General features: G+C 62.3%; 46 protein-coding genes (1 of these 46 running past the window's edge). 24 read left to right on the forward strand and 22 right to left on the reverse strand.

The features are described 5' to 3' along the window. A protein-coding gene (fahA, locus tag H620_RS0122065) for a fumarylacetoacetase (RefSeq protein WP_023378732.1) crosses the window boundary here: on the forward strand, nucleotides 1-220 show its final stretch. Its footprint begins 1073 nt before the window's first position; 220 of the gene's 1293 nt are visible here — the last part of the coding sequence; its start codon lies off the left edge, out of view; the stop codon is at nucleotides 218-220. 14 nt (nucleotides 221-234) lie between these two features. Continuing rightward, complete coding sequence (maiA, locus tag H620_RS0122070) at nucleotides 235-867, forward strand: maleylacetoacetate isomerase (protein WP_023378733.1); 633 nt, start codon at nucleotides 235-237, stop codon at nucleotides 865-867. Here maiA and H620_RS0122075 read toward each other — a convergent pair. Further along, the gene (locus H620_RS0122075) at nucleotides 861-1667 is read right to left on the reverse strand and encodes a SirB1 family protein (protein WP_027908052.1); all 807 of its coding nucleotides are present in this window, start codon (nucleotides 1665-1667) and stop codon (nucleotides 861-863) included. The genes maiA and H620_RS0122075 overlap by 7 nt on opposite strands. Before the next feature lie 124 nt (nucleotides 1668-1791). On the opposite strand from H620_RS0122075, the gene H620_RS0122080 reads away from it, so the two are divergent. Next, nucleotides 1792-2811 (forward strand): Leu/Phe/Val dehydrogenase, encoded by a 1020-nt coding sequence (locus tag H620_RS0122080; protein ID WP_023378735.1) that lies wholly within the window; start codon nucleotides 1792-1794, stop codon nucleotides 2809-2811. A gap of 42 nt (nucleotides 2812-2853) precedes the next feature. On the opposite strand, the gene H620_RS0122085 is transcribed toward H620_RS0122080, so the two are convergent. Next, entirely contained in the window at nucleotides 2854-3111 is a 258-nt protein-coding gene (locus H620_RS0122085) for a YebG family protein (RefSeq protein ID WP_023378736.1), read from the reverse strand. Nucleotides 3112-3368: 257 nt separating this feature from the next. Here H620_RS0122085 and H620_RS0122090 point away from each other — a divergent pair, with 257 nt between their 5' ends. Both H620_RS0122090 and H620_RS0122095 read left to right on the forward strand, forming a co-directional pair. Continuing rightward, on the forward strand, nucleotides 3369-3839 hold the full coding sequence (locus H620_RS0122090; RefSeq protein ID WP_023378737.1) for a phosphate-starvation-inducible protein PsiE: 471 nt from the start codon (nucleotides 3369-3371) through the stop codon (nucleotides 3837-3839). 114 nt (nucleotides 3840-3953) lie between these two features. Continuing rightward, nucleotides 3954-4256, forward strand: a complete 303-nt coding sequence (locus H620_RS0122095; RefSeq protein WP_027908053.1) for a hypothetical protein — start codon at nucleotides 3954-3956, stop codon at nucleotides 4254-4256. A 15-nt stretch (nucleotides 4257-4271) separates the two neighbouring features. Here the strand turns inward: H620_RS0122095 and H620_RS0122100 are convergent, their stop codons facing one another. After that, nucleotides 4272-4574 (reverse strand): DUF3509 domain-containing protein, encoded by a 303-nt coding sequence (locus H620_RS0122100; RefSeq protein WP_027908054.1) that lies wholly within the window; start codon nucleotides 4572-4574, stop codon nucleotides 4272-4274. Between the two features lie 125 nt (nucleotides 4575-4699). After that, nucleotides 4700-5047 (reverse strand): HPF/RaiA family ribosome-associated protein, encoded by a 348-nt coding sequence (locus tag H620_RS0122105; RefSeq protein ID WP_023378740.1) that lies wholly within the window; start codon nucleotides 5045-5047, stop codon nucleotides 4700-4702. A 335-nt stretch (nucleotides 5048-5382) separates the two neighbouring features. On the opposite strand from H620_RS0122105, the gene H620_RS0122110 reads away from it, so the two are divergent. The 3 genes from H620_RS0122110 to H620_RS0122120 all read left to right on the forward strand — a co-directional run bounded on the left by H620_RS0122110 (nucleotide 5383) and on the right by H620_RS0122120 (nucleotide 9468). Then, nucleotides 5383-5940 (forward strand): RNA polymerase sigma factor, encoded by a 558-nt coding sequence (locus H620_RS0122110; protein WP_023378741.1) that lies wholly within the window; start codon nucleotides 5383-5385, stop codon nucleotides 5938-5940. Next, nucleotides 5937-6923, forward strand: coding sequence for a FecR family protein (locus H620_RS0122115; protein ID WP_027908055.1), 987 nt, complete (start codon nucleotides 5937-5939; stop codon nucleotides 6921-6923). The genes H620_RS0122110 and H620_RS0122115 overlap by 4 nt, the downstream gene beginning before the upstream one ends. A 154-nt stretch (nucleotides 6924-7077) precedes the next feature. Continuing rightward, complete coding sequence (locus H620_RS0122120; RefSeq protein ID WP_027908056.1) at nucleotides 7078-9468, forward strand: TonB-dependent siderophore receptor; 2391 nt, start codon at nucleotides 7078-7080, stop codon at nucleotides 9466-9468. Nucleotides 9469-9497: 29 nt separating this feature from the next. Here H620_RS0122120 and H620_RS0122125 read toward each other — a convergent pair whose 3' ends face one another. Next, the gene (locus H620_RS0122125; protein ID WP_027908057.1) at nucleotides 9498-10373 is read right to left on the reverse strand and encodes a helix-turn-helix transcriptional regulator; all 876 of its coding nucleotides are present in this window, start codon (nucleotides 10371-10373) and stop codon (nucleotides 9498-9500) included. Between the two features lie 214 nt (nucleotides 10374-10587). Here H620_RS0122125 and H620_RS0122130 point away from each other — a divergent pair, with 214 nt between their 5' ends. Further along, nucleotides 10588-11490, forward strand: coding sequence for a DMT family transporter (locus tag H620_RS0122130; protein WP_023378745.1), 903 nt, complete (start codon nucleotides 10588-10590; stop codon nucleotides 11488-11490). A gap of 92 nt (nucleotides 11491-11582) precedes the next feature. Here the strand turns inward: H620_RS0122130 and H620_RS0122135 are convergent, their stop codons facing one another. After that, nucleotides 11583-12557 (reverse strand): 2-hydroxyacid dehydrogenase, encoded by a 975-nt coding sequence (locus H620_RS0122135; protein WP_023378746.1) that lies wholly within the window; start codon nucleotides 12555-12557, stop codon nucleotides 11583-11585. Between the two features lie 125 nt (nucleotides 12558-12682). Further along, nucleotides 12683-13630, reverse strand: a complete 948-nt coding sequence (locus H620_RS0122140) for a LysR family transcriptional regulator (protein ID WP_023378747.1) — start codon at nucleotides 13628-13630, stop codon at nucleotides 12683-12685. A 180-nt stretch (nucleotides 13631-13810) separates the two neighbouring features. Between H620_RS0122140 and H620_RS0122145 the strand changes: the two genes are divergently transcribed. The 4 genes from H620_RS0122145 to H620_RS0122160 are packed head-to-tail and all read left to right on the forward strand — an operon-like array spanning nucleotide 13811 to nucleotide 18572. Beyond that, the gene (locus H620_RS0122145; RefSeq protein ID WP_023378748.1) at nucleotides 13811-15337 is read left to right on the forward strand and encodes an efflux transporter outer membrane subunit; all 1527 of its coding nucleotides are present in this window, start codon (nucleotides 13811-13813) and stop codon (nucleotides 15335-15337) included. Next, nucleotides 15334-17511 carry an FUSC family protein gene (locus tag H620_RS0122150; protein ID WP_023378749.1) on the forward strand — a complete coding sequence of 726 codons (2178 nt, stop codon included), beginning with the start codon at nucleotides 15334-15336 and terminating at the stop codon, nucleotides 17509-17511. The genes H620_RS0122145 and H620_RS0122150 overlap by 4 nt, the downstream gene beginning before the upstream one ends. Further along, nucleotides 17501-17701 (forward strand): DUF1656 domain-containing protein, encoded by a 201-nt coding sequence (locus tag H620_RS0122155; protein WP_023378750.1) that lies wholly within the window; start codon nucleotides 17501-17503, stop codon nucleotides 17699-17701. The genes H620_RS0122150 and H620_RS0122155 overlap by 11 nt, the downstream gene beginning before the upstream one ends. A gap of 10 nt (nucleotides 17702-17711) precedes the next feature. Beyond that, entirely contained in the window at nucleotides 17712-18572 is an 861-nt protein-coding gene (locus H620_RS0122160) for an efflux RND transporter periplasmic adaptor subunit (protein ID WP_023378752.1), read from the forward strand. A gap of 258 nt (nucleotides 18573-18830) precedes the next feature. Here the strand turns inward: H620_RS0122160 and H620_RS0122165 are convergent, their stop codons facing one another. After that, nucleotides 18831-19289 (reverse strand): universal stress protein, encoded by a 459-nt coding sequence (locus tag H620_RS0122165; protein ID WP_027908058.1) that lies wholly within the window; start codon nucleotides 19287-19289, stop codon nucleotides 18831-18833. A gap of 177 nt (nucleotides 19290-19466) precedes the next feature. Between H620_RS0122165 and H620_RS0122170 the strand changes: the two genes are divergently transcribed. The 4 genes from H620_RS0122170 (at nucleotide 19467) to H620_RS0122185 (ending at nucleotide 24611) form a co-directional block, all read left to right on the forward strand. Next, complete coding sequence (locus H620_RS0122170; protein ID WP_023378754.1) at nucleotides 19467-20375, forward strand: LysR family transcriptional regulator; 909 nt, start codon at nucleotides 19467-19469, stop codon at nucleotides 20373-20375. 159 nt (nucleotides 20376-20534) lie between these two features. Continuing rightward, nucleotides 20535-22076 carry an MFS transporter gene (locus H620_RS0122175; RefSeq protein ID WP_023378755.1) on the forward strand — a complete coding sequence of 514 codons (1542 nt, stop codon included), beginning with the start codon at nucleotides 20535-20537 and terminating at the stop codon, nucleotides 22074-22076. A gap of 28 nt (nucleotides 22077-22104) precedes the next feature. Beyond that, nucleotides 22105-23166 carry an HlyD family secretion protein gene (locus H620_RS0122180; RefSeq protein WP_027908059.1) on the forward strand — a complete coding sequence of 354 codons (1062 nt, stop codon included), beginning with the start codon at nucleotides 22105-22107 and terminating at the stop codon, nucleotides 23164-23166. After that, nucleotides 23163-24611 carry an efflux transporter outer membrane subunit gene (locus H620_RS0122185; RefSeq protein ID WP_027908060.1) on the forward strand — a complete coding sequence of 483 codons (1449 nt, stop codon included), beginning with the start codon at nucleotides 23163-23165 and terminating at the stop codon, nucleotides 24609-24611. The genes H620_RS0122180 and H620_RS0122185 overlap by 4 nt, the downstream gene beginning before the upstream one ends. 81 nt (nucleotides 24612-24692) lie before the next feature. Here the strand turns inward: H620_RS0122185 and H620_RS0122190 are convergent, their stop codons facing one another. Continuing rightward, the gene (locus H620_RS0122190) at nucleotides 24693-25517 is read right to left on the reverse strand and encodes an SDR family oxidoreductase (protein ID WP_027908061.1); all 825 of its coding nucleotides are present in this window, start codon (nucleotides 25515-25517) and stop codon (nucleotides 24693-24695) included. An 87-nt stretch (nucleotides 25518-25604) separates the two neighbouring features. Then, nucleotides 25605-26069 carry a hypothetical protein gene (locus tag H620_RS0122195; RefSeq protein WP_023378759.1) on the reverse strand — a complete coding sequence of 155 codons (465 nt, stop codon included), beginning with the start codon at nucleotides 26067-26069 and terminating at the stop codon, nucleotides 25605-25607. A gap of 203 nt (nucleotides 26070-26272) precedes the next feature. Here H620_RS0122195 and H620_RS0122200 point away from each other — a divergent pair, with 203 nt between their 5' ends. Next, on the forward strand, nucleotides 26273-27064 hold the full coding sequence (locus tag H620_RS0122200; RefSeq protein WP_155950815.1) for a hypothetical protein: 792 nt from the start codon (nucleotides 26273-26275) through the stop codon (nucleotides 27062-27064). A 61-nt stretch (nucleotides 27065-27125) separates the two neighbouring features. Here the strand turns inward: H620_RS0122200 and H620_RS0122205 are convergent, their stop codons facing one another. The 12 genes from H620_RS0122205 to H620_RS0122260 all read right to left on the reverse strand — a co-directional run bounded on the left by H620_RS0122205 (nucleotide 27126) and on the right by H620_RS0122260 (nucleotide 43297). Then, nucleotides 27126-28580, reverse strand: a complete 1455-nt coding sequence (locus H620_RS0122205; protein WP_027908063.1) for a mannose-1-phosphate guanylyltransferase/mannose-6-phosphate isomerase — start codon at nucleotides 28578-28580, stop codon at nucleotides 27126-27128. A gap of 35 nt (nucleotides 28581-28615) precedes the next feature. Next, nucleotides 28616-29263, reverse strand: a complete 648-nt coding sequence (locus tag H620_RS0122210; protein ID WP_027908064.1) for an alginate O-acetyltransferase AlgF — start codon at nucleotides 29261-29263, stop codon at nucleotides 28616-28618. Nucleotides 29264-29280: 17 nt separating this feature from the next. Then, nucleotides 29281-30438 (reverse strand): alginate O-acetyltransferase, encoded by a 1158-nt coding sequence (locus tag H620_RS0122215; RefSeq protein WP_023378763.1) that lies wholly within the window; start codon nucleotides 30436-30438, stop codon nucleotides 29281-29283. A gap of 11 nt (nucleotides 30439-30449) precedes the next feature. Further along, nucleotides 30450-31907 carry an MBOAT family O-acyltransferase gene (locus tag H620_RS0122220; protein ID WP_023378764.1) on the reverse strand — a complete coding sequence of 486 codons (1458 nt, stop codon included), beginning with the start codon at nucleotides 31905-31907 and terminating at the stop codon, nucleotides 30450-30452. 182 nt (nucleotides 31908-32089) lie between these two features. Beyond that, nucleotides 32090-33193: a mannuronate-specific alginate lyase gene (locus H620_RS0122225; RefSeq protein WP_023378765.1), complete on the reverse strand. Its 1104-nt coding sequence runs from the start codon at nucleotides 33191-33193 to the stop codon at nucleotides 32090-32092. Between the two features lie 7 nt (nucleotides 33194-33200). Beyond that, the gene (locus H620_RS0122230) at nucleotides 33201-34640 is read right to left on the reverse strand and encodes an alginate O-acetyltransferase (RefSeq protein WP_023378766.1); all 1440 of its coding nucleotides are present in this window, start codon (nucleotides 34638-34640) and stop codon (nucleotides 33201-33203) included. A gap of 12 nt (nucleotides 34641-34652) precedes the next feature. Continuing rightward, nucleotides 34653-36212, reverse strand: a complete 1560-nt coding sequence (algG, locus tag H620_RS0122235; protein ID WP_027908065.1) for a mannuronan 5-epimerase AlgG — start codon at nucleotides 36210-36212, stop codon at nucleotides 34653-34655. Nucleotides 36213-36229: 17 nt separating this feature from the next. Continuing rightward, nucleotides 36230-37708, reverse strand: a complete 1479-nt coding sequence (locus H620_RS0122240) for an alginate export family protein (RefSeq protein WP_023378768.1) — start codon at nucleotides 37706-37708, stop codon at nucleotides 36230-36232. After that, nucleotides 37705-39207, reverse strand: coding sequence for an alginate biosynthesis TPR repeat lipoprotein AlgK (gene algK, locus H620_RS0122245; protein WP_081669747.1), 1503 nt, complete (start codon nucleotides 39205-39207; stop codon nucleotides 37705-37707). Before algK ends, H620_RS0122240 begins: the two co-directional genes overlap by 4 nt. A gap of 13 nt (nucleotides 39208-39220) precedes the next feature. Further along, nucleotides 39221-40387, reverse strand: coding sequence for an alginate biosynthesis protein Alg44 (locus H620_RS0122250; protein WP_027908067.1), 1167 nt, complete (start codon nucleotides 40385-40387; stop codon nucleotides 39221-39223). Nucleotides 40388-40423: 36 nt separating this feature from the next. Beyond that, nucleotides 40424-41905, reverse strand: coding sequence for a mannuronan synthase (gene alg8 / locus H620_RS0122255; protein ID WP_023378773.1), 1482 nt, complete (start codon nucleotides 41903-41905; stop codon nucleotides 40424-40426). A gap of 75 nt (nucleotides 41906-41980) precedes the next feature. Then, the gene (locus H620_RS0122260) at nucleotides 41981-43297 is read right to left on the reverse strand and encodes a nucleotide sugar dehydrogenase (protein ID WP_023378775.1); all 1317 of its coding nucleotides are present in this window, start codon (nucleotides 43295-43297) and stop codon (nucleotides 41981-41983) included. A gap of 920 nt (nucleotides 43298-44217) precedes the next feature. On the opposite strand from H620_RS0122260, the gene H620_RS0122265 reads away from it, so the two are divergent. The 6 genes from H620_RS0122265 to H620_RS26095 form a co-directional block, all read left to right on the forward strand. Further along, entirely contained in the window at nucleotides 44218-44658 is a 441-nt protein-coding gene (locus H620_RS0122265) for a hypothetical protein (RefSeq protein WP_027908069.1), read from the forward strand. A gap of 94 nt (nucleotides 44659-44752) precedes the next feature. Continuing rightward, nucleotides 44753-45553 carry a hypothetical protein gene (locus H620_RS26090; protein WP_023378778.1) on the forward strand — a complete coding sequence of 267 codons (801 nt, stop codon included), beginning with the start codon at nucleotides 44753-44755 and terminating at the stop codon, nucleotides 45551-45553. Next, nucleotides 45550-46215, forward strand: coding sequence for an ABC transporter ATP-binding protein (locus tag H620_RS0122275; protein WP_027908070.1), 666 nt, complete (start codon nucleotides 45550-45552; stop codon nucleotides 46213-46215). Before H620_RS26090 ends, H620_RS0122275 begins: the two co-directional genes overlap by 4 nt. Then, complete coding sequence (locus H620_RS0122280) at nucleotides 46208-47362, forward strand: ABC transporter permease (RefSeq protein WP_209439669.1); 1155 nt, start codon at nucleotides 46208-46210, stop codon at nucleotides 47360-47362. Before H620_RS0122275 ends, H620_RS0122280 begins: the two co-directional genes overlap by 8 nt. Next, nucleotides 47355-48818 (forward strand): TolC family protein, encoded by a 1464-nt coding sequence (locus H620_RS0122285; protein ID WP_027908072.1) that lies wholly within the window; start codon nucleotides 47355-47357, stop codon nucleotides 48816-48818. Before H620_RS0122280 ends, H620_RS0122285 begins: the two co-directional genes overlap by 8 nt. 46 nt (nucleotides 48819-48864) lie before the next feature. Next, a partial coding sequence (locus H620_RS26095) for an HlyD family secretion protein (RefSeq protein ID WP_049818844.1) occupies nucleotides 48865-50005 on the forward strand: 1141 nt, incomplete at its 3' end.

The following is a 50005-nucleotide window of genomic DNA, read 5'->3' on the forward strand; positions in this document are numbered from 1 at the left end:
GTTTGGCTCCGGGACGCTGTCCGGGGCCACGCCTGGCTCCTACGGCAGCCTGCTGGAGATCACCGAAGGTGGCAAGCAGCCGGTAGCCCTGGCCAGTGGCGAAGTGCGCAAGTTTCTCGAAGACGGCGACGAAATCATCCTGCGTGCCCGCTGCACGCGCGAGGGCTTCGCCAGCATCGGTTTCGGTGAATGCCGCGGCAAGATCGTAGCGGCCAATTGAGCGAGGGTCGGCACATGGAGCTGTATACCTACTACCGTTCCACCTCTTCCTTTCGGGTGCGTATCGCCCTGGCGCTCAAGGGCCTGGACTACCAGGCCCTGCCGGTGAACCTGCTCAAGGGTGAGCAGCTCGGTGCAGGTTATGCCGCCATCAACCCACAGGGCCGTGTGCCGGCCCTGCGCACCGATGGCGGTGATGTGCTGGTGCAGTCCCCTGCGATCATCGAGTACCTCGAAGAGGCGTATCCACAGCCTGCACTGCTGCCTGCGGGTACCGAGGACAGGGCCAGGGTGCGAGCTGTAGCGGCGATCATCGCCTGCGATGTCCATCCATTGCACAACGTCAGCGTGCTCAACCAGCTGCGGCAGCTGGGGCATGACGAGTCGCAGGTCAACCAGTGGATCGGCCACTGGATTGGCCAGGGGTTGGCGGCGATCGAACAACTGATCGGTGACGAGGGCTTCTGTTTCGGCGCTTCGCCAGGGTTGGCGGATGTGTACTTGATTCCACAGCTGTACGCGGCCGAGCGGTTCACTGTCGACCTGGGTGCCTACCCGCGTATCCGCCGAGTCGCGGCCCTTGCGCAGCGACACCCCGCCTTCGTGACGGCTCACCCATCCCGCCAGCCGGACACACCGGCTCAGTGAATCGACCGGTTTACCGCCGGTAGCTGGCCGATGCGCTCGGTCAGCTTCAGGCGCTGGATCGGATCGTCGGTCAGCAGCAAGGCATGCTCCAGGTCGAAGCGTTCGGCCTGGGGGCAATCCAGATGCTGGTAAAGCGAGGCCCGGGCCGTGTAGTCACTGGCCTGGACTGGCCCCAGTTGCATGACCCGCTCAGCATCGATCAACGCGGCCAGGTGGTTATCGTCGCTGATGTGCAATTGACGCAGGTTGCGCGACAGTCGCTGCAGCATCTGCGTCGGGCTTGCCACCCGCAGATGCTCGGCGGTCAGTGGCACATGCGGGCCGAACTGGCGGGCCAGCAGTTCGCGGCAATCCGCCGGGTACAGGCGCCGGCCGCCGCAGGGGTCGAGCAGGTGATCGGCACCGGGAACGCGCAGCAGGAAGTGCCCGGGAAAACCAACGCCCTCAAGGGGGATGGACAGCCGTTGCGCAAGCTCCAGGGCCAGTATGGCAAGGGTCAACGGTTGCCCGCGACGACGTTGCAGCACCTTGTCCATCAAGGCTGCCTGTGGGCGTAGCGGGTGGTATTCGTCCTGCTGGAAGCCAAGGGCATTGAGCTGACGCAACAGTGGCTGGGCCAGTTCACACAACGGCAGCATCGGCAGGTTGGCGCTGATCTCACGCTGCAGGTTGTGCACCGTGACAAGGCACGCGGCCGGGTCGACATGTCGGTCGTGCTCGGCGGCGATCCAGAGGGCGGCTTCCAGCAGGGCGACCGGCTGGCGCTCCAGGCAGGTCTGGCAGGCTTGACGTGGGTTCATCGCGCTTCTCCACATACGCTTAACTATTAGCTTTGACGCCCTCGTTCGTCCAGTGGTCCGCCAAAGTGCCTTGGATGGGCTGCCTGCCTATACTCAAAGGAGCACCTCTTGGGGGAGCCAGTTGATGTTCGCGCTGATGCAAAGCACCCGCACCCAGTCAATGCACCTGTGGATCGACCCGACCACAGGGTTGAAGGCTGTGGTGGCGATTCACAGCGAACACCTGGGGCCGGCCATGGGGGGCTGTCGCTACCTGCCGTACGCCGATGACGAAAGCGCCATGACCGATGCCATTCGCCTGGCTCAAGGCATGAGCTACAAAGCGGCGCTGGCTGGCTTGTCGTTCGGTGGCGGCAAAGCGGTGATCATGCGCAACCCGCATGTGGAAAACCGAGCGGCGTTGTTCGAGGCCTTTGGCCGTTTTGTCGACACCTTGCAAGGTCGCTTCATAACCGCCGTGGACAGTGGCACCTCGACCCTGGACATGGACTGCATAGCCCAGAGCACGCCCCACGTCACCAGCACCACCGCCTCGGGTGACCCATCGCCGCATGCTGCGATGGGCGTGTTCGCCGGTATTCGCGCCACGTCCCAGGCTCGCCTGGGCAGTGGCAATCTGGAGGGCTTGCGGGTAGCGGTCCAGGGGTTGGGCAATGTGGGCTATGCCTTGGCCGAGCAACTGCATGCGGCCGGTGCGGAGTTGCTGGTGAGTGACCTGGACCCTGGCCGCGTACGCCTGGCGGTTGAGCAGTTCAACGCCCACCCGGTGACCAACGACGCCTTGATCAGCACCCCCTGCGACATCTTCGCTCCGTGCGGCGTGGGGCCGGTTCTCACCGGCCAGAGCGTGATGCAGCTGCGCTGCGCGGCGGTAGCGGGATCGGCGAACAACCAGCTCACCACATTGCAGGTGGCGGACCAGTTGGAGGCCCGCGGAATTCTTTATGCGCCCGACTACGTCATCAATGCTGGCGGGTTGATCTATGTGGCCCTCAAGCACCGTGGTGAAGACCTGACCACCATCACCGCGCATCTTGCGCGGATCCCCTCGCGCTTGACCGAGGTATTCGCCCACGCCCAGGCAGAAAAGCGCTCGCCAGCGCGGGTGGCGCAGATGCTGGCGGAACGGCTGTTGTACGGTTGAGAGGCGAAGGCTCATGCTCCTTCGCCTGCTGCGCGCCAGCCGCTATTCGCTCGGCTGAACCAGTTCGCCCAGGGCCGACGCGTTGCTCTTGAACGCAGTAGCGAACACTGCGCGGTTCTTGGCCATGAAGATGCCTGCGTCTTCGGCCTGTTTTTCACTCAGGTTGGCGACATTCTTCAGCAAAACTTCGGTGAGCGCCTCGGCGAGTTCGAGCATTTGGTCATGCGCATCGGCGAGTTTGCGGTCCACGAAAAGGGTCTCCAGGTCTCGAGAGCTGCGGTAAAGGGTTTCAACAGCCATTGTTTGGCCTCTTCAGCGAAGGAGAAGGGAAGGTGCTAGGTGATATCTGTATATTCATACAGTATCGACGCTAATGCAATCCTGCATGCTGGCGAACTGGCATTTTTATAGCCCAGTTTGGCGTCGGCGGCCTCTCTCAGGTGTCTTGCGGCGTTCGGTCGCCTTCCAAGAGAGGGGGCCTGGCCCTTTAACTGCATGGCACAAGCGTCACAGGCGTGATGCATCATCCTTCATGTCGTATCGGGGAATGGACAATCGTGAACATCAAATGGGCTGAAAAACTGCGCAAGGGCCTGCACGGCTCGGCCGACTCGCTGGGCAATCTGTGCGTCGAGGCGTTCCACTACTTGGCGCTGTTCGGCATCGGCGCTATCACCGCCTATGCGGCAGTGATGACCTTCCTGGACATGCTGGGCAAAGGCGGCATCAGCGTGGATGACATCCTGCTGCTGTTCATCTACCTGGAGCTCGGGGCGATGGTGGGGATCTACTTCAAGACCAACCACATGCCGATCCGCTTCTTGCTGTATGTCGCCATCACCGCGTTGACCCGCCTGCTGATCGGTGACGTATCGCACCACAAGGCGCCGGACGAAGGGCTGCTGTACCTGTGCGGCGGTATCCTGTTGCTGGCGTTCTCGATTCTGGTGGTGCGCTACGCGTCGTACCGCTACCCGTCGACCAAGGTGCTGGACGCTAACGGCAAAGAATTGGAAGAGGGCAAATGAGGGGCTAGATAGTTAGCGCGGGTGTTAACGTCCCCGGCGGTTCAATGATGTCCGGCGTCGAGTCCTTGATCGCGACACAGGGTCGCGAGCTGCGTACGCCGAATGGAGAACCCCATGACGATTGAAGCTGAAAGCGTCCGCGCTTACCTGACCGAGGCCTTCCTGCCGCTGGGAATCGACCTGGATACGGTGTATGTCACCGAAATTGCCGATGTGATCGATTGCGATGTGGTCGTCTCGCGCAACCTGGTCGATGAAGTCTTGCACCATCTGCGTCGGGGTGAGGAGCCTACCTACGATCAGGGGTTGTTTGGCCTGTTCCACCAACCTGCCACTTTCGACCTTCGTTACCGTGTGCGCGGCCTGCATTTGCTGGACCTCGAAAAAGAGATCGGCAACATGCTGGGTCTTGGCTGACAGCCCACCCCTGCTTCAGTTAGCGACGCCCACGGCGGAGAAATTGCGCGGTTCGGGACGTGGGTCGCGGGTTAGCGCAGCAAGCACCTGCAACGGGTTCTGTCCCAACTCGATGGCCAGGCCCAGGCGAATGCTGTCGATGACACGCTGCAAGCGCACCGGGTCGTTGCGCTGGGCCTGGCTGATCAGGCGCTTGACGACCATGCCGCTATCGTCCGAAAGCGTCAGCATGATACTGCCGTCCAGGCGTTCGATGCTCAGGTTGACCCGGTAGTCGGGGGCGAAGGCGGCGCTGATCTGCTCGAAAGGGTTGTTCATGGTCAGGCTCTGCACGTGATGATTGCAGAAGTTGACCGGCAATCGCTGGCTTGGTTCAGGCGCGATGGCCGACGGAAACGAAAACGCCCGGCGCAAGGCCGGGCGTTGTTGTACATAGGGCTTGATCAGGCGTCAGGATCACTCAGTTCCAGTGCCCCGCGCTTGCTGCGTAATTTGCCGTAGAAGTGCTCCAGCGCATTGTTCAGCTTGCTGGCGGCGCCATCGACGGCCTGGTCCAGCGAGGTGGCGGTGTGGGTCACGGAAATCGGCTGATGACCTTTCGGGCGAGCCTCCATCTGGCAGCGTTTGTCATGCGGTCCGGGCTTGGCGCCGTTCTCGTCGCGCAGGTGCACCTCGATGCGGGTGAGGTCGTCCTCGTAACGTTCGAGAGTGCTCTGCAGTGTGCTGCGGACCCACTCATTGAGCCGGATGTTGCCTTCGATATGGTTGCTGCTGTTGACCTGGATTTGCATGATTCAATCCTTATTCAGCTTGCTCGCATGGAGGCGTGCCTAGGCCATTGAGGCCCTTGGAATTTCTTCGCCTCTTGACCCTAAGGTCAGGCAACGGCGCGACGATTACAACCCCTTTTTGAAAATAAATTTCCTGTTGCAATTAGCCTGTTGCGGCTACTGCGCAAACAGACTTGCGGCAGTCAGGTCAGGAAAACCGCATTCCCGGCCTTTGCTTATGAGAATTGAAATCATTATTATTGAATGCGGCCTGGCCAGCTATGGCGGCAACTTCACGGCTATCTCAATGACCTGTTTCTGCCGCCCGGGGCGGGTGGCGCTGGCCCTATGAACCCATGAACGAATCAGACTCCGACAGCACAGGCGGGCGTGCACGTTTTCTGCAGGTATTCCTGGCCCAGCGCGCCCGCATGGAAGCGCTGGTCAGCCGGCGGATCGGTTGCCGCGCAACAGCCGCGGACCTGGTCCAGGAACTGTTCCTGCGCTTCTGGCGTCGGCCCGAGGTCAAGGTCGAGGCGCTCGACACTTATCTGCTGCGCTGCGCTGGCAACCTGGCCATCGACCATCTGCGCAGCGAAGGCAGCCGCGAGCGCGTTGCCGAAGCCTCGCTGCCGTTGGACGAAACGCCTGTCGCCCAGGCACCAGAGCAGGCGCTGGAGGTCGAGCACGACCTGCAATGCATCGAAGCTGCGCTGCGGGCGCTGCCCGAACGCACACGGCAGATCTTTCTGCTCAACCGCATTCATGGCTGCAAGTACGGTGAGATCGCCCAAGCCATGCAACTGTCCCAGAGCGCCGTTGAAAAGCATATGATGCGCGCCCTTGAAGCGTGCAAGGCGAGCGTCGCCGAGCCCGTGTCGTCCACACGCAGGCCAGGGAGCGCCCGTCGATGAGCCGCCGTCCGAATTCGATTTCCGCCGCCCAGTCCCAGGCAGCGTTGCACTGGCTCAGCCGCATCAATGAACGGCCAGAGGAAGCGAACGGCGCGGCGTTCAAGCGCTGGCTGCTGGCCGACCCCGCACACCGTGATGCCTATGCCGATGCCCAGGAACTCTGGCGGCTGAGCGCCGCACCGGCTGCCCGACTGGCGCAGGAGGAGCGTGCAGGCTTGCAGCAGTACCTGGACGCGATGGTAGCGACCCCGCGCAGGCGCCGCTGGTCGCGAATGGCAGGGCCCCTGGCTGCAGCGGCATGCCTGGTGTTGGCCTTGGGCACTGCCGGTGGTTGGCATCCAGGCAACTGGCTGCAAGACCTGCAGGCCGACTACAGCAGCACCGGGCGAGTGCGCCAGGTCAGCCTCGCCGACCAGTCGCAGGTCGTGCTGGATGCCGACAGTGCGATTGCCGTCGACTTCAGTCAGGGGGAGCGTCGCGTACGGCTGTTGCGCGGGGCCGCGTACTTCCAGGTGACCCACACCGGCAAGCCGTTCCTGGTAGAGGCGGCAGGTGGTGAAGTGCGCGTGCTGGGAACCCAGTTCGAAGTGCGCGAGCAGGGCGCCGGTGCCCAGGTCACCGTGCGCAGCGGTCGCGTGGCGGTGACGCCGGCTCAGGGCCGGGCTGCTCGTGAGTTGACTGCCAATCAGCAACTGGTCTATGCCGAGGGACGGCCAGGCGAGACCTTGAGTGTGGACAGCGAAACCCGCTTGGCTTGGCGCCAGGGCTGGCTCAATTACTACCAGGTGCCGTTGGCGCAAGTGGTCGAGGATCTGGGGCGTTATTACCCAGGCCGTATCCTGCTGCTCGATGAGCAGTTGGCTCAACGCAAGGTCAGTGGCAGTTTCCCGGTCCAGGACCCTTTGTTGGCGCTGGACTCACTGGGCAAGGTGCTGGGCTTCTCGCGTCAGACGGTCCTTGGGCGTCTGACTGTTGTTCGGTAAGTGTGCAAGCCCAGGGAGGAGCCGGCCTGCCGGCGATGCGGCCGACACAGGTAAAAAATGTTCAAAACAAGGTGAGGTAACGGAACCTGGCGTACGTGTAATGAGTGGAAGTGCGATTCATTCGCAGTAATAACCCTCTCACAGGTCAGCGTCCATGAAGTTCACCCCGCGTTGCATTCCTCTCTGCTTCGGCCTCGCGGCGCTTGGCGCCTTGCCCGTCGCCCCGCTGGTGCAGGCCGCCGAGCAGGTTCAGTTGTATGCCTTCGCTCAGCCCAGCCAACCTTTGGCTCAGGCAATCAACGCTTTCAGTCGCGCCACTGGCCAGAGCGTGGTTTATACCCTTGAACTGCCTGTCATTCAGGCGCCGGCACTCAACGGCAGCTTCAGTGCCGAGCAGGCATTGCAGCAGTTGCTAGGTAATTCCGGCCTGACCTGGCGGCGTGTCGATGCCCGTACCTTGACCCTCGAACCTATGGACACCTCGGGCGCGCTGAACCTGCAAGCCACCACGGTGACCTCGCAGATGGACACCCACAGCTACCAGCCACCAGCGGTAGCATCAATCATGCGTGGGCAAGGACCGACGCAGGACATACCCCAGGCTATCAACGTGGTTCCGGCGCAGGTCATTCGCGACCAGGCCCCACGCAACCTCGACGATGCGCTGACCAACGTCAGCGGCATCACCCAGGGCAACAATTTCGGCGGCACCGCCGACACCGTGATGAAGCGCGGCTTTGGCGACAACCGTGACGGTTCGATCATGCGCGATGGCATGCCCATCGTGCAGGGCCGAAGCCTCAATGCCAGCACCGAGCGGATCGAGGTGCTCAAAGGTCCGGCCTCGCTGCTGTATGGAATCCAGGACCCAGGTGGCGTCATCAACGTGGTCAGCAAGCGGCCACAATTGGAGCAGTACAACGCGCTGACCGTTCGAGGCTCCACCTATGGGAGCGGCAAGAACGGCAGCGGTGGCGGGTTCGACAGCACCGGCGCGTTGGGTGACAGTCAATTCGCCTACCGCCTGATCGTCGATCATGAAGACGAAGACTACTGGCGCAATTACGGCGTGCATCGCGAGTCTTTGGTCGCGCCGTCGCTGGCCTGGCTGGGCGAAGACACCCAAGTGGTACTGGCCTATGAGCACCGCGAGTTTCTCTACCCCTTCGACCGCGGCACCGCCTTCGGCAGCGATGGCCATCCGTTGAACATCCCGGCCACCCGGCGCCTGGACGAGCCGTTCAACGACATGCAAGGGCGCTCTGATCTCTACCGTCTGGAGGTCGACCACCAGCTGGCCGATGACTGGAAACTGCACGTCGGCTACAGCTTCAACCGCGAGACCTACGATGCCAGCCAAGTTCGCGTGACCGGCGTGAACGAAGCCAATGGCACCCTCAAACGCAGCATCGATGGCACCCACAACGCCATGAGCCGCGACCAGTTCGTCACGGTCAGCCTCAACGGCAATGTCGAACTGGCGGGCATGCAGCATGACCTGTTGCTCGGTGCCGACCACGAGGACCGCAAGATCTTTCGCGGCGACCTGATTCGCCAGAGCAGCCAGTCGACCTTCAGCTACCTCAACCCAGTCTATGGCCAGGAAGTGGAGGGCAGCACCGTACGGGCCAGCGACAGCGACCAGACCGACAAGCTGCGTACCGATGCGCTGTTCTTCCAGGACGCGCTGCACCTGGACGACCATTGGATCCTGGTGGCCGGCGCGCGTTTCCAGCAGTACGACCAGTACGCCGGACGCGGTCGCCCGTTCAAGGCCAACACCGACACCAGCGGCCAGGCCTGGGTGCCGCATGCAGGCATCGTGTACAAAGTGGACGAGCAATTGTCGTTCTACGGCAGCTACAGCGAGTCGTTCAAGCCTAACTCGAGCATTGCCCCGTTGACCGGCGGGCTGGTACTGGACTCGTCCATTGCGCCGGAGGAGGGCAAGTCCTGGGAGATTGGCGCCAAGCTCGATGTGCCTGGCAAGCTCACCGGTACCCTGGCGCTGTTCGACATCACCAAGCGCAACGTGCTGGTGGCCAACTTCGATACCAGCAGTGGCGAAACCGTGTACAGCAACGCCGGCGAAGTCGGTTCGCGAGGCGTCGAACTCGATCTCACCGGCCAGTTGAGCGAGCGCTGGAGCCTGATCGGCAGCTATGCCTACACCGATGCAGAAGTCACCAAGGACCCGGAGCTCAAGGGCAATCGCCTGCAGAACGTGGCCAAGCACAGCGGCTCGTTGTCGGCGGTGTACGACTTCGGCAGTCTGTTCGGCGGCGACAACCTGCGCCTGGGGACAGGAGTGCGTTATGTGGGGGAGCGGGCAGGCAACGCGACCAACACCTTCGACTTGCCGTCCTACACCGTGGCCGATGCGTTCGCCAGTTACGAAACCAAGCTGGACGAGCACAAGGTACGCCTTCAGTTGAACGTGAAGAACCTGTTCGACAAGGTGTACTACAGCTCGGCCGTGAATCAGTACTTTGTCGCGATAGGCGATGCGCGGCAGGTGAGCTTGTCCAGCACGCTTGAGTTCTAGGAATGTGGGGCTGCAGTGCGGCCCCGATTTCACGTGTCGAAAGCCAAGCGGTATTCGCCGGGTGTTGCACCGAACGCCTGCTTGAACCGATTACTGAAATGGCTGGCACTGGCAAAACCGCACGACAAGGCAATCTCCCCGAGCGCCATCTCGCCCCGCCGCAACAGCTGGCAAGCCCGGTTCAGGCGCCGGGCCAGCAGGTACTGGTGCGGCGGTAGCCCGAAGCTGGTGCGGAACATGCGTGCAAAGTGATATTCGGAAAGGTTGCAGTACAGCGCCAGCTCGCCCAGGGTAATCGGCTGGTCCAGATGCGCTTCGATGTAGTCGGCCAGTTGCCGGCGCGCACTGGGCGCCAGCCCACCTTTCAAGCGCAACCCTTCGCGCAGGCCAACCTGACCGAGCACTGCATGGTCGACGATCTCATGGGCCAGGCTGCTGGCCAGCAGTCGTTCGCTGGGTTCGTCCCAGTTCAGGGTGATCAACTGGCGAAAGCGCCCGGCCTGCTGCGGGTCGTCCAGGAACGTCGCTTCCCGTAACTGCAGTTCGCGAGGTTCGCGGTCGAGCAGACGTATGCAGCCGAGGGCGAACTGCGTTTCGCTGACGTACAGGTGCGCCAGGCGTATCGAGCCATTGACCACCCAGTTCGACTCGTGGCCGGCGGGCATGATGCACAGCTTGTTCGGCGCGCCTTTGTCGTCCGGGCGCTGGCGCCGGAAAGTCCCTGTGCCGTCGGCGATGTAGCACGACAGCGTGTGGTGGCTCGGCGCCTGGTAGTCGCGGGCATCGTCGCGGTTGCTCCACAGCGCCGCTGCCAGCCCATCGCCCAGGTGCGCGCTCAGCTCCAGCCTGGCGTTGGGCGAGGCGTGCATGGCGTTGAAGACTTGCAGCTGGGACAGTGGGGTCATGGGCGTTTCCTCTGGCAGCCATCGTACTGCGGTTGCAAGGCCGTGGCAGCTACCGGCGAAGCAAAAGCGCAAGTTTGTGCAAGCGCCAAAGGTCGACAGAAACAACACTGGTGTCTCATCCCCGGCAATACCGGGCTTCTCCAGGAGCCAGCTTGCCGGCGATAGGCCGCCAAGCGGCCTTGGCAAGCATGGACGAATACCCAAGGAGCCACCCATGAACCTGTCCTTGTATTTACTCACTGTGCTCATCTGGGGCACCACCTGGATCGCTCTCAAACTGCAGTTGGGCGTGGTCGCCATCCCGGTATCGATCGTCTACCGTTTCGCCTTGGCCGGCCTGATCCTGTTCGCCATCCTGCTGTTCACGCGCCGGCTGCAGCCGATGAACCGGCGTGGCCATCTGGTTTGCCTGGCGCAGGGTTTGTGCCTGTTCTGCGTCAACTTCATGTGCTTTCTCACGGCCAGCCAATGGGTCGCCAGTGGCCTGATTGCGGTGGTGTTCTCCACCGCCACCCTGTGGAATGCGCTTAATGCACGGATCTTCTTTGGCCAGAAAATCGCCACTAATGTGCTGGCTGGCGGGGCGACGGGCTTACTCGGCCTGGGCCTTCTGTTCTGGCCTGAACTGTCCAGCCACACGGCCAGCCGCGAGACCTTGTATGGACTGGGCCTGGCCCTATTGGGCACCCTGTGCTTCTCGGCCGGCAACATGCTTTCCAGCCTGCAGCAGAAAGCGGGGCTCAAACCCATGACCACCAACGCCTGGGGCATGGTCTATGGCGCGTCGATGCTGGCGCTGTATTGCCTGGTCAGCGGTATTCCCTTCGCGATGGAATGGAACCTGCGCTACATCGGTTCGTTGCTGTACCTGGTGATTCCAGGTTCGGTGATCGGCTTCACCGCCTACCTGACCCTGGTAGGTCGCATGGGGCCTGAGCGAGCGGCCTATTGCACGGTGCTGTTCCCGCTGGTGGCATTGAATGTGTCGGCGTTCGCGGAGGGGTATCAGTGGACGGCACCCGCCCTGTTGGGGCTGGTGGCGGTGATGGCGGGGAATGTGCTGGTGTTTCGTAAGCCCAAGGCACGTGACGTGGCTGGGGCGGTGGCAGTCAGGTAGCGCCCATCGCCGGCAGGCCGACTCCTACGGAGGACAGCGCGGTAGGAGCCGGCTTGCCGGCGACAAGGCTGGAAGAACTCAACAACGATACATCAATGCTTCCAGACCTGCGGGTTCACCAAGTCCCGTGGACGCTCACCCAGCAGCGCCGCGCGCAGGTTGTCGATCGCTCGGTTGGCCATGGCTTCACGGGTCTCGGCGGTGGCCGAGCCAACGTGTGGCAGGGTCAGGGCGTTTGGCAGCTTGAACAGCGGCGAGTCGCTCAGCGGTTCTTTCTCGTACACATCCAGGCCGGCGCCGCGAATGGTTCCGGCTTGCAGCGCCTCGACCAGCGCTGCCTCGTCCACCACCGGGCCACGGGCGATGTTGATCAGGAACGCACTTGGTTTCATCAGTTTGAGCTCCCGTGCACTGATCAGCTTGCGGGTGGCATCGGACAGCGGCACCACGATGCAGACGAAATCGGATTCGGCCAGCAGTTGATCCAGGCTGCGGAACTGAGCGCCGAGTTCCTGCTCCAGCGCGGTCTTTCGGCTGTTGCCGGCATACAGAATCGACATGTTGAAGCCGAAGCGACCACGACGGGCCACGGCCGCGCCGATGTTGCCCAGACCGACGATACCCAGCGTCTTGCCGTGCACATCGGTGCCGAAGTGGGCCGGGCCGACGGTGGCCTGCCACTGGCCAGCCTTGGTCCAGGCGTCGAGTTCGGCGGTGCGGCGGGCGCAGCCCATGATCAGCGAGAAACCCAGGTCGGCGGTGCTTTCGGTCAGCACATCCGGGGTATTGGTCAGGGCGATGCCGCGCTCGTTGAAGTAATCCAGGTCATAGTTGTCGTAGCCGACCGACACGCTGGAGACCACTTCCAGCTTGGCCGCGCCTTCAAGCTGGGCGCGGCCAAGCTTGCGACCGACGCCGATCAGACCATGGGCCCCGGGCAGGGCTTCGTTGAACTGGGCAGCGATGTCGCCGAGCTTAGGGTTCGGCTGGATCACGTTGAAGTCTTGCTGCAGGCGCTCGGCCATGGCCGGGGTGATACGGCTGAAGGCCAGGACGGTCTTTTTCATCGGGCTACTTCTCTGCAAGGCGGTAGGACAGTGGTGGCGGCTTCGCGGATGAACCGGATCGTTGCGAAGAGGCCGGTATTGGTTAGCAACCTACCATTGTCCACCGCCTTGGCGCAGCAGCTTTTTCAGTTGGCGATCTGCAGCTCGTGGGTTTTCAGGTCCGCTTCGTGGGCCGCGAGAATCTCTGGCAGGGAGTTACGCAAGTACTCCACCCAGGTCTTGATCTTCGCATCCAGGTACTGGCGAGAGGGGTAGATGGCATACAGGTTCAGCTCCTGCAGCCGGTACTCGGGCATCACCCGCACCAGGCTTCCGTCGCGCAGGCCGTCGATTGCCGAATAGATCGGCAACACGCCCATGCCCATGCCGCTGCGAATCGCGGTTTTCATCGCATCGGCCGAGTTCACCTGGAACGGCGAGGTGGAGATGTTGACCAGTTCCTGGCCTTCCGGACCATCGAACAGCCACTTTTCCAAGGGAATCACCGGGCTGACCATGCGCAGGCAGGCGTGCTTGAGCAGGTCGACCGGTTTGTGCGCGAAACCCTGCTTGGCCACGTATTCAGGCGAAGCACAGACAATGCTGTAGGTGATCCCCAGGCGCTGGGAAACGAACCCCGAGTCGGGCAGTTCGCTGGCCAGCACGATGGACACGTCGTAGCCCTCGTCGAGCAGGTCCGGTACGCGGTTGGCCATGGTCAGGTCGAAGGTGACGTCCGGGTGCGATTCGCGGTAGCGGGCAATGGCGTCGACCACGAAGTGCTGACCGACACCGGTCATGGAATGCACTTTCAGTTGCCCGGCCGGACGGGCGTGGGCATCGCTGGCTTCGGCTTCGGCTTCCTCCACGTAGGTGAGGATCTGTTCGCAGCGCATCAGGTAACGCTTGCCCGCCTCGGTCAGGGCGATACGCCGGGTGGTGCGGTTCAGCAGCCGGGTTTGCAGATGGGCTTCCAGATTGGATACCGCCCGCGAAACGTTCGCGGTGGTCGTATCGAGCTGCGCGGCGGCAGCCGTAAAGCTGCCCAGCTGAGCTACGCAACTGAAAGCACGCATGTTTTGCAGGGTGTCCATGGGTCACTCTCGATGTAGAGGACAAAATTGTGACACGAAGTAACGAAAATGTTCCTTCGACCAAAGCCGGATTATCGCCGTTTTGGTAACAAAGATTCGCAGGAATGTGCGCTTATCGCCAGTGCGGCTGCCCCCTAGAATTGCCCGGCCTCTCCACTTCTTCCTCGGGAAATCGCAGCTGTGCCGCGTCGCATCATCGGAACGCTCCAGGCGTTCAGCGTCTGTGCCCTTAGTCTCGCCTTGAGCGGCTGTATTGGAACCTGGGGCATAGCCCCGAAAAGCAAAACCCTGCAAGCCAACACCCTGATCACCGATGCGGCCATTCGCGAAGCCGCAACCGATGCCCATTGGCCCGATCAACAGTGGTGGCACGCCTACCACGACCCGCAACTGGACCGTTGGGTCGCCCTGGCAGTGGCCGGCAGCCCGAGCATGGCCATGGCCGCCGCGCGAGTGCGTCAAGCCAAATCCATGGCGGGCGTGGTCGAGTCCGCAGAAAAGCTGCAGGCCAACGGCCAGGCGACGCTCAAGCGCCACAACTGGCCCGAGGACCAGTTCTACGGCCCCGGCGCGTTGTCGGGTGCCAACACCTGGGACAACAATGCCGCCATTGGCTTCAGCTACGCCCTCGATCTGTGGGGGCGCGAGCGCAATGCCACCGAGCAGGCCGTGGACCAGGCGCACATGAGCGTGGCCGAGGCGCGTCAGGCGCAGCTCGAGCTACAGAACAATGTGGTACGTGCCTATATTCAACTGAGCCTGCATTTCGCCCAGCGCGATATCGTCAAGGCCGAACTCGATCAGCAGGAGCAGATTCTGGCCCTGGCCCAGCGTCGTCTGGACGCCGGCATCGGTACCCATTTCGAAGTCAGCCAGGCCGAAGCGCCCCTGCCTGAAACGCACCGCCAGCTCGACAGCCTCAACGAAGAAATCGCCCTGACCCGCAACCAGTTGGCGGCATTGGCCGGCAAAGGCCCAGGGGAGGGTGCCAGCATCGAGCGACCCACCCTGACCCTGGGGGCCGACCTCAAGCTGCCATCGGCCTTGCCTGCCGAGCTGGTCGGGCAGCGCCCCGACGTGGTTGCCAGCCGCTGGCAAGTGGCGGCTCAGGCGCGGGGCATCGACGTCGCCCATGCCGGGTTCTTCCCCAATGTGGACCTGGTCGGTAGCCTCGGCTTCATGGCCACCGGCGGCGGCCCGCTGGAGTTTCTCACGGGACGCAAGTTCAACTACAACGTAGGCCCGGCCATCAGCCTGCCGATTTTCGACGGTGGTCGCCTGCGCTCCGAGCTGGGCGTCGCCTCGGCCGGTTACGACGTGGCCGTGGCGCGCTACAACCAGACGGTGATCGGCGCGCTGAAGAACATCTCCGACCAGTTGATCCGCCGCGAGTCGATGAAAGAGCAGTCGCACTTCGCCGCCGAGTCCGTGGCCGCCGCGCAGAAGACCTATGACATCGCCATGGTTGCCTTTCAGCGTGGCTTGACCGATTACCTCAACGTGCTCAACGCCCAGACCCTGCTGTTCCGTCAGCAACAGGTGCAACAGCAGGTGCAGGCTGCACGACTGGCCGCCCACGCCGAGCTGGTCACCGCGTTGGGCGGCGGCCTTGGGGCCGGTGAAGACGTACCGGACCAGGCGCGTCAGGCCGCGCCGAAAACCCCCGCCACGCTGGCCATCTTCGACAAGCCGGAACACGCTGAATGAGCACATCGAGCTTGCCCCTGCGCTGGCTGCAAAGCCTTGAGTGGCGTCGGGGTTTCTTTGCCTGGGCGCGTACCGATGGTGTGACCTGGGTCTACATCTTCAAGATCATCGCGGCTGCGCTCATCACCCTGTGGTTGGCCATGCGGTTGGAGTTGCCGCAACCGCGCACGGCAATGATCACTGTGTTCATCGTCATGCAGCCGCAGAGCGGTCATGTATTCGCCAAGAGCTTCTACCGGGTGCTCGGCACCTTGGCCGGCTCGGCGATGATGATCGCGCTCATTGCCCTGTTCCCACAGAACACCGAGTTGTTCCTGCCTTGCCTGGCGGTGTGGGTCGGCCTGTGCTCTGCCGGTGCCATGCGCTACCGGACCTTCCGCGCCTATGGGTTCGTGCTCGCCGGCTATACCGCGGCGATGATTGGCCTGCCGGTGCTCGAGCACCCAGACCAGGCCTTCATGGCCGCCGTGTGGCGGGTGCTGGAAATTTCGCTGGGCATCTTGGTGTCGACGCTGGTCAGTGCCGCCGTGTTGCCACAATCGGCCAGTGCTGCCATGCGTAACGCTCTCTACCAGCGCTTTGGCGTGTTCGCCGGGGTCGTGGTCGAGGCGCTGCGCGGCGAAAGTCAGCGTGACCGCTTCGAAGCCAGCAACGTGCGCTTCGTCGCCGAGGCCGTGGGCCTGGAAAGCCTGCGCAACGTCACCGCGTTCGAAGACCCGCACATGCGACGTCGCAGTGGCCGGCTGGTACGCATGAACAGCGAGTTCATGGCCATCACCACGCGCTTCAATGCCCTCAATCGCCTGCTCGAACGCTTGCGTGCACGCGGGCCGCTGCAGATCGTCAGTGCTATCGAACCCGGTATCGAGACCTTGGCCAAACTGCTCGACCCGTATGTGGGCCGGGCCTTGACCGATGCCGATGCCCTGCGCCTGGCCTTGGAGTTGGCGGCCTACAAGGAAGGTCTGCAGGCCCAGGTGCGCAGCCTGCGCGCCGACTACCTGCAAACCGAGCCCAGCGAGTCGGACCTGCTGGACTTCCACACCGCGTTCGAGTTGCTGTACCGGTTCGTCGACGAGATGTTCAGCTACGCCGAAACCCATGCCTCGCTGGCGGCGCACAACCATGCGCGTGAGCAGTGGGACGAGCCTTACGTGTCGCGCACTAACTGGCTGGTGTCGCTGGCCGCGGGCGTGCGTGCCTCGGCGGTGTTGCTGCTGTTGGGCAGCTATTGGTTGCTCAGTGACTGGCCTAGCGGCGCCATGATGACCTTGGTCGCCACGGTGACGGTGGGCCTGTCGGCGGCCTCGCCAAACCCTAAGCGCATGTCGTTCCAGATGGCCTGCGGCACGATGCTTGGGGCTTTCATCGGCTTCTACGAAACCTTCTTCGTCTTCCCCTGGATCGACGGCTTCCCGTTGCTGTGCGTGGTCCTGGCACCGGTCTTCGTGCTAGGCGCGTTCCTCGCATCGCGCCCGGCCTATGCCGGGTATGGACTGGGGCTGCTGGTGTTCTTCTCCATCGGGTCGGTGCCCAACAACCTCACCACCTACAACCCTTACAGCTTCATCAACGACTACATCGGCATGGTCATCGGTATGCTGGCCTGTGCGGCTGCGGGGGCGATCATCCTGCCGCCGAACAGCCGCTGGCTGTGGAGCCGCCTGGAGCAAGATTTGCGCGCGCAGGTGCTGTTCGCCATCGGCGGACGCCTGCGCGGTTTGGGCAGCGCCTTCGAAAGCCGAACCCGCGACCTGTTGCACCAGGCCTACGGCCTTGCCGCTGGCAAGCCCGAGGTGCAAAGCCAATTGATGCGCTGGATGTTCGTGGTACTGGAAATCGGCCACGCCATCATCGAACTGCGCAAGGAACAGGCCCGTGCTCCGGTGCATCCGGCCTATGCCGAATCGCAGCCTTGGCGCCAGGCTATCCGCGTGATGGGCCGTGCCCTGGCCCGGTTGTTCCTGCAACCTAGCGCCAGCAATCACGAACGTGCCCTGGTGGCGGTGGACCATGCCATCAGCCGTGTGCAGGCCACCGACGAACCCTTTGCCCGGCACTTCGACACTTCGGTGCTGCGCCGGGTGCAGAGCTATTTGCATTTCATCCGTACTTCCCTGCTCGACCCACAGTCGCCACTGGCCCCGGCGAAAGGATTGCACCATGCCCCGTGAGATCGCCTTCCATGGCGTTTACATGCCCACCATGACCCTGATGTTCCTGCTCGCCCTGGGCCTGGCCTGGGGTCTGGACCGGTTCATCGCCAGCCATGATGGCTATCGTTTTTTCTGGCATCCGGCGCTGCTGCGCCTGAGCCTGTTCGTCTGCTTGTTCGGCGCCATGGCGCTGTCTCTCTACTGGTGAGAATCCTCCGATGAAAAAGTTCTTCAGCTTGATCGCCACTCTGCTGGTGCTGGCCGCCGCCGTGGTGATCGGCCACCAGTTGTGGAAGCACTACATGACAACGCCGTGGACCCGTGACGGCCGCGTGCGTGCCGACATCATCAACGTCGCCGCCGACGTGCCCGGCTATGTAGTGGAGGTGCCGGTCAAGGACAACCAGCGGGTCAGGAAGGGAGACCTGTTGATCCAGATCGACCCTGAGCACTACCAACTGGCGGTCGACCAGGCCAAGGCCCTGGTCGCCTCGCGTAAGGCCACTTGGGAAATGCGCAAGGTCAACGCCAAGCGCCGTGCCGACATGGACAACCTGGTGATCTCCAAAGAGAACCGCGACGACGCCAGCAACATCGCCAATTCCGCGCTGGCCGACTACCAGCAGGCCCAGGCACAGTTGGCGGCCGCCGAACTGAACCTGAAGCGTACGCGCATCGTTGCGACGGTGGACGGGTATGTCACCAACCTGAACATTCACCGGGGCGACTATGCACGTACCGGAGAAGCGGTGATGGCAGTGGTCGATGAGAACTCGTTCTGGGTCTATGGCTTCTTCGAGGAGACCAAGCTGCCGCATGTGAAGGTTGGTGACCAGGCCGAGCTGGAGATGATGAGCGGCGAGCGCATCAAAGGGCATGTGGAGAGCATCGCCCGCGGTATCTACGACCGCGACAACCCACAAAGCCGCGAGCTGATCGCCGATGTGAATCCGACCTTCAACTGGGTGCGCCTGGCGCAGCGGGTGCCGGTGCGGATTCATATCGATGAAGTGCCGCAGGGGTATCTGCTGGCGGCGGGGACCACTTGTACGGTGGTGGTGAAGCCTGGGGAGAGGTGAGATGTTCTGGGGCCAGGCATGGGATTTGTGGCGGGTTTGAGATCGAGCGCCGCCCGCGCGGCGCATCGCGAGCAAGGCTCGCTCCTACGTCTGTTTAGGGCCAATTATGCGTGAGTGCATGGTGCGATACCGTGTCGTACAAACAAGGCGGTCGCGCGCGCCTGCCACTGGCGTTACTGGCCAGAAACAAACGTAGGAGCGAGCCTTGCTCGCGATGCGCCGCGCGGGCGGCGCTCGATCTCACTGACGCTACAACACTCACGGCGAGCCCTCCGCAGCCCCCACCAAAACAGGCACCTGCACCCGATCAATCACCTTCGCGCTGATCGACGGATCCAGCAACCGACCCAGCCGGGACAGGTGCCGGTGCCCCATGATGATCAATTCGCACTCCAATTCCTGGGTCTTGGCGACAATCGCCTCGACAGGCTGCCCGGCAACCATGCAGCCCCGGGCAGCAAAACCAGCTCCTTGCAAAGCCTCTACAGCCTCGGCCACCGCGCGGTCGCCCAAGCGCTGCTCTTCACAGGCAGCGGGGTATTGCTCCAGTTCTTCGGCGGTGTAAGGCGCGGGTGTGTCGTGCACGGCGAAAGTGGAGTCGATGGCCAGCAGGATATGCAGTTCATGTTCGCCTGGGCGGCAGTAGCGTTGGGCCAGGGCGAGCAGCCCGGTGGAAGCGGGGGAAGCGTCGATGGCGATGAGTACGGGGCTGGGCATGTGCGATCCTTGTGGGGGTGATGTGTTGCCGGCGATGGCGCCGGTACAGCCACTGCATTCCTTATGGCCCATCCGCACGCCGAGATAAATGCCCCATCATGCATGGCCGCATTGCGTCTGGTGCAATCGTCCGACCTGTTAACATGATGGCCCCCACAGCTGTCACGGAAAACGGTCATGCAACTCCCGGACATGAACCTGCTCGTCGCCCTCGACGCCCTGCTTGATGAAGGCAGCGTGGTCGGCGCGGCGCAACGCATGAACCTGAGCCCGGCGGCGATGAGCCGGACCCTGGGGCGGATTCGTGATGCGCTGGGCGATCCGATCCTGGTGCGTGCCGGCCGTGGTCTGGTGCCGACGCCCCGGGCACTGGCCCTGCGCGAGCAGGTCAGCCAGCTGGTGGAACAGGCCGGGCAGGTGTTTCGCAATGGCGACGATGTCGACCTGCCAAGCCTCGACCGGGCCTTCAACATTCGCACCAATGACCTGTTCATCGCTCTGTATGGCGCCCGTCTGCTGCACAAGATGCACGAGCAGGCGCCGCGCACCGTCTTGCGTTTCGTTCCGGAAAGCCCCGGGGGCGATGACGACAGCGTGCTACGTGATGGGCGCACTGACCTGATCATCAGCTCGACCGTGGACTTGGGTCCGGAAATCAAGGTACAGAGTCTGTTTCATACGCATTACGTTGGGCTGGCGCGCAGCGACCACCCGATTTTCCAGCAACCGATCACGCCGCTGAGCTTTGCCAGTTATCCACAGATCAGCGTGTCGCGGCGTGGCCGTGCCAATGGGCCGATCGACGTCGAACTGGCCAACTTCAAGGTGGAGCGGCGGGTGGCATTGATCACCCCCAGTTTCCACTCGGCACTGTTCTCGCTGCCGGACTCGAACCTGATCCTGCCGATGCCGGCCAATATTCTCAGCAGTGTGGAGAGGCTGGGGTTGCCCCTGCGCTCGTTCGAAATTCCAGTGCCGCTGGAGCGGGTGAACGTGATGCAGGCGTGGCATCCGCGGTTTCACAACGACCCGGCGCACCGCTGGTTGCGGCAAACCCTCAAGGCTTGCTGCAACATCGACCCTTGATGCTCACGTCGCTCGCTTCGCAGGTAGCTCCGCGAAAGTACGCACTGCTCCAACGATTGCGTCTGACGCAACATAAAACTGCCAATAAGTCGATTTTCGTCAGCATTCGACTTTCATAGACTTCTCCAGCCCGAAATTTGTTGCTGGAGATGTCACCCCGTGAGTTCCCTGTCTGCGCCCGCCACCGCGATAGTCGCCGCCCCAGCGCCGGCCGCGCCCGTGCAGACGGCGTTCGGCCTGCGGGTGGTGGTTGGCCTGTTCGGTGTACTGCTGGCGGTGCTGTGTGCCGGTCTGAACGAGTCGGTGACCAAGATTTCCCTGGCCGATATTCGTGGCGCGATGGGCATCGGTGCCGACGAGGGCGCCTGGTTGCTGGCGGTCTACAGCGCGGCATCGGTTTCGGCCATGGCCTTCGCGCCGTGGTTGGCCACCACCTTCTCCTTGCGCCGCTTCACCATGACCGCAGTCGGCCTGTTCGCCGTGCTCGGTCTGCTCCAGCCGTTCGCCCCGAACCTGCACAGCCTGATGCTGTTGCGCATACTCCAGGGCTTCGCTTCCGGCGCGTTGCCACCGATGCTGATGAGCGTGGCGCTTCGCTTCCTGCCGCCGGGCATCAAGGTCTATGGTCTGGCGTGCTACGCACTGACCGCCACCTTCGGGCCCAATCTCGGCACGCCGCTGGCCGGGCTGTGGACCGAATATGTCGGTTGGCAGTGGGCGTTCTGGCAGATCATCCTGCCCTCGGCCGTGGCAATGTTCTGCGTCGGCTGGGGCCTGCCGCAGGACCCGCTGCGCCTGGAACGCTTCAAACAGTTCGACTGGCGTGGCGTGGTGCTGGGCTTGCCGGCGATCAGTTGCATCGTGCTGGGGCTGTCGTTGGGCGACCGTTGGGGGTGGTTCGATTCCCCGTTGATCTGCTGGCTGCTGGGCGGCGGCCTGCTGTTGCTGGTGCTGTTCATGTACAACGAATGGTCCGAGCCACTGCCGTTCTTCCAGTTGCGCATGTTGCAGCGGCGCAACCTGAGCTTCGCCCTGTTGACCCTGGCGGGTGTGCTGATCGTGCTCTCTGGTGTGGGCAGCATTCCATCGGCCTACCTTGCGCAGATCCAGGGTTATCGCCCTGCGCAGACCAGCCCGCTGATGATGCTGGTGGCCATGCCGCAACTGATCGCCCTGCCGCTGACGGCAGCGCTGTGCAATATCCGTGCGGTCGATTGTCGCTGGGTGCTGGGCATTGGATTGGCCATGCTGGCGATGTCCTGTGTCGGCAGTAGCCTGCTGACCTCCGAATGGATTCGCGGCGATTTCTACCCCTACTACCTGCTGCAGGTGTTCGGCCAGCCGATGGCGGTACTGCCGTTGCTGATGTTGTCCACCAACGGCATGACCCCGCAGGAAGGCCCCTTCGCCTCGAGCTGGTTCAACACCGTCAAAGGCCTCGCCGCCGTGATCGCCACAGGCCTGCTGGATGCGCTTGGCACCCTGCGTCGACATTTCCATTCCAACCACCTGGTGGACAGCCTGGGCAATGCCCCGCTGATCGACGACAACACCGCAGGCCTGGCCGGGCGCATTCACGAGCAGGCGCAGGTGCTGACCTGCGCTGACCTTTACCTGGTCATGGCCTGTATCGCCGTGGCGCTGATCTGCCTGATTCCTTTCGTGCCTACCCGGGTCTATCCACCGCGTGCGGTGGCCTGAACCCTGGATGAATTCGAGAACGCTGAAAATGAGCAACAACCGCAAGACTATCGTGATCGGCTCGGTGCTGGCCGTGGCTGTGCTGGCCGGCATCGTCGGCCCCTGGATGCTGGGCAGCGATCATCGTCAGAGCACCAATGACGCCTATGTGACCGCCGACTACACCGTGGTCGCCCCCAAGGTCGCAGGGTTCATCAAGGACGTACGGGTGGAAGACAACCAGCAGGTTCACGCTGGCCAACTGTTGGCGACCATCGATGACCGCGATTATCGAGCCGCACTCGATGCCGCCCAGGCGCAGTTGTTGGTGGCCAAGGCGCAGAGCGCCGATGCCCGCGCAACGCTCGATCGGCAGGCGGCCCTGATCGCTCAGGCTGAAGCGGCCGTCAAGGCCGCCCAGGCCGAGGCAGCTTTCGCCGACCATGAAGTCAATCGCTACAGTCGCCTCGCCGAACAGGGCGCCGGAACCGTGCAGAACGCCCAGCAGGCGCGCAGCCGGGTCGACCAGGCCCGTGCTCGCCTGGCCAATGCCCAGGCTGCGCTGGTGGCCACGCGCAAGCAGGTCGATGTTCTCACCGCCCAGGTCGCCAGTGCCGATGGCCAGCTCAAACGCGCCGAGGCAGGTCTGGAAAAAGCCCAGCTGGATCTCTCCTACACCCGTATCACCGCCCCCGTCGACGGCATGGTGGGCGAGCGCGCGGTGCGGGTTGGCGCTTACGTCAATCCAGGCGCGCGGCTGCTGTCGGTGGTGCCGCTGGAGCGCGCCTACGTCGTGGGCAACTTCCAGGAGACCCAGCTGACCCATGTGCAGCCAGGGCAGCCGGTGAGCATCAGCGTCGATACCTTTTCCGGTGAAACCCTCAAAGGCCACGTCCAGAGCATTGCCCCGGCCACAGGCGTGACTTTCGCCGCTGTGAAACCTGACAACGCCACTGGCAACTTCACCAAGGTCGTGCAGCGTATTCCGGTGAAGATTGTGTTCGAAGATGGCCAGCCGCTGCTTGCCCGCCTGCGCGTGGGCATGTCGGTGGAGGCGACCATCGACACCCATGGCGACAAGTTCGAAGGCAAAGAGGTCAGTGCGCGATGAAACCGGCCTTGCGTTTGAGCCCCGTGTTGCTGGCTGTGGTGCTGGCCGGCTGCACCCTCGGGCCGGATTTCCAGCGTCCGGATAGCCAGGCGCCACAGAACTGGGCGTCATTGCAGGGTGACGCTGCTCCCAGCCAGCCGCAGGCCGAACCTATGGAATTACGCTGGTGGGATAGCTTTAACGACGCCCGCCTGAGTGCCTTGATCCAGAAAGTCGCCGAGCGCAACCTCGACCTGCAGATGGCCAGTGCTCGCCTTGTGCAAAGCCGTGCGCTGCGCAGTACGGTGGCCGCCGATGAAGCACCGTCTGTGGACGTCGACGCAGGCTACAGCCGCGCCCGTAACAGCGCCGAGGGGCTGAGCGACCCGTCCGGCAACGCCGGCAAGTCTGCGTTCAACCTGTGGCAGGGCGATTTGGTCGCGGGTTGGGAACTGGACCTGTGGGGTCGCGTACGCCGCCAGGTGGAGGCTGCCGATGCCACAGTCGAGGTGGCCGAGAACGACCGTCGCGCTGTGCTGCTGGCCCTGCTGTCCGAAACGGCCGGCAACTACATCCAGCTACGTGCCGTGCAGCACACGTTGGCGGTGACCCAGGACAACCTGGAGGTGGCACGGCACAGCCTGAAACTGTCCGAGGACCGCCAGGCCGAAGGGGTGGCCACCCGACTCGACGTCGCCCAGGCCAGCGCCCAGGTGGCTTCGATCGAGGCACGCCTGCCTAGCCTCCAAGCCAGGCGCGATGACCTGATCAACGCCCTCAGCTTGCTGGCCGCCGAACCGCCACGCAGCTTGCAGGCCGAGTTGCTGGAGGGAGGTGAGCTGCCGACGCCGCGACAGAGGTTTGCCATTGGCCTGCCGTCAGAGTTGGCCGAGCGACGCCCGGATATCCGGCTTGCCGAAGCCCGCCTGCATGTCGCCACGGCCAGCATCGGTGTGGCCAAGGCCGACTTCTACCCGAGCATACGGCTGTCGGGCAGCATGGGTTTTCAGGCCATGCAACTGTCGGACTTCGGTAGTTGGGATTCGCGGCGTTTCGCCTTTGGTCCGCAATTGTCGCTGCCGATCTTCGAAGGCGGCAGGCTCAAGGGCACCTTGGAATTGCGCGAGGCGCAGCAACAGGAGGCCGCGCTGAACTACCGCAAGGTCGTGCTCGGTGCCTGGCATGAAATCGACGATGTACTGCGTCTGTACAACGCCAGCCAGTTGCGTCGCGACCACCTGGCCGAAGCGGTGCGGCAGAACCGCATCGCCCTGGAGACTGCCCAGCGTCAGTACGTGGAAGGGGCGGTGGACTTTCTCAATGTGTTGAGCGTGCAGGGTGCCCTGTTAGCCAGTGAAGAGCAGTGGATCGACAGTTCGGCTGCGGTTTCCCAAGCGTTGGTTGGCCTATACAAAGCCCTGGGTGGAGGGTGGCAGGCATTCGATATGCAGCCGCATAAAGCATGAGGATTGGCGCCGCCGCTGCTTTGAGGGAGGGGCCCTGTGTCTTGGAAGGGCTGCACAGCAGCCCCCCATGACGGCATGGGCTCAAAGCGGACGCAAAAGCCCAAAGCGCTTGCGCAACACCCAGTCCAGCATGCGGCGCGGCAGCAGCCGGGCCATCAACGGTAGTGCAGTGCTGCCATTGCCCAATCGCACAACGGCGGGCACCTTGCGCTTGCCCGTCGCTGCTAGCACCCCTTTGGCGAACACCGCCGCAGGCGTTGGGCGGTCCTGCGATGCCCGGGCCCGTGCCTGAACCTGTTCGCGCAAAGGCCACCACGCCGAGTCCGCTGCCAGCACCTGATCGGCCTGGCGTTGGGCATTGCTGGCGAACTGCGAGGCAATCGCCCCTGGCTGCACCTCCATCACCTGAATGCCAAAGGGCGCCAACTCAAGGCGCAAGGCATCGCTCAGCGCGTTCACCGCGGCTTTCGAGGCGCAGTAGGCTCCCGCAAACGGGGTCACCAGCACGCCTGACACGCTGCCGATGTTCACCACCAGACCACGGGCGCGGCGTAGCAGCGGGAACAGCGCGCGCGTCACGCCGATCACCGCGAAGACATTGGTTTCGAATTGCTGGCGCAGGGCATCAACCCCACCGTCGAGCAGCGGCCCCATGGCGCCGTAGCCGGCATTGTTGATCAGCATGTCCAGTCGGCCATGACGGTCCTCCAACTCGTCAGCCAGTCGCTTCAGGGCCTCGCTGTCATTCACATCCAGCTCACGTGCGGCGAAACCGGCTGCGGCCAGCACCGCGACGTCTTCGGGCTTGCGGGCGGTGGCCCAGACTTCATAGCCAGCATCGCGGAAGGTATCGGCCAGGGCGCGGCCGATGCCGCTGGAACAACCGGTGATCAGGACGGTGGGCATGCTTGGGACCTGTTGTCAGTGAGTGGGTTATTTCCCGTGCCGCGTCTTCGCGGGTTACCCCGCCGAAGGGCCGGTAGAGGCGACGCATCAGTTGGCAAATGTACCTTGCAGGTGCTCGGCCCGGAATTCCAGGGTCTGTGGCCGGTACCCCGAGCGCAGCGGCGGAAGTGGCAAGCAGTCTTGCCACTGTGCCCCCGGCTGCAATTCGCCCGGTCCGCGGTAACGCGGTGCATTGTAGGTATTCTCGGCAAGGTTCACCGTATCGCCAGGGGCGTAGGCTGCCACGCGCCAACGCAGTTCGGTCAGCGGGACATCGTTGCCGTTTTTCATGGTCACCCGCAGTGCGCGGTCGGCGGGGCATTCTTGCGGTGCGTAGGTCAGGCGCAGGTCCAGGCGTGCCAACTGCGAGGTTTCACGGTTGTCCTGCCAGGCCACCCACAATGCCACCAGACCCAAGCCGCACACGGCGGCCATGGAAATCGGCAAGGCCTTGGCCGGGTAGCGCAGCAGCAGGACAAGCCAAGTGAGTATCAGAGCGGCGCCGATAAGCATCAGTCAGTGACCTTCAATGCACAGGTTCATCCATCCTAGCGGTAAATCGATCCAGCTTGAAGGACGCGACGCTGTCTACGGCACACCTGGCATTTCTGCCAGTTTCGAATGCCTCTCTGCGCTCGTAGCCTTTCTCCAAGGCGGCACGTTCTCACATGCAGCATCTACTTCATAACGCTTGCGCCGCCGCAGGAGACAAGAAAGTGAATTCAAGCAAGGAAAAAGTGGGGCAGTTGGTTGGACAAATGACTGCCGTGATCAGTGGGCGCGATGCAAGGTTCAAGGCCAGCACGATCAACTATCTGCCAGGCAATGCGGTGTTCGCGATCGACGATGAAGCCATCGATAACGAGCCATTCATTTATATTCACCTGCCCGAAACGCCAGAGGTGAAAACCTACGATATCGAGCCTCTGGAAGCTGGCAAGGTTTGGGCGCACCTTGGCATCGAAGGCGCCGGTTACGCGCAGACCGGCAGGCTGGCCATCGAGGTGTTGGGAAGCTCGGGCGAGCCGAAGCAGGCAAGCTTCGACTTCAAGGGCGGCAACAGCTCGTTTTCGGTGAGCGATGGTCACTTTGAAATCGACAGTCAGGTGAGAACCCTGGCAGCGAAGGCTTCCGGGACCGCCACGGCACAGGTAAGCCCGGTCCTTGAAAGCAATGGTGGGTTCACGGCTGATCAAATCCGGCCACTCTACAACTCGGCAGGTGAACTGTCGGGCGTTCTGGTTAGCCAGCGAGAGGGGCTCAAGGGTGGCCTGGAGGATTTTGGCGCGTTTTTCCTGTTCACTGCTGACAGCGTCACCAATTACTTCGCCGTTGTTGACCGTGGGCTTTATGCGGGGCAGCCAAGCGGTGGCAACCCGCCGATCGGCAAGTTCGAATACAGACAGGGTCAAAGCCTGCTCATCGAATTCGAGTTTGAATTCACCAGGTCCGGCAAGAAGTACGTGCTGAACAGCGGGCGAGTCGAGCTCGATCTGCGTCCCAAGTAACGCCGCATTGAAAAAGCCCCGTGGTCGTCCAAGGCCACGGGGCTTTCTTTACGTCCGCTATTTACTGCGCGATGGTCTTCACCGAAATGCCGCGCTCGATGGGTGTGGATGTACGCCCATACACGTCTTCGAATCGCTCGATGTCATCCTCGCCCAGGTAGCTGCCAGACTGAACCTCGATGATCTCCAGTGGGATCTTGCCCGGGTTGCGCAGGCGGTGGACCGAGGCGATCGGGATGTAGGTCGATTGGTTCTCGGTAAGCAGGAACACATTCTCGTCACACGTCACTTCGGCGGTGCCGGACACCACGATCCAGTGCTCGGCGCGGTGGTGGTGCATCTGCAGCGACAGGCTGGCGCCCGGCTTGACGGTGATGTGCTTGACCTGGAATCGCCCGCCCATGTCCACCGAGTCGTACGAGCCCCACGGGCGATACACTTCCAGGTGGTTCTGGGTTTCGCTGCGGCCTTGCTCGTCGAGCGTCTTGACCATCTGCTTGACGCCCTGGACCTTGTCCTTGTGGGCGATCATCATCGCGTCCTTGGTCTCGACCACCACGATGTTCTCCAGGCCAATCACCGACACCAGCTTGCCGTTGCCATGGATCATGCAGTTGCGGCTGTCCTGCACCACCACATCACCCTTGGTGACGTTGCCGTCGGCGTCCTTTTCGTGCACGTCCCACAGCGACGACCAGCAGCCCACATCGCTCCAACCGGCGGACATCGGCACCACGCAGGCGCGCTGGGTCTTTTCCATCACGGCGTAGTCGATGGAGTTGTCCGGGCAGCAGGCGAAGGTGGCTTCGTCGATGGTCAACACGTCGCCGTCTTCAGCGCTGCGCTCCAGGGCCAGTACGCAGGTGTCGTAGATGTCGGCGTCATGTTTCTTCAGCTCTTCGAGGAAGCGGCTGGCGCGGAACAGGAACATCCCGCTGTTCCAGAAGTAACCACCGGCCTGAACGAATTCGGCGGCGCGTTTTTCATCGGGCTTTTCGACGAACTGCGCAACCCGCGCCACGCCCTCAGGCAGCAGGGCATCCTGGCTGGAGCGGATGTAGCCGTAGCCGGTTTCAGGCTTGGTGGCCGGCACGCCGAACAGCACCATCTCGCCACGTTCAGCAGCCACGGTGGCCAGGGCCAGGGCGCGTTGCAGTGCCTTCTGGTCCTCGATCACATGGTCGGCCGGCAGCACCAGCATCAGCTCGTCGCGGCCTTCGTTGACCAGCTTCATGGCCGCCATGGCTACCGCTGGGGCGGTGTTGCGACCGAACGGCTCCATCAGGATGCCTTGGGTCTGCAGCTTCAGCGCGGCGAGTTGTTCCTGAACGATGAACTTGTGGTCCTTGTTGCAGACCACGATAGGCGCGTCCATGCCTTCGAACACCAGGCGCTCCAGGGTTTGCTGGAACAGGGTGTGTTCACCGGTCAGGGCCAGGAACTGCTTGGGGAACTGCTTGCGCGACAGAGGCCACAGACGGGAACCGCTACCACCAGAAAGAATTACCGGGATCATCATGTTTCTCCAATAGTCGTTTAGAGGCAGGGGGATCAGTTGCTAGCCACGGGGCGAGTTACCCACACCGGCGACAAGTTGTTGCCGGAACCCGTTACGTACAGCACTGCGGCTTCGCCGCGCTCCAGAGCGACCGGCTTGAGGTCGCTGACTTTCTTGTCGCCTTCGAACAAGGCCAGGTTGACCTTGACCGGATTGATTTCACGTTCGCCACGGCCCTTGGCGGTTACCGAATCCACCACGGCAGTCTTGCCATCGGCGGTTTTCAGGGTCAGGGTCTGGTCGCTGAGGTTCTGGACCCGGACAAGTGCTTTCTGCTTGTTCTTGAACGGCGGTTCTTCGATCAACTGCGGGTTGCCGCCGGCGTTGTTGACCAGGGTGTAGTACTTGTCGGCGGCCAGTTTGACCGGGACGCTCTTGCCGCCGACCTGGGCGGTGTAGTCACCCCCCGGCAGGAAGCTGAAGTCGCTGCTGGCCTGGGCGCCGACCTGCTTGATCTGGGTGTTGCCGACAGTGGCGGCGGTGGGTGCGCTGGAGGCATTGTACAGGCGCACGAAGGTCGAACCCTTCGGTGCGGTTGGGCCGTACAGCGCAGCGTCGGCGCCGGCGAAGGCTTGCATCGAAGCCAGGGAAAGGCCTGCCGCGAGGGTGAGGGCTTTGGCAATGGAAGTCTTGGTAGTCATGTGCGTGTTCCTCTCTATCAGTGGTTCGTCCGGGAGGACGACAAGGCCAGGTTTTCTTCGGATTTACGTGCGCTCTTGAGCTGTGCGATCCAGTTCGGGTCGAAGCTGCTGAGGTCGTTCTTCATTGGCAGATATCGTTCTGGGAATTCCCACACCACCACTTGTGGCGCGGCATTTTTGAAGGCATCGCTTTGCAGGTACTTGAGCATCGGCAACACCGGGCCATGGCCGTCTTCGGCGTAGTTGGCCACGTCGCTGCGCAGGGCTTGCTGCAGGGCACCGAGGAAGTTCCAATGCGGGTTTGCGCTGTAGCTGGTCCCCACCAGGGCCACTGGAATCCGGGTGTCGGCGAACAGTGCGTCGTCGGCCTCGCCCTCGGTTTGCGCAGGGCGCGTGGTGCGCTGCTGCAGGTTGTCGGGGGTCGGCAGCAGGTTGCTGAAGAGTGGGTCCAGCGGCAGGAAGTTGGTCAGGTCGCCCTTGTACGGTGCGCTGTTGCCAGCCTCGGTGATGAACGTCTGCGGCTCGCCATTGAGCAGGTTCTGACGGCCAACGGCTTCGGCCAGGGCCTGTGCGACGACTTCGGCGCCCATGGGCGTCCAATGGGTGTCGGTACGCAGGAACACCTGGCCACGGGCCTTGGCCTGTTCCAGGGCCGCCTGCAGGTCGGGAGCGAACACGTTGGCCTGGCGGGCCTGGGCATGGAAGCGGTTGTACAGGTCATCGTGCAGGCTGGCCGGTTGTTCCTTGCCCAGGTACTCCGAGTAGATCCGCGCCTTGGCTGGGACGATTGCCAGCACCAGTTGCACGTTGTGGCGCTTGAGGGTTTCGCTCACGCCACGGATGAGGGCGAGGTTTTCCTGCATCAACTGTTCGGCGCCGGCAGTCGGCTTGAACTCTTCGTCACTGAACAGCCACTGGTCGCGCCCCAGGACCACGCCCGGGCGGCCTTCGTTGAACAACTTGAAGTCCAGCGCCGCCCAGACGTTGGTGCCCAGGCGCTTGATCGGGAACTGCTCGTCGTAATGGGTCTCGGCAGCCTTGGCCAGCTTGCCGTCGAGCATGGTCATCTGCTCGGTGCGCTGGAAGCTTTGCAGGCCACCGGTGGACCACACGCCCATGCCCACCAGCAGACCGAGGAACGACAGGGAGTAAGTGATGCGTAATGTCCGGGTCATGGTCATCAGCCTCAGAACTGGAAGTAGAGGAACGGCGAGTAGCTCTGCGCCGAGAGCTTGAGGATCGAAGCCACGAACAGCAGCAGGATCAGGGCGCGGGACATTACCCGGGTCCAGTCCAGGCCGATCGAGCCATCGGCATTGACCTGCACCGGGCTTGCCACGGGGCTCGGCTTGGCATTGCGGTAGAAGTCGCGCAGGCCGAAGAACGCCAGGGTGATGTAGGCGATGACCAGCGTGGCCACCTGCAGGCCAGTGAGCTGGGCGCGATTGAGTTCGGACAGCTGCCACTGGCCGAAGCTGAACATGGCGCCATACATGCGGCCGGCCACTTCCAGGTTCTCGGCGCGGAAGATCACCCAGCCGACCACTACCAGCAGGAAGGTGAAGGCCCATTTGACCGGGTTGAAGCGTTGCGGATTGGTGTCGATGCCCAATGCACGCTCGATGGCCAGCCACATGCCGTGCCAGGCGCCCCAGATGATGTAGGTGAAGTTGGCGCCGTGCCACAGCCCGCCCAGCAGCATGGTCAGGAACAGGTTGCGGTAGGTATTGAAGGTGCCTTTGCGGTTACCGCCCAGGGTGATGTACAGGTAGTCCCGCAGCCAGGTCGATAGGCTGATGTGCCAGCGGCGCCAGAACTCGGTGATCGACTGGCTGATGTAGGGCTGCTTGAAGTTCTCCATGAAGCGGAAGCCCATCATCAGACCCAGGCCGATGGCCATGTCGCTGTAGCCGGAGAAGTCGAAGTACAGCTGCGCGGTATAGGCCAGGGCGCCGAGCCAGGCGTCGCCAGTGGTGGGGTTCTGCAGGGCGAAGCAGTGATCGGCGACCACCGCCAGGGTGTCGGCGATGAACACTTTCTTGATGAAGCCCTGCATGAAGCGGGTGCAGCCTTCGGAGAACTTGTCCAGTGTGTGGGTGCGGTTATTGAACTGGTCGACCAGATCCTTGAAGCGCAGCACGGGGCCTGCGATCAGGTGCGGGAAGATGGCCACGAACGCCGCGAAATCGATCAGGTTGCGGGTGGCCGGGGTGTCGCCGCGATACACGTCGATGATGTAGCTGATCGACTCGAAGATATAGAACGAGATACCGATCGGCAGCAGCACGTGGGTGAGGATGAACGGCTCCAGGCCAAACGAGGTGATGATCGCGTTCAGGCTGTCGACGCCGAAATTGGCGTACTTGAAGTAGCCCAGGATCGCCAGGTCCACGCCTACGCCAAGCAGCAGCCAACGTTGGGCCGGCTTGGTGCGCACGCCCGCGGCACCGACTTTCAGGCCGATCCAGTAGTTCCACAGGGTGACCCCGGCGAACAGGGCGAGGAAGTCCACCCGCCACCAGGCGTAGAAGATGTAGCTGGCAACCAGCAGCAGCAGGTTGCGATAGCGTTGCCCGCTCAAGTAGTACAAGCCGAGGAAGACCGGCAAGAACAGGAACAGGAACACGTTGGACGAGAAGACCATCCCGGTTCTCCTTTTTGTTCACAGCATCCAGGGCAAAGCGCCCCCCAAACCCCCCACTCGAAAAGTGGGAGATACCTAGTCCCTTGCAGGAGCGGATTCATCCGCGATTGCGATGGTCATGGCAGCGGTTGTGAGCCTGCCGACGCCAGCGCGGATGAATCCGCTCCTGCAGGGCCTTTGCGTTACTTCTTGCGCGCTGCGCTCGGGTCGTAGACCCGGGTCAGGTTGCCACCCAGCCGGAAGCTGTCGAATGGCTGCATGTCGCGCTTGCGCTCAAGGGTGTCGGCGTTGCACGAATACAGCTGGCACCAGGGCTCCAGCCAGGCGTACTTGTTGTCGATCTTGAGGTCGTCCATGTCCTGCTTCTCGCCATTGCGGGTCTTGAACGCACTCGGATCCCTGGCCCCGGCCAGCACTTTCTGCCCCAGGCGCTGCAGGGCGTTGTTGTTCTCGCCACGCAGGTCCACGCCATTGGCCTGGGCGAAGCTGGCGATCATCGCCAGGGGGGGCAGGGCATAGTTGTGGTAGGCCAGGGCGCGCTGCTTGCGCTTGAGCTCGTTTGGCAGGAAGCCCTGGGCATCGACCTGGTTGGCGCCGACCTTGTATTCCTTCACCGCCCAGTCGAACAGGTCACGGCGGTCGGTGGCCACGGCGGTAGCCATGACCGACCAGGCCGCCCAATAGCTGTGGTTGTTGATCTTCTGCAGGGGCAAGTTGCTCCAGTCGCGTACGGTCTGCTCGGCCAGGCGGGCGAACCACTTCTCGATCAGTTCGGCCTGGGCCTGGTGCGCCGCCAGTGGTTGCGAGTTAGAGAACTTAAGGCGCAGCCAAGACCCGCTCATGCTGCCCAGTGCCCATTTGCGCATGGACTTGCCGGTGTGGTTGTAGTTGGTCGACATCAGGGCATCGGCCCGTGCCCAGGTGCTCAGCCAGTTCAGCGTGCAGTCGAGCTGCGCGGGCCGACCGTCTCGCATGTACTGGTTGACCATCTTGGCCACGCCACGCTCCAGGGTGGTGATTTCCTTGGTGGAGTCGCGGAAGGCCTGTTCCGAGTCCAGGTTCAAGGTTGCCCGGGCACTGTCCGAGCCCTCGTACTTGCTGCGAAACTGCAACGCGCCGGTATAGGGTCTGGGCGGTGCCGCGCAACGGAAATTGCCGTCGCTGGTCTTGAGTTTCTCGATGCCTTCGTAATAGCCCTGGGGCGGTACCAGCGCGGCATGCGCGGCGCCGCCGAACAGCGCCAGGGCAAGAAGTGCGGGTGCGGTGGTTCTGCTGAGCTTGGTCATGTTCGCCTCACTGGCCAGCTTGCGCGGTGTGCATAGGGCTGGCGAAGTTGTTGCGTTTGCAAAGCTTGGCTTCGACTTTGCGGGTGCCGTCCTCAGGCCCCTGGACCTCGACGGCCAACAGGTTCTGGCTGGCCCAGTCTTCGTCTTCGCGCATCTGGAAAACGAAGCGACCGTCGGTTTCGGAGGTGTCCGGCTTCTCGATCTTGATGTCTTCGTGGCGGCCATTGAGGTACCACAGGGTGGCCTGCAGGGTCTTGACCGAGGTGTCCTCGAACTTGAAGTCCATCTGCAGGTTGCGGTTGATCAGGTCTTTGATCACGCCGCCCTTGCCGTTGACCATCAGCTCGTTCTTGCCGGGCTTGAGTTCGGCGCTGGCGCTCATCAGCGCAGGACGCGCGTCGCAACCATCGTCGAGCAAGGCGAGGATCTGGCGCCAGATGGTTTCCTGGTCGAGGCGATACAGCGGAGAGAACTCCCAGATCAGGATCTTCGGCGGGTGCTTCTGGAACTCTTCGCTGCCCAGGTACTGGATCATCGAGCCTTCCAAACCGCCGCCTGGGAAGGCGACGTTGAGCACATCGGCGCCGATGTACTGTTGCAGGAACCCGGAGAAGTTGTAGTTCTTGCCGCTGTGGCTGGTGCCGACCAGGGTGATCTGGGCATTACCGCTGTCACCGAACAGGTCGTCGCCGCCGCTCGAACCCTTCGGTTCGGTGGCGAACTGGTCCATGTACTGCACGGCGTAGCTGGTGCCACAAAGCTGGCCGGCAACGTTATGCAGCGTACCGGTCTTACCCATGCGGCCCGACTTGTGGGTTTCGAATTCCTTGCGTGGAATGCCTTCGAACGCCGGCATCTTGTGCACGGTCTCGGCCACGATCTTCGCTGCGCGCTCGGCGCCGTAGGGCGTCCAGTGCTGGTCGCCGCGGAAGTAGAAGTCCTTGCCCTGGTCGGCTGCGGCCAACTGCTCGTTGGTTAGCGGCGAGAGGTCGGGTACGTTGTAGCCCATCTTGGCAAAGCGCTGCAGCATGGCCTGGTAGTTGCTCAGGGCCTTCTGATAGTTGAAGGCGGCTTTTTCTTCAGGCTTGAGCATGTTGCGGTTCACCAGGCCGCGGGTCGGCTGGTACACCACGACCAACTCCACGCCGCGCTTCTTGAAGGCGTCGTGCACTTGCTGAAGGCGTTTGTAGCCAGACGGTGTGGTGTCGAACTCGGTACGCAGGTCTTCGCGGGTCCGGAACAGCCAGTCGCCCTGGGCTTGCACCAGGGTGGTGAAGTTCTGCTGGTAACGCGTGGTGTAGCGGCTGGGGTCATGCGCCTCGGGGCACAGTTGGCAGCACGGCTCGGCGGTGAAGGTCGGTGCCTTCACGTCGTCGGCGCGCACGCCCTGGCTGATGGCCAGGAGGGCAGCGGACAGACCGAGCAGTTTCATCAGGTGTGGGGTCATGGTCGGGCTTCCTTAGTCGATCATTTCGGTCTGGCGTTCGACCGGGTCGATCAGCACAGCCTTCTGCTGGCGCGCCAGCAGGTCGAGGATTTCGTCCTGGCGCTCGCCGAGGATGCCGTTGAGGCTGATGCCGTTGGCCTTGCGCGGGGCGAGCATCGAGACCTTGTACAACTCCACCGAAAGGGGCGAGTCGATCGACAGCGGCCCCGAGCCGTTGGCCGCCAGCTCACCGCCGACCACGATCAGCGAGACCTTGGTGTCGAACGGGTCGAGGGCGATGTCACGGTCGGTATCCGACAGATCCTTGATGTGCCCGTAGACGCCCACCAGGCCGTTGGCCATGGCGACGTTTTCGTACAGACGAATGTTCACGCTGTTGCGCACGCGGATGCCGTGGCGACGGTTGTTGATCAGCTTGTTGCCCCAGATCAGGTTGTCGCCGCTTTCGTACAGGGTGATGCCGTCGGTGTGGTTGCGGTAGATCTCGTTGTAGGCGATCAGGTTGTTGACGCTGTTACGGTCGATCACCACACCCGAGAGCTTGTTGTCGTAGCTCTTGTTGTTGATGATCCAGCTGTCGTTGACCTCACGCGAGACGATGATCCCGTGCTTTTTCTTGGTGCCGTAGACAGTGTTGCCGGCGATGATCAGGCGGTGCGAACGGTCGTGCGGGTCGATGCCGTAGACGATGTTGTCGCGGTAGACGCTGTCCTTGACCACGAAGTCCTGGGTTTCGTAGCAGTAGAAGCCGTACCACATGTCGCTGAACTCCGAACCGATGATCCAGCCGGTCGGTTCAGGGCGGCCCATGCGCTTGGCCATGTTCGGGGTGTACTGCGAGATGCTCACACCGTAGGACTTGGACTTGGCATAGCCGAAGCTGGCCATCTTGGTGTTGACGATGTAGGTCTCGGTGCCGCCCCAGGACAGCAGGAACGGGCGGAATTCGCTGGGCGAGCGGAAACTGGCCGGGCCGTTGTCCTTTTCGCGCCAGCCGGTCACCTGGGTGTCGGTGACGAACAGCTTGCCGTCGTTGACCAGGAACGAACCGCCTTCCTGGGACAGGCGCAACTGCTTGACCTTGCCGTCGATCTCGAGGATGCCCTTCTGCCCGACCACGATCGGCAAGCGTGCCAGGTACACACCAGGCTCGACCTCGCTCAGGTACTGCTTGGGTACTTTCTTGCTCAGTTCGACCAGGTCGACATGGCCGTTGTCGACGAAGATCGCCTGGGGAATGCCATGCTGGCGCTGCACCCACTCGGCGGCTTTGTTGTCACCGCCGATGAACTCCTTGAGCGATTCTTCCTGCAGCATGCGGCGTACGCTGACGGTGCCCTTGTGGCTGCGGTCGATCTTCTTCTGCACGGCCTCTGCGGTGTAGCCGGACAGGTCGGGCAGCTTGGGTGGGTCCATGTGCAGTGGCTCGACCGGTGCACTGGACACGGTGTAGGTCTTGGCCTGCTGCAGTTCCTTGGCCTTGTTGGCGGGGTTGTCCGCGAACGCTAGGCCCGAGGCCAGCAGCAAAGCGCTGGCCAGGAGGCTGTGGCGAAGGTTCGGGTGAAGGGTCATGTGGTTCCTCTCCCGGCTCAATAGCGCCAGATCACGTCGACGAAGGCGCGGTGCATGTACGAGTCCGCTTCCTGGCCATAGGCGTCGCCCGGCTTGAACACACCGGCACGCAGACGTACCAGGGCCGAAGGTTCGTCGATGGCCTGGCTCATCGACGCCGGCAGCAGGCCTTGCTTGAAGTACTTGGTGACGACCACGTCCATCTCCTGGCCCAGGTCTTTCTCGCCATTGACCAGTGGGCGGTTCACGCCGTTGTCGTTGACCACGGCGTTGATGCCGCTGGAGCCGATGTTCTGTTGGTCATCGACACGCCAGAACTTGTGGTAGATGAAGCTTGCGTCGTAGTCGTCGCGCAGTTGCCAGGAGGCGAACAGGGTGGCCGCCTGCAGGTTGCCCAGCTCGCCACGGAACGCCTCGCCGAAGCGGTGGACGCGCGAACGGGTGCCGGTGAAGTTGGACCGGTTGCTTTCAAGGCCGGTCTGCTCGAAGTTGTTCGAGCCGTCGCTGCCGCCACCGCCGCTGCCACGGGCATAGGCCGCGCCGACTTGCCAGTTGGGGTCCAGGCGCAGGCGGATGCCGAGGTCGGTGCCCCAGGCGTTGACGTCACCGCTCTGCTTGCCGGTTGCCACCTGCTCGTTGCCCACTTGTTGGCTGCTCAGGGTGTCGCGGTCGCCCGTCAGCCAGGTGACGCTGCCCCAGTAGTTGACGGTGTGGTCGTTGCGCCAGTTGTAGGCATCGCTGTTGGCTTCCAGGCCCAGCCAGGTGAGGTCGCCAGTGCGGGTCTTGTCCAGTGCGTCGACGGTTTCGCCTGGGTTTTTCAGGCTGCCGCTGTCGTGGCTGTGGTGAGCGCGCAGGCCGACCCAGTGGCCAGGGGTCCACTGTGTGGCGACATTGCCGTAGACATGGGTGCGGTCCTTGTCTTCCGGCGCCAGTTCGGTGAGGTCGGTGCGGTATTCGCTGAAGCGCTGGGCCACGCCCAGGTCAGCCTTGAGCAGGGTGGTGTCGAAGGTCCAGTTCAGGGCTTCGATATTGGTGTCGCGCCACATGCCATCATCGCTGCGCAGGCGTTGGCGACCCAGGCGAAGCTGCTCGCCGGGGTAGGCGGTGAGGCCGCTGTAGCCGACCCAGAACTCGCGCAGGGCCAGGTAGCTCTTGTCTGGCGTGCGGCTGTCCTCGCCAGTGTCGGTGGTGGTGCCGTCGTCGTTCTGGCGCAGGGTGTCGGTTTCGATGGTGTCGGTAGCGGTCACGGCCTGGCCCATGGCGTAGGCACTCCAGTTACCGCGTTCGCCGTACACCCATGGACGCAGGTCCAGGCCCAGGCCATTGACGTCGCCGCCGGAGCGGGTGCCCAGGTCACGGTCGTCCTCGGACTGACCGGTGATTTTCACGTCTAGACCAAAGTTCTTCTCGGCGGTCATGTCCGCCAGGGTCGGGCACGACCACAGCAGGGCGAAGCTCAGGCCGATGCCGGCCTTCACGAAGGGATTGAGCGTCATAGCATGTCCTCACCGTCTACTTCTTTTTCATCGTCTTGCAGCGCTTCGATGGCCAGTGTGCTGGTGGCACCCCGGCCCATGCTGCCGCGTGCCTGCTTCTCCTGGGCCAGCAGTTGCTGGGCCTGGCTGCGTTGTTCAGGCGTGAGTTGCTGATCGAGCTGTGCAAGCAGTTCAGCCGACTGCGGCGTCGGGTTGGCCTGGGACAGCTGGGCGAACACCCAGGCGTTGGCCGGGTTGCTGCGGATACCATGGCCCTCGCTGAACAGCTGGGCCAGGGCGTAGTCGGCGCTGTTCTGGCCACCACGGGCGGCATTGAGCAAGTGGTCGACCGCTTTCTGCGGCTCGACATCGCCCAGGTATCCACGGCGGTACAGTTGGCCCAGGTAGTAGTCGGCACTGACTTCGCCGGCGTTGGCCGCCGCTTGCAGGTGTTGTTCGGCCTTCACGGCATCGGCCGGTACGCTCTTGCCTTCGTAGTAGAGACGGCCAAGCAGCAGTTCAGCACGGGGCTGTTGCGCTTCGCGACCTTTGTCGATGTAAGCCATCAACTGGTCGGTGTCGCCCAGCTCGGGGAAGTCGTACACCAGTTGCGCGAGGCTGACCCAGGATGCCGGATTAGATGGCGCGATCTGTTCGAGCAGGTCCTTGGCGGTTTTCTCATCGGTCTGGCCGAGGTTGCGGTCGGCCAGGACGCGGGCGACGCTGTCGACGCGGCTGGCCGGCACCGAGCCGCGGGCGTAGGCCGACTTGAGCTGTTGCAGCAGGGCAGCCTGCTGGTCGGTCTGGCCCCGCTTCTGGTAGACGGTCGCCAATTCGGCATAGCAGACGTCCAGGGTGTTCAGGGCTTCCTTGCAGAGCGCCTCGACCTTGTCCAGATTCTGGTCATAGGTGCCTTGGGTGCGGTACAGCAGCACCTGGGCCAGGCCGGCTTCCGGATAGCCAGCCGCGCGCCACTGGTCGATCTGCTGCTGGGCGTTGACCTTGGGGAAGCTCTGCGGGTACAGCAGGTAAAGCATCGCCAGTGGGATCAGGGTCTTGTTTTCGCCCTGCGCCGAAGCCTGCTTGAGCAGCCGTTCAGCTTCCTCGCGCTCGGCCTGGGTGCTGTCGAGTTTGGCCACCAACAAGCGGCCAAGGCGCGCCTGGGCACGCGGCGAGGTTGCTGCCGCGGCGCGGTAGGTCGCTTCGGCTTCCTTGAACTGCGCAGGGTCGCCACTGGTGACCTTGATGTCGGCCAGGCCCACCTGCGCGTCGCTGTAGCCCAGGTCGGCCAGCGCTTTGTAGTTGCGCTCGGCCAGGGCAGTGTCGCCACGCTTGAGCGCTTCGTTGGCCAGGCGCTGGTCGGGCAGACCGGCGCAACCGGCCAGGCTGACGGCCAGCGCCAGTGCACACCATGCAGATGGGCGAGCGCTGCGCGCTCCAGTGGACGACGCAGGCCCTGTGGCTGTGGCCTTGAGTCGCGATGGAGGGCAGAGCCCTCGCAACGGCGTCATGCAATTCATCAGCTCGATCCTCTTAAAGCCCACGGGCAACGGCTTTGTCGATCAACCAGTCCAGCGATGGACCACGGTCGCTGGTGACCGAGGCCGGGCGGCCGGCCAATTCGGCCGGCAAGGCGCCGTCAGGCTTGATTTGAACGCGGATATCGGAGGCCAGGTCTTCGCTGTTGAGGCTGGTGCTGCTGACGATATGGCCGGTGCGCACGTCGTCTTCGCCGGCGATCTGGAAGTTGACACGGGTGCCTGGTTGGACCTTGTCGAACTGGCGGTAGCTGAAGCGCGCCTCGATCAGCGGGTTGCTGGTACGCGGGATCAGCTGGAAGATCGGCTGGCCCTTGGCGGCGTACTGGCCGTCGTCCACCAGCTGGCGGGCGACCACGCAATCGCAGGGACTGGTGAGAGTCCCGGAGAGTTGCTTGCCGAACAATTCCTCGACCTTGGCCGGCTCCAGCTGCGAGTCGTCCAGATGGCCCTTGAGCATGTCCAGCATGCTGGTGCTGAAGCTGGCCAGCGGGGCGCCTTTGGCGATCAGGCCACCGCTTTCGACCAGGCTGCTCACCGTACCGTCGCGGGGCATGGTGACGTTGGTGGTCGGCACTGCCACCACGCCGGCTTCGGCATGGCTCACGAAATACATGCCATACAGCGACTTGGCCACGAAGCCGAAGGCGGCAATGCCCACCACGAACACGCCCAGGGTCACGGTCACCGCTTTCAGGCGGCCGAAGGCCGACAGGCCGGTACCTGAATCCTTCTGCTTGCGGGCCTTGGTGAAGTTGTCGCGCTGCAGGGTGCTCAGTACATCGCCGATGCTGATCAGCTCACCGGACAGGTGGCTGGTGATGATGTGGCGCAAGGTGGCGATGTCGCGTGGTTCCAGGTTCTGGAACTGCGCGCCGGTACGGCCGGTGTCGGCGAGGTAGGAGCGCACCTGGAATTCGATGTCCATCGACAGGCCAAGGTTGTCGACCACGAACTGCAAGCGCCCGCGCAGCACATCGCCAACCTTCAGTGGCTGCTTGGTGTGGAAGCTCAGGCCACCGGCGGAAAGGTCGTCGACCTTCACATCATGGGGCTGGCGCTGGGCATCCAGGAAGCGCAGCTTGGCGGGGATGCGCACCCGGGCGTGTTGGCGCTGGGCTTCGGACTCATGCACGACGTTGACATTCACGGCGGTATTCATGGTGGTTTGTTCCTTTAGTTCCGATCCGGGTTGGGCTCACACGACCATGAACAGCACAGCAACGAAGATGCTGGCAGCCGAGAAGGTCATGGTCCGCGAGGACCAGGTGTTGAACCATTGTTGAAAACTGGCGAGGTCGCGCTTCAGGGCAGTGGGCTGACGGGTCCAGGACTGCTTGTCGAGGCGGAAGAACACGTAGATCTTCATCAGCGCGCCGACGATCTGGTTGTAATAGAGAATCAGCGGGTAGGCCGGACCCACGTTGTGGCCGGAGCACAGCAGCATCACCGTCAGGATCAGGCGGGTGATGCCGATCCACAGCAGGTAAACCAGCAGGAAAGCCATGCCGAACTTGAGGCTGGCGATCACCGCCACGGTAAGGCCCAGCAGGCTGGTCCACATCGACACGCGTTGGTCGAACAGCACGATGCTGGTGAACAGCCCCAGGCGACGAACACCCAGTCCCAGGGCGCGGGAATTTTGCCGCAGGTTGTTGCCGTACCAGCGGTACATCAGCTTGCGACTGGCCTTCAGGAAGCTCTTCTCGGGCGGATGTTCGACCGTGTTGATGGCGGCATCGGGCACGTAGAAGGTGTCGTAACCCAGGCGCATCAGGCTGAACCAGCTGGACTTGTCGTCACCGGTGAGGAACTTGAACCGGCCCAGGCGCCAGTGCATCAGCGAGTCGCTTTCGACGTCGGCGATGAACTCGGGGTTGGTCACCACGCTGGCGCGGAACATCGACATGCGCCCGGTCATGGTCAGCACGCGCTTGCTCAGTGCCATCGAGCACATGTTGATGTGACGCTGAGCGAAGCGCAGCTTGTGCCACTCGCTCATGATGTAGCCGCCGCGCACTTCGCAGAATTCGTTGGTGGTCAGGCCGCCAACGTTGGGGTAGAGCTTGAACCAGGGCACGGTCTTGTTCACCACGCCATCGGCCAGCACGGTATCGCCGTCGATGACCGCGACCACGGCGTTCTCGTCCGGCAGCATGCGCGAGATGGCGCGAAAGCCATAGGCCAGGCCGTCGCGCTTGCCGGTGCCGGCGATGCGCACGATGTCGAGTTTCACATGTGCTGGCGGGTTGTACTTGGCCCACAGGCTTTTCACCAGCAGCTCGTCGGACATCTCCACCAGTGAGCACACCACGGTCGTCGGGTAGCCGCAGTTGATCGCTTCACGGATCACCGAGCTGTACACCTGGGCCGTGGTCAGTGCGTCGATGCGGAAGCTGGTCACCATCAGGTAGACATGCGACGGGTCAGCCGCCTTGCCCAGTTTCTGCACCTTGCGGCGCAGGTAGGGGTAGACCAGGTACAGGAAGATCATGCCGCGGATGAAATGGGTGGCGCCCATGGAGTAGCGCCAGATGCCGACTGCGCCGACCAGGAAGATGAAGTGCTTCGACTGCGAGTCGAAGATATCGCTGGGCAGGGCCAGGGCGATCAGCATGAGCAGGCTCATGTAGAGCAGCCACCCGGCGCACTGCAACAGCACTGTCTGGAGCCTTTGCATGTTCAGCATCCGTCGCGAAATCAGAAAAAGGGAGGGCAGCGGCGGTGGGGAGGCCACCGCTGCCCGGCCAAGGGCTTACCAGCAGATACCTTCGGTACGGCTGGCAGCGCAGGTGCCTTTGCTCATGAAACCGACCAGGTCGATCACTTGCTTGCCGGCCGGCGCTTGCTCGGCAAGGGCGCGGAACTGCTCGTCACGGTTGCCCAGGACGATGATGTCGGCGTTGTCGATGACCTTTTGGAAGTTGGCGTTGAGCAGCGACGAGACATGCGGAATCTTCGACTCGATGTACTCTTTGTTCGCCCCGTGAACGCGGGCGTACTCGACGTTCTCGTCGTAGATATCCAGTTGATAGCCCTTGCCGATCAGGCGCTCGGCCAGTTCCACCAGCGGGCTTTCACGCAGGTCGTCGGTGCCGGCCTTGAAGCTCAGGCCAAGCAGGGCGACCTTGCGCTTTTCATGGGCTTCGATCAGCTCGAAGGCGTTCTGGACCTGCGATTCGTTGCTGCGCATCAGCGAGTCGAGCAGGGGAGCGCGTACATCGAGGCTGGCGGCACGATAGGTGAGGGCGCGTACGTCCTTGGGCAGGCAGGAACCACCGAAGGCGAAGCCTGGGCGCATGTAGTACTGCGAAAGGTTCAGCACTTTGTCCTGGCAGACCACGTCCATCACATCGCGGCCATCGACACCCACCGCCTTGGCGATGTTGCCGATTTCATTGGCGAAGGTGACCTTGGTGGCGTGCCAGACGTTGCAGGTGTACTTGATCATCTCGGCCACTTCGATCGGCTTGCGGATGATCGGAGCGTCGAGCTCTTCGTACAGGCTTTGCAGGATGTCGCCGCTGGCGCTGTCCAGTTCGCCAATGACGGTCATCGGTGGGTGGTCGTAATCCTTGATCGCGGTGCTTTCGCGCAGGAACTCAGGGTTGACCGCGACGCCGAAGTCGACCCCGGCCTTCTTGCCCGAGCAGTCCTCGAGAATTGGGATGACCACGTTCTTGACGGTACCAGGCAGCACGGTGCTGCGTACCACGATGGTGTGACGACGGGTGGTGTCGCGCAGCACATAGCCGATTTCGCGGCACACCGACTCGATGTACTCAAGGCCCAGGTCGCCGTTTTTCTTGCTCGGGGTGCCGACGCAGATCATCGATACATCGCTGGCACGGATGGCCTCGGCGAAGTCGGTGGTGCCACGCAGGCGGCCGTTGGCGATGCCTTGCTGCAGCAGTGCTTCCAGGCCTGGTTCGACGATGGGCGACTTACCCTGATTGATCAGGTCGATCTTGGTGCTGGAAACGTCCACACCAATCACGTCATGGCCACGTGCCGTCAGGCAACCTGCACAGACTGCACCCACATAACCCAAACCAAAGATGCTGATACGCATCGCTATCACCTCATGTGTTTATCACGCCAGCTCCTCCGGGAAGAGCCGGACTGGGTTGATTAACAACAGTTTTCGGGCGCACGGATCCATGGCGAAAGCACACTTCGCCGAGCGCAGGCATGAATGAATCCAGAGCGCACGAAGTTGTGCACTCAAAGTTGGCAGTCAAAAGCCAATAATTAAAAGGCGTGCCCTGAAATGCAGCCGTCTTTATTGCAAGGCGCTACTTGGCGCGATGCTGTGCTTGTTCTTTCAAGTGAAAAAATCCTTTGAAATCAACCACTAGGACGATTTGTTAGGGGCGCGTCTCTCCTGTAAAGACAGGGTTCTCGGGCTTTCCGTAGCCACTGTCGAAGTTTCCATGGCGGGTATGGATACCTGCCGTTGTCATCTGTAAGTCATCTCTCACACCCACGGCGCAAGATATTCGTTACGGCACTATGAGCGATGGGTCGTAGCAGAAGTTCCGAGGTGGGTTCCGCTCGGATGAAAGATTTCTAAATATTTTTTCAGTGGCTAATACTTTCATTCTGATAGCACGTCCCGGTTTCGTACCTATATACAAAGGGCGAAGTCGGGGTGGGATGTTCTTGTGCCAGCATCCAAAAAATTTTTTCAAAAATCGTCAAAAAACTACGGGCGGTCTTATGGCGTTTGGCGATAAGGGGGTTGCTGCTGGATTTTTGGCGCTGGAAAAATGGCGCTTTGCCGAATGAAGCCTGCGCTGCCGTGGTGCAGGGTCACATTCAGACATATTCAAAGCCCATAAAAAGTCTAAGGCTTTCTCGATGGCTGCCGTTAAGCCCTATGGACGCCCTTCGGGAGCTGTCCACGTACGAAGGAACGTCTTGGACATGCTTGGGACCACCTAAGGGCGCCTCATCCATCAACACACGGAAGAGTCGAGAGAGCGCCAACGTATGAAGAAGACATCGCTGTCACTGTTTGCCACGGCTTCGCTGATTTTTGCCGGAGGGGTGCAGGCGGGGCCGCCTGTAGAGGTAACGTTCAAGAATCTGGGAACACAGCCAGCTGTGTTGAAGCTAGTGACATCCAACGAGAGCAGTACTTACCAGATAGCCAATCCCAAACCTGACCAGACCGTTGAGCCTGGATCGGCGACCTACATGCGCGTTCAGCGCATTATCAGCCCGGACGTGAATGCCGCAATGGTGCGTTACACCATTGGTAGCAAAGCCTGTGCCTTCGGCACAACGTACCAACTGCGAACACTCCCAGGTGGAATCCAGAAGCCCGAATGGACAAAGGCTGCAACGCCGAGTGGTGGGGCCACTTGCCAGGCAACCATTATCAGGACGGCTGCTGATTATTCGTGGGTCGTTGAGTTCACCATGAAATAGCACACGGTAATAGCCTGGCCATGAAGGCACCTCATTGGCGAAGTGATGAGGTGCCGCTATTTCAAGATGCAATGGATATGTTGAGGTGCAATTAATGGATTCCATAAAACGGGATTTACTATCCAGTAGTGTACGGGCTGTTGTCACTCATGTGAAACGCTTGGATGAAAGTTCGGGCAAGTCAGTCATTGCTGTCGATCCCACGGAGGATGCTGGAAAAGAAGTAGAACTGTCAGCGTTCGCACAGCAACTAGGTGCTGCTGCCGAGCGTGCTGCAGCCCGAGACAGCCAGCTTTCACGCAAAGAGCTCGCCGCATTCGCAGCCAGGATCCTAGATAGCATAGGAGGGGCTGGGTACTTGCTTGCGAAAGACTTCTATGACAGCCAGCTCCCCGACACCGATGATCCTGAACTCATTGAACGTGCCAAAAAGGCAAACGCATTTGCCATGGGGACAGGTGATAATCCCTTCAAAGGGCTCAGTCGCGATCAGTTGAGTCTGATTATTTACGATGAGAGTGGGGCATTCACCATCAGTGAACGGCGTGCCGCATTGAGTGAAAGAACTGAGCAGCACAATGCGTGGGCTCGGCATATTATCGACAAGATGAATTCGGAGTATCGGAAAACGGGGCGTATTGATAACGGATTGCAGGAGACTCTCGATTACTACAAATCGCTCCCCCCTGTAGAGGTGGCGCAGTACGGTAACTACGAAGCCGGAATCATGATGCAGATGGGCTTGCAAGAAGTTGAGAGGCCCGAATTCAACATCTCTCTAATGGACCTGATGGCCAACGAATGGAAGCTCGCTACCGAAAGCGACCCATCGTCAAAGGACCCAGAGGCCGCCCTTCCAGCGACTGACACTGACGAGGAGGGAGCACGCGGATGAGCCCAATCCTTTCCCTGGATGGCGTTACCCGTTTTCTGGGCAATCAGCCCATCCTGCACGATGTCTCGCTGTCGATCCCTTCTGCCCAGACCTGTGCCATTGTCGGCCCTTCCGGTTCAGGCAAGAGCACCTTGCTTAATTTGATGGGCCTGCTGGATCAACCCTGCCAAGGCCGTGTGCTATTGGCCGGCCGCGACATGACAGCCGCGAACGCCGACCAACGCGCGATCCTGCGCAACCGCATGATCGGCTTCGTCTTCCAGAGTTTCAACCTGATACCGCGCCTCACGGTGCTGGACAACGTTGCCTTGCCGCTCTGTTATCGGGGTGTTCGGCAAGCAGCGGCACGCCGGGCGGCGCAGGTGCAATTGGAGGCGGTCGGGCTTGGGCTGCGGGTCCGGCATCGCCCCGCAGACCTCTCGGGTGGCCAGCGCCAGCGGGTGGCCATGGCCCGAGCCTTGGTGACAGAACCTCGATTGCTGCTAGCCGACGAGCCGACAGGCAACCTGGATGCGGCTACGTCCAACGAGGTGCTGGAATTGTTGTTGGCGCTGAACCGGGAACGGGGCGTGACCTTGGTCATGGTCACTCATGACGCCACCCTGGCCCGTCGTATGGAGCGGTGCCTGCAGGTGCAGGATGGAGGTGTCGCGAGTGCCTGAGGCCTACGGCCCTGATTGGCGGCATCGCGTGGGTGAGGCGTTGGCCAGTTTGCGTTTGCTGGGGCGCCGTGCCTGGCTGGCGTTGCTGGGTATCGCGGTAGGCTGCGCTGCCGTGGTGGCTTTGCTCAATATTGGCCACAGTGCGGCGCAGCATGCCAGGCAACTGTTTCAGGGCCTGGGCAGCGAGCTCATGCTCATCGACCTGACACCCGCAGGCCGTTTCCCTGGATTTTCCGGGCTGCCGGCGGAAATCAACGCGATCGCGCCGTTGGCAATGGCGGTGGTCACTGTGCAGTCGCGTGGACAACAGCGAGAAGTGCTGGTTGCCGGCAGTACTCCACATTTGGTGCAGGTCCTCGGCTTGACCGCTGGCGAGGGGCGTCTGTTGTCGATGTATGACGATTCCAACCCCCACGTGCTTTTGGGTGCGACATTGGCTCAGACCCTCGATGTCAACGTAGGAGATCGGCTGGCGCTGGGCGCCTACCTGTTCAATGTCGTGGGGATACTCGCGCCGCTGGGCTACAACCCGATGCTACCGGTGCAGCTGGACGATGCCGTGCTCATGCCGTTGCAGGGCATGAGGCGCCTATTGGCCTCCCCTGAGATCGGCACACTGCTGGCGTTGGGGCGTGATACTGCAGTCATGTCGCAGGCTGCCATTGCCCTGAAGGACTACCTGAATGCTCGGCTTGCGGGGCATGAAGTCGAGGTACGTCTTCCGCAGCAACTGATCGAAGGCATGGCCGACCAGTCGAGCCTGTTCCGTTGGTTGCTTGGCGGGTTCGCGGGCATTGCGTTGTTGCTGGGTGGCGTTGGGGTAATGAACGTGATGGTGATGAATGTCGCTGAACGACGCCGAGAGATCGGTGTGCGTTTGGCGTTGGGCGCACGGGCTCGGGATATCGCCTGGCTGTTCCTGCTCGAAGCCATTTTGTTGGCCGGTGCGGGTGCATCAACGGGAGCGCTGGTCGGGCTTGTAGGCGCTTGGCGCTTTGCAGTCGCATCGGGGTGGCGTTTTACCGTGGACGGCTCGTCGTTGCCTTTGGGGGTTGGCAGTTCGCTGATTGTGGGCGTGTTCTTCGGGTTGCAGCCCGCGCTCGCCGCTGCGCGTTTGCAACCGGTGGTGGCGTTGCGTGATGACTAGGTGGCTGGCGATCGCCTGTGGGTTGTTGATGCCTTTGCAAGGGGTTGCCGGTGACCGCTTGCAACTGTCTCGGCCAACGCAAATCCACGCGGTATCGGCCAAAGCCTTCGCGGTCGATGTCGGGGAGGAACTGGCCCTGGAACTGGTGGATGCCATCGCCTTGGCCCTGCGTGACAATCGGGCGATTCGCAGCGCCTACCTCGAGCGTATCGCTCAGAAGTTCGACTTGCGTGTGGCACGTGATCACTTTGCCCCGCAACTAACGCTCAAGGCGCGTTTTCTGGGCAGTCGTAACCAGGACGATCGCTATCGCGAGGCAGAGGTGACGCCGTCGGCCAGCCTGCTGACGCCCTATGGCACTCGCTTGAGCCTTGACTGGGCCTATGGCCAAACGCGTGCCGAGGAAGCGGGTAATCGCTACCGTGATGGCGCCAACCTCATGGTGGTCCAACCCCTGTTGCGTGGTGCCGGGCGAGCGGTGGCAAGCGCACCGTTGCGCCAGGCGCGGTTGACCGAGCAGACCAACCGGCTGGCGCTCAAGGACAGTGTGGCGCAGGTGATCACTGACACGATCAAGGTCTACCGTGACCTGCTGCAAGCCCAGGAACAACTGCGCATCGCTCGCGATAGCCTGGCCAGGGCGCGGCAACTGGTGGAGGTCAACCAGGCGTTGATCGCTGCTGGGCGCATGGCAGCGTTCGAAATTGTCCAGGCTGAAGCAGAAGTTGCCAATCAGGAACTGGCATTGCAAGGCAGTCTCAATCAACTGCATGCCCGCCGCCTGGCACTCGCTCAAACCCTTGGCATAGCGCTTTCCACACCGCTACGGGCGACGGAAAAGCCAGTGGTACGGCCGCTGCAGGTGGATGGCCAACAGGCGATAGGCAAGGCCGAAGCGATGCAGCCTGCGTACCTGATGCAACTGATTGCCGGCGAGCAGGCCGCGATCGATTTGCAGGTGGCGCGCAATGACCAGCGGTGGGACCTGTCGCTGGTCAGCGGTGCCACTCAGGCACGAGCGCGCCCTGGCAAGGACAAGGCGTGGGAACACTACGTTGGGTTGGAACTGGACATTCCCATCGGTGACTTGAGTCGTCGTCAGAAGGAAGTCCGGGCGCAGGTCGCCTTAGAAAACCATCAAGTGAGCCTGGCGGAGTCCCATCAGCAACTGCAGCGCGATGTCGCCAATGCGGTTCGGGACATCAATGTCCGTTGGCGTCAGTTAGAGATCGCTGGGCGTGCGTTGGCACTGTCACGTCGAAAGCTGCAGATCGAGCAGGAAAAACTGGCCGTGGGGCGTTCGAGCAATTTTCAGGTGCTCAGTTTTGAAAACGACCTGCGCACTGCCCAGAGCATTCACCTGGATGCCACGATCGCTTACCTCAATGCTCAAGCCGAACTGGACCAGACATTGGGTACCACGCTCGATAGCTGGGATGTGACGCTCAATGACTAGGCGACACCTGTTGGCGTGCGCGTTCGTGACGCTTGCTGGAGCCTTTATGGTGTTCTGGCTATCGCGACCTGTGTCGACAGTGCAGGGCGGTGTCGAGCGCTGGCAGCGCGTGGAGCCGCACCTGCTGGAGAGTCAGTTGGGTCTTGTCGGGCGGATTCACGCCGGTCGCCAGCTCATCCTGGCCGCGCCTTTCGATGGCTCGATTGCCGCGTTGTTCGTCGAGGATGGGCAACAGGTGCAGGCTGGCGAGACGTTGATGATGCTGGATACCGAGGGTCTGGAAATCCAGTTGCGCGAAGCGCAAGCGCAAGTGCTCAAGGCCGGTGAGGCGCTGCGGCAGATGCAGGGTTGGCAGGACGGGCCAGAGGTGGCGCAGGCCCGACGTGCGCTGGACCGCGCCCGTGGCGCATTGGCTGTGAGCCAGGCGGAGCTTGACGATACCCGACGTTTGTTCGATCGCGGCATCGTTGCGCGAATGGAGGTCGATAACCTCATTCAGCAGGTACGGGTCCAGCAACAGGGCGTGCTGGAGGCAGAACATGCGTTACGGCTGACCCGCGCGCGTGGTCAAGGCAATGGCCTGCGCATTGCGCAGATGGAGATGACCAATGCCCAGGCGCGTTGGCAGGCATTGGCGCGCATGTGCGAGCAACGGGTGATCAAGGCGCCTTTCCCGGCATTGGTGGCGCGGGCAAGCCATGCTGTTGCAAGACCGCAGCGGCACCTTCAGGTGGGGCAACAGGTTGCTCAGGGGCAGCCTTTGCTGGCCTTGGTCGATGTGGGGCGGTTAGAGGTGTTGGCGAAGGTGGAGGAGGGGGACCTGGGCAAACTGCGCGAAGGCATGTCGGTTGAGGTCAGGGTGGCCGGCCAGCAGCTTGCAGGGCGGGTGCAGCGCATCGCACTTCAGGCCAGGGAGGACGGAGGTGACGGTGCCTGGTATGACCTGGTGGTATCGCTCGATACACCGTCCCAACCGTGGGCGTTGGGTTTGCGGCTAGGCATGAGCGCGCAGTTGAAGGTGGTCGTGCATCGCAGCGAGCGGGGGATTGCCGTGGCGCCTGAGTCGTTGCGTGTGGATGAATCAGGACGAACCTATGTGGTCTACCGCGAGGCGGAAGGCCAACCCGAGCGCAATGTCTTCGTCGAGATTGGCGCAACCGTGGCCGAGGGCGTTGAGGTGCAGGGGC

Origin of the sequence: Pseudomonas taiwanensis DSM 21245 (genome assembly GCF_000425785.1) — a bacterium.
Classification (GTDB): domain Bacteria; phylum Pseudomonadota; class Gammaproteobacteria; order Pseudomonadales; family Pseudomonadaceae; genus Aquipseudomonas; species Aquipseudomonas taiwanensis.

Excerpts from the sequence above, each read along its gene's own strand:
- maiA (WP_023378733.1), top strand. The coding sequence starts at position 235 with ATGGAGCTGTATACCTACTACCGTTCCACCTCTTCCTTTCGGGTGCGT.
- H620_RS0122075 (WP_027908052.1), bottom strand. The coding sequence starts at position 1,667 with ATGAACCCACGTCAAGCCTGCCAGACCTGCCTGGAGCGCCAGCCGGTC.
- H620_RS0122080 (WP_023378735.1), top strand. The coding sequence starts at position 1,792 with ATGTTCGCGCTGATGCAAAGCACCCGCACCCAGTCAATGCACCTGTGG.
- H620_RS0122085 (WP_023378736.1), bottom strand. The coding sequence starts at position 3,111 with ATGGCTGTTGAAACCCTTTACCGCAGCTCTCGAGACCTGGAGACCCTT.
- H620_RS0122095 (WP_027908053.1), top strand. The coding sequence starts at position 3,954 with ATGACGATTGAAGCTGAAAGCGTCCGCGCTTACCTGACCGAGGCCTTC.
- H620_RS0122100 (WP_027908054.1), bottom strand. The coding sequence starts at position 4,574 with ATGAACAACCCTTTCGAGCAGATCAGCGCCGCCTTCGCCCCCGACTAC.
- H620_RS0122105 (WP_023378740.1), bottom strand. The coding sequence starts at position 5,047 with ATGCAAATCCAGGTCAACAGCAGCAACCATATCGAAGGCAACATCCGG.
- H620_RS0122110 (WP_023378741.1), top strand. The coding sequence starts at position 5,383 with ATGAACGAATCAGACTCCGACAGCACAGGCGGGCGTGCACGTTTTCTG.
- H620_RS0122115 (WP_027908055.1), top strand. The coding sequence starts at position 5,937 with ATGAGCCGCCGTCCGAATTCGATTTCCGCCGCCCAGTCCCAGGCAGCG.
- H620_RS0122120 (WP_027908056.1), top strand. The coding sequence starts at position 7,078 with ATGAAGTTCACCCCGCGTTGCATTCCTCTCTGCTTCGGCCTCGCGGCG.
- H620_RS0122125 (WP_027908057.1), bottom strand. The coding sequence starts at position 10,373 with ATGACCCCACTGTCCCAGCTGCAAGTCTTCAACGCCATGCACGCCTCG.
- H620_RS0122130 (WP_023378745.1), top strand. The coding sequence starts at position 10,588 with ATGAACCTGTCCTTGTATTTACTCACTGTGCTCATCTGGGGCACCACC.
- H620_RS0122135 (WP_023378746.1), bottom strand. The coding sequence starts at position 12,557 with ATGAAAAAGACCGTCCTGGCCTTCAGCCGTATCACCCCGGCCATGGCC.
- H620_RS0122140 (WP_023378747.1), bottom strand. The coding sequence starts at position 13,630 with ATGGACACCCTGCAAAACATGCGTGCTTTCAGTTGCGTAGCTCAGCTG.
- H620_RS0122150 (WP_023378749.1), top strand. The coding sequence starts at position 15,334 with ATGAGCACATCGAGCTTGCCCCTGCGCTGGCTGCAAAGCCTTGAGTGG.
- H620_RS0122155 (WP_023378750.1), top strand. The coding sequence starts at position 17,501 with ATGCCCCGTGAGATCGCCTTCCATGGCGTTTACATGCCCACCATGACC.
- H620_RS0122160 (WP_023378752.1), top strand. The coding sequence starts at position 17,712 with ATGAAAAAGTTCTTCAGCTTGATCGCCACTCTGCTGGTGCTGGCCGCC.
- H620_RS0122165 (WP_027908058.1), bottom strand. The coding sequence starts at position 19,289 with ATGCCCAGCCCCGTACTCATCGCCATCGACGCTTCCCCCGCTTCCACC.
- H620_RS0122170 (WP_023378754.1), top strand. The coding sequence starts at position 19,467 with ATGCAACTCCCGGACATGAACCTGCTCGTCGCCCTCGACGCCCTGCTT.
- H620_RS0122180 (WP_027908059.1), top strand. The coding sequence starts at position 22,105 with ATGAGCAACAACCGCAAGACTATCGTGATCGGCTCGGTGCTGGCCGTG.
- H620_RS0122185 (WP_027908060.1), top strand. The coding sequence starts at position 23,163 with ATGAAACCGGCCTTGCGTTTGAGCCCCGTGTTGCTGGCTGTGGTGCTG.
- H620_RS0122190 (WP_027908061.1), bottom strand. The coding sequence starts at position 25,517 with ATGCCCACCGTCCTGATCACCGGTTGTTCCAGCGGCATCGGCCGCGCC.
- H620_RS0122195 (WP_023378759.1), bottom strand. The coding sequence starts at position 26,069 with ATGCTTATCGGCGCCGCTCTGATACTCACTTGGCTTGTCCTGCTGCTG.
- H620_RS0122205 (WP_027908063.1), bottom strand. The coding sequence starts at position 28,580 with ATGATCCCGGTAATTCTTTCTGGTGGTAGCGGTTCCCGTCTGTGGCCT.
- H620_RS0122210 (WP_027908064.1), bottom strand. The coding sequence starts at position 29,263 with ATGACTACCAAGACTTCCATTGCCAAAGCCCTCACCCTCGCGGCAGGC.
- H620_RS0122215 (WP_023378763.1), bottom strand. The coding sequence starts at position 30,438 with ATGACCCGGACATTACGCATCACTTACTCCCTGTCGTTCCTCGGTCTG.
- H620_RS0122220 (WP_023378764.1), bottom strand. The coding sequence starts at position 31,907 with ATGGTCTTCTCGTCCAACGTGTTCCTGTTCCTGTTCTTGCCGGTCTTC.
- H620_RS0122225 (WP_023378765.1), bottom strand. The coding sequence starts at position 33,193 with ATGACCAAGCTCAGCAGAACCACCGCACCCGCACTTCTTGCCCTGGCG.
- H620_RS0122230 (WP_023378766.1), bottom strand. The coding sequence starts at position 34,640 with ATGACCCCACACCTGATGAAACTGCTCGGTCTGTCCGCTGCCCTCCTG.
- algG (WP_027908065.1), bottom strand. The coding sequence starts at position 36,212 with ATGACCCTTCACCCGAACCTTCGCCACAGCCTCCTGGCCAGCGCTTTG.
- H620_RS0122240 (WP_023378768.1), bottom strand. The coding sequence starts at position 37,708 with ATGACGCTCAATCCCTTCGTGAAGGCCGGCATCGGCCTGAGCTTCGCC.
- algK (WP_081669747.1), bottom strand. The coding sequence starts at position 39,207 with ATGAATTGCATGACGCCGTTGCGAGGGCTCTGCCCTCCATCGCGACTC.
- H620_RS0122250 (WP_027908067.1), bottom strand. The coding sequence starts at position 40,387 with ATGAATACCGCCGTGAATGTCAACGTCGTGCATGAGTCCGAAGCCCAG.
- alg8 (WP_023378773.1), bottom strand. The coding sequence starts at position 41,905 with ATGCAAAGGCTCCAGACAGTGCTGTTGCAGTGCGCCGGGTGGCTGCTC.
- H620_RS0122260 (WP_023378775.1), bottom strand. The coding sequence starts at position 43,297 with ATGCGTATCAGCATCTTTGGTTTGGGTTATGTGGGTGCAGTCTGTGCA.
- H620_RS0122265 (WP_027908069.1), top strand. The coding sequence starts at position 44,218 with ATGAAGAAGACATCGCTGTCACTGTTTGCCACGGCTTCGCTGATTTTT.
- H620_RS26090 (WP_023378778.1), top strand. The coding sequence starts at position 44,753 with ATGGATTCCATAAAACGGGATTTACTATCCAGTAGTGTACGGGCTGTT.
- H620_RS0122275 (WP_027908070.1), top strand. The coding sequence starts at position 45,550 with ATGAGCCCAATCCTTTCCCTGGATGGCGTTACCCGTTTTCTGGGCAAT.
- H620_RS0122285 (WP_027908072.1), top strand. The coding sequence starts at position 47,355 with ATGACTAGGTGGCTGGCGATCGCCTGTGGGTTGTTGATGCCTTTGCAA.